Genomic DNA, 57167 nt, shown 5'->3' with positions numbered 1-57167 from the left:
CACGGCAAAGGGATTGTCGAGGCCGCCCGTGAGATAGAGCAGCACCGTGAGCTGCACCATGTCATAGGCCAGATACAGCGCGGCCTCCCGGTCATCCAGGAACGGGTGGGCCGCCACCCGCCGCGCGGCATAGAGATTGACCAGCACCGACACGGCCACCCCGGCCAGCGCATGGGCCAGCGCCAGTTCGAATTCGAACAGGGCCATGACCGTGGTCAGGGTCGCGAACTGCCCGGCCACCGCGATCCAGCGGATGGTGATCAGGGTGCGGGCACTGACCCGCCCCTCGGCGGCGGCAAGGGCCGGGCCGGAACGTCCACCCTGAATCACGCCGACACTATTGGCGGCACTATTGGTGATTGCGTCGCTCATCCCCATATCCCATGCTCTTGAACGTCCCGCCCGGAAGGAGCAGAGGGCAATCTAGTTCCCCCCCAGCAGAAAGACCATAAGCCGTTCCCATGCCGTTGGATGTCCCCCGTACCGCTATTGCCGCCATCCAGGTCGATATGCTGACCAAACGGTTCGACGCGCATACCGCGCTGGACGCCATCAGCTTCGAGGTGCCGGCGGGTGGAACGGTGGCGCTGCTGGGCGGCAATGGGGCGGGCAAGACCACCACCATCTCCATCCTGCTGGGGCTGTTGCTGCCGACATCGGGCACGGTGCGGGTGCTGGGTCATGACATGTTGACGGAACGCTACCGCGTGCTGCCGCGCATGAATTTCTCCAGCCCCTATGTCGACCTGCCCCACCGCCTGACCGTGCGGGAGAACCTGACCGTCTATGGCCATCTCTATGGCCTGACGCATCTGAAGGACCGGATCGCCCGCATTGCCGACGAACTGGACCTCGCGGCCATCCTGAACCGTCCGTCGGGCAACCTGTCGGCGGGACAGAAGACGCGCGTGGCGCTGGCCAAGGCCCTGCTGAACGACCCGGAACTGCTGCTGCTGGATGAACCGACGGCCAGCCTGGACCCCGACACTGCCGACTGGGTACGCGACTTCCTGGAACGCTACCGCGCCCGCACCGGCGCCACCATCCTGCTGGCCAGCCACAACATGGCGGAGGTGGAGCGGATGTGCGACGGGGTGTTGATGATGAAGGGCGGGCGCATCGTGGACCGGGGCATCCCCGCCGAGCTTCTGTCGCGCTATGGCCGCGACAATCTGGAGGAAGTGTTCCTCGACATTGCCCGCGACCGGCGACAGGCGGCGGGGTGATCGCCGTTCTGCGGGCGGCTTTCCGCGGATTACGGCTTCGCCTAATCCGCGCTACGAACGGTCGATCCATGTGTAGCGCGGATTAGCGCAGCGTAATCCGCGGAGCAACGGTGCCGATCAACGCGGCAGCACCACCGTGAACCGCGCGCCCTGCACGCCGCCATCCGCACCCTTGATATTGCCGGCGAAAATTCGGCCCTGATGGGCGTCGATGATCTGTTTGGAGATGGACAGGCCCAGACCGGAATGTTTGCCAAACGCTTCCGACTTGGGCCGTTCGCTGTAGAATCGGTCGAAGATCGCGTCCAGCTTGCCCTCCGGGATGCCCGGCCCCTGATCCTCGCAGGTGATCTCCACCCGGTCGGGCAGGGACCGCACCTTGAACCGCACCACCCCGCCCGGCGGGGAAAAGGACAGCGCGTTCGACAGCAGGTTCTGGAACACCTGGGTCAGGCGGCCCGCCAGCCCCGGCACCACCAGCCCGGATTTGGTGTTGGGCATCTCCACCTCCACCCGGACCGGGGCGGGCGCGTCGGCAACGTCGCCGCCAGCCTCCGCCGCCGCTTCCCGCAGGGCTTCGGCATTGCCCAGGGTGGCATCATGGATATTGGCCAGCATGGTCAGCATCTGGCCCACATCCGCCGGTTCGGCACGCGCACGCGACAGTTCGGCATCCAGGCGGCTGGCGTTGGAAATGTCGCTGATCAGCCGGTCCAGGCGCTGGACATCGTGGTGGATGATGGACAGCAGCCGCTGACGCTGTTCGTCGGTCTTCACACGCTGCACCGTTTCCACGGCACTACGCATGCTGGTCAGCGGGTTCTTGATTTCATGCGCCACATCGGCGGCAAAGCGCTCGATCGCGTCCATGCGGTTCCAGATGGCGTCCGTCATCTCCCGCAGGCTCTCCGACAGGTCCCCCACCTCATCCCGGCGACGGGAGAAATCGGGGATGGTGACCTGCCGCCCATGGCCATGGCGCACCTCATCGGCGGCCTGGGCCAGACGGCGGATGGGCCGGGCGATGGTGCCCGCCAGATAGAAGGACAGCAGCACCGTCACGCCCAGCGTGATGGCGAACAGGCGCAGGATATCCATGCGGAATTCCCGCACGGCCACATCCACCGCCGCCCCCCCGCGTGAGATATAGACAGCCCCCAGCACCTTCTTATAACGCTGCACCGGCACCGCCACGGTCAGCACCATGTCGGACCGGCCATCGGGCCGCCCGATGCGCCAGACATTGTTGCCGACCTCACCCGCCAGGGCCTTCATGACGTCGGTATAGCTCTCCGCCGTCGGGTCCTTCTCGCTGGGATATGCGGGCAGATGCTCACGCTCCGGCACGGCATTGACGATATAGTCATAGATGGCGATGCCGATCTCGGTCAGGCGGTTGCCGTCGCGTAGCGGCGGCAGCTCCTCGATCTGCACGGTCCCCTTCGGCCCGCCCAGCACGCGGCTGTCGGCGATCAATTCACCATTGGGCGCGAACAGGCGGGTGCGGGTGTCGGTGGTTTCCACCAGACGCCGCACCATCTGCCGCGCCAGCTCATAGGACAGCTGGTTGGTCGGCTCGTTGAACTCGTCCGTCGCGGGCTGCATGGCGCCTTCGCCCAAGGCACCGGCGAAGATCTTCGCCTCCGTCGACAGGGCCGACAGTTCCTTGTCGATCAGCCATTGCTGATAGGTGGACAGGTAGAGCAGGCCCCCCAGCAGGATGGCCAGCGCCAGCATATTGACCGCCAGGATGCGCAGCGTCAGGGGCGAGAAATGCCGCACCCGCCGCCGGGCGGGCGTTTCCGCCGCTGCCTTCCCGCCGCCAGCCTTGTCGCCGAACGGGCGTTCCACCCCTTATTCCTTATACTTATAACCAACGCCGTACAGCGTCTCGATCTGCTGGAAATCGTCGTCCACGACCTTGAACTTCTTGCGCAGACGCTTGATGTGGCTGTCGATGGTGCGGTCATCGACATAGATATGCTCGCCATAGGCGGCATCCATCAACTGATCGCGGTTCTTCACATGGCCGGGACGGATGGCCAGCGCCTTGACCAGCAGGAATTCGGTGACCGTCAGGTCGATCTCCTTGCCCTTCCAGGTGCAGAGATGGCGGGCGCCATCCAGCACCAGCTCGCCGCGCACCAGGGTCTGGCCCGGATCGGGGGCGGTCCCCTTGCCCTGCGCCAGCTCGGTCCGGCGCAGCAGGGTCTTAATGCGCTCGATCAGCAGGCGCTGGCTGAACGGCTTCTTGATGTAATCGTCGGCCCCCATGCGCAGGCCCTGCAGCTCGTCCGTCTCATCATCCTTGGAGGTCAGGAAGATGATGGGCATCTGCGTGGTCTGGCGCAGGCGCTGCAGCAGTTCCATCCCGTCCATGCGCGGCATCTTGATGTCCAGAACGGCCATATCGACGGGGCGGGAGGTGATGCCGCGCAGTGCCTCGTCACCGTCGCCATAGGTGCGAACCTCATAGCCTTCGGCTTCCAGCGCGATGGACACGGACGTCAGGATGTTGCGGTCGTCATCGACCAGGGCGATCACTTGGGACACGCTTCTTCTCCAGCCTGCGGGCGCTCTCTTCGGTATTACTTCCGAAGGACCGGCTTTGCCAAATCCAACTGCCCTTTCAATATGTCATCAATGCGGCGTGGGGAAGTGTCGTGACGACATAGAACGGCCTTAGGACGAATGGTGAGCGTGACTTACCGTTCGTCTGGTCGTCGCCCGGCGCCTGAGGGAACAAGAATAGAAAGGGCGGTCTTATGGCGGTTGGCGAAGATCAGGAGGCAACGGGTAGGCCCGACGATATCGGTCTGGCCGCCCGCACCTTGATGCGGGGTGCGATGCAGGCGACGCTGGCCACCCTGTCACGGCCCGGCATGGAGGGGGGGATGGAAGGCTGGCCCAGCCCGTCGCTGGTGCTGGTGGCGTTCGACCTGGATGCCAGCCCCCTGCTGCTGATCTCACGTCTGGCCGAACATACCCGCAATCTGGAGGCCGATGGCCGCTGCGGTCTGCTGTTCGATGCCACGGCGGGCCATGCCGACCGCCTGACCGGTCCGCGCCTGTCGGTGCAGGGCGTGGCGGAGCGGACGGGCGATGCCATGCTGCTGGAACGGTTCATCGCCCGCCACCCATCATCTCGCGCCTATGCCGGCTTCCGCGATTTCGCCCTGTGGCGGGTGACGGCGAAACGGGGCCATATGGTGGCCGGGTTCGGGCGCATCCACAGCCTGGAACCCGACCTGCTGCGTCTGCCGCCCGCTGACTGGCAGGCGCTGGTACCCCGTCATGACGATATCGTGGCCCATATGAACCAGGACCATGCCGACGCACTGGCCCTCTATGCCACCCGGCTTCTGGACCAACCGGCGGGCGATTGGCGGCTGACCGGGATCGATCCCGATGGCTGCGACCTGTCCACCGGCCCCCTGACCGCTCGCCTGCCCTTTGGCAAAAGGGTGCGCGACGCCGAGATGGCGCGGGCGGAACTGGTGCGGCTGGTGTCCAGGGCGCGGAACGGGGGCTGACATTGCCGATGCGCCCCGGCACGCCATCGCATACCGGACAGGCACTGTCCGGTTTCGGACAAACGTTCGGAAACGGACAGTGCCCGCCCTCATGAAAAATACACGATTACAGATACTTATGCCCTGGCACGCCGGATGCTTTGACCTATCCCATGCCATAAGGCACCGGACCGGAGAAAGCCCATGATGCAGCGCCGCCATTTCCTCACCCTCGCCCTGGCCGCCGCCAGCGCCCTGACCCTTCCCGCCCTGGCCCAGACGGCACCCGACGGCGCGCCCGCAACGGCGCCGGTAAAAGCCATGGACAGGACGGAACGTCAGGCGGTGCTGCGCGATCTTGCCGACAGTCTGGAGAACAACTTCGTCTTTCCCGATATCGGCAGCCGTTACGCCACACTGCTGCGTCAGAAGGCGGAGGCCGATGCCTATGCCGACCTGACCGACCCCACCGCCTTTGGGGAGAAGGTCACCGCCGACCTGCAGGCCGTGGCCAAGGATGGTCATCTGCGTCTGGCCCCGCAGGAGGTTTTCGCCAGCCGCACCCCGCGCAAACCCGCCCCCGACGCCCCGGCCAGCACCAAGGCCAATGGCCCGCCGGGGCTGGAAGAGGTGAAGATGATCGGCGATGTCGCCTATCTGCGCTTCAACGCCTTCATGGGAGACGAGGGGATGATCGCCCAGGCGCGGGGCTTCCTTCTGGACAATGCCGGCAAGGCCAAAGCCGTGATCATTGATGCCCGCCCGCACCGGGGTGGTGGGTTGGCGGAGATGGATGCCATCCTGCCCCTGCTCTATGCGCAGCCGACCACCCTGGTCCGCATGGATACCCGCGCCTCGGCCTTTGCGCGCGGCATGCCCTCCTTCGCCTCGCTGGTCAACCGCGTCGCCCCCGGCGGCATCGTGCGGCAGGATCACACGGTGACCCCCGACCTGACGGAAATGCGCCTGCAATCCGTGCCGGTCTATTACCTGACCTCACGGCGCAGCGCGTCCGCCGCCGAACATCTGGCCCTGGCCTTCAAGCGCACCAAGCGCGCCACCCTGGTGGGGGAGAAGACCTATGGCGCCGGCCATTATGGCGGGGTGGAGCCGGTGGGTGAGCGTTTCGGCACCTTCATCCCCGTGGGCCGCACCTACAACCCCGACAATGACTGGGGCTGGGAAGGCCAGGGCGTGCCGCCCGATGTGGAAACCCCGGCCGATGACGCCCTGGCCAAGGCGCTGGAACTGGCGGGCAAGGCCGGCGCCCATCCCGCCTGAGGCACCCCCTCGCCATGCGGGGCGCGATGGTGCACAAGGAAGAGGCTCCACAACCGGACCCGCCGCACCATGCGCCTCCCCCTCCTCCTCGCCACCCTGACCCTCTGCCTTTCCATCCAAACCGCCACAGCCCGCCCGGTCGCGGAATGCCAGTCGGCGGAGGAGATGGAGATGGCGGCTGCCCTGGCAGCAGAGGGGATTGCCGAACCCACCCTGGCCCTGACCGGCGTCGGGCGGTCAGCGGCAGCCAAGGGCGGGGAATGGGTGGTGGTGGGCTGGCGGCCCTGCCTGGACCCGTTCAAAGAGCCGGAGGAAGGCCTGTCAACGACCGTCACGCTCTATCACCAGACGGACAAGGCACGGCCCAGACGGGTAGCGAGCGTCGCCCTGCCACCGGTGGAGCGGTATGTTTCGCCGTCTGAAGACCCTGTGGTGGAAACCGCCTGGGGTCCGCTGCTGCTGATCGAGGCCGCCACGGGTGGCAATTGCTGGACCTGTGAGAAGCTGCTGCCGCTGCGGCTGGCAGGTGGTCAGCTGCTGCCTGTAGAACCCGAGAACAAGCGCATCGGCCTGCGCGAAGTGACCGGGTCCAATCCCGACATCATCATCACCGGCATCATCAACACGTTTGAGAGCTATGGCCCTTTCTGCCACGCCTGCTCACCCTCCACCACCATCTATATGCGGCTGGAGAAGGACAGGCTGGTGGAAGCGTGCGACCGGTTCCGCGATAACTACGCCGATGACGCCGCCGCCGCGAAGGCGGAGCTGGAGGCCTTCGCGGCAGCGGCGCGAACCGGGGATGATGGGGTGGAGCTGCTCTCCCGCGCCCTGGCCCGCCTGCTGGACAGACTGAACGGCGGTGAAACGGCCTCAACGGCACTACCGGATTTCATGGCCATGGCCGCCCGTGCTGACAAGCTCGACACCCCCGACCGGACGCGGCATATCCTCGACTATGGCAACCAGCTCTCGACCCTGGTCAGAACCTCAGAGGCCGCAGGAAAGCTGGCCCGCTCCTGCCCGGCACTGGGCCTTCATCCTTGAGTTTTCTCCCTCCGCCTTGACGCCCGTGCATGTCTGTCGCAGGGGTGACAGGCTTGCGCGCATCGGCGCGGATCGGTAATGCTATCGGCGCCGTTACATAAAATGCCCCGTAGTGCTCCATCCGGCACTACCGAGGGCGATCCCCACCAAAAGGGGACGGCGTCCAAAGTCGACACTGGAGAGGGAGAAACCCAACGTGGAACATACCGGTCCCGTCATCAGCAGCTACGGTCTGGACTATCTGGGCCTGACCAATCTGAAGGCCGCCCACTGGAACCTGAGCGCTGGTGCGCTGTATGAGCAGGCCCTGCGCCGTGGCGAGGCCAAGCTGTCCAAGGACGGCGCCCTGGTCGCCATCACGGGCCAGCATACGGGCCGGTCGCCCAACGACAAGTTCACGGTGAAGGAAGAGACCACCGCCGATGATATCTGGTGGGGTCCCAACAAGCCCTTCACGGAAGAGGCGTTCGACCGGCTGCATGCCCGCGTTACGGCCTTCCTCCAGGACCGCGAGGTCTTCGTGCAGGATCTCTATGCCGGGGCCGACGCCGCCTACCGCCTGCCAGTGCGCATCGTGACCCAGCATGCCTGGCACAATCTGTTCGCCCAGAATATGTTCATCCGCCCGGCCCTGAAGGACCGTATGGCGTTTGAGCCGGCCTTCACCGTCCTTCAGGCCCCCGATTTCCGGGCCGTGCCGGAGCGTGATGGCACAAGGTCCGACGTGTTCGTGGTGATCAATTTCAAGCGCCGGCTGGTGCTGATCGGCGGCACCTCCTATGCCGGGGAAATCAAGAAGTCGATCTTCTCCATCCTGAATTTCCTGCTGCCGGGCCAGGGCGTGCTGCCCATGCACTGCTCCGCCAATATCGGCGCCAATGGCGATACGGCCATCTTCTTCGGCCTGTCGGGCACGGGCAAGACCACATTGTCCGCCGACAGCTCGCGTACCCTGATCGGCGATGATGAACATGGCTGGTCGGACCGTGGCGTCTTCAATTTCGAAGGCGGCTGCTATGCCAAGGTCATCCGCCTGTCGGCAGAGGCCGAGCCGGAGATTTTCGAGACCACCCGCCGTTTCGGCACGGTCCTGGAAAATGTCGTCATGGACCCGCAGAGCCGGGAACTGGACCTGGATGATGCCAGCCTGACGGAAAACACCCGCGCCTCCTACCCGATCGATTTCATCCCGAACGCGTCGGACACGGGCCTGGGTGGTCAGCCGCTGAACATCATCATGCTGACGGCGGATGCGTTCGGCGTGCTGCCGCCTATTTCCAAGCTGTCATCCGAACAGGCCATGTATCATTTCCTGTCCGGTTACACGGCCCGCGTGGCCGGCACGGAAAAGGGCGTGACGGAGCCGCAGGCGACGTTCAGCACCTGCTTCGGCGCCCCCTTCATGCCGCGCCATCCCACCGTCTATGCCAAGCTGCTGGGCGAGAAGATCAAGGCCCATGGCGCCAATTGCTGGCTGGTCAATACCGGCTGGACGGGCGGCGCCTATGGCACCGGCAGCCGCATGAAGATCGGCCATACCCGCGCCCTGGTGAACGCCGCCCTGTCGGGCAAGCTGGCCACCGTCAGCCACAAGCCGGAACCGAATTTCGGTCTGGCCGTGCCGGAAGGCTGTGACGGGGTGCCGACGGATGTGCTGCTGCCGCGCAACGCCTGGGCCGACAAGTCGGCCTTTGACGCCACCGCGCATGAGGTGGCCCGCCGGTTTGAGGCCAACTTCACCCAGTTCGCCGACCAGGTGGACGAAAAGGTCGTGCGCGCCGGTATCCGTACCGCCGCGTAAACAGACCGTCCACCCTCCCGCCGATGACCGGGGCGGGGCGATCAGGGCCGGGGGAGCGATCCTCCGGCCTTTTTTGCGTGGGGGCGTCGCTCCCTCACCCTCCCCAACGCTGGCGCGTTCGGGCCCCTCCCTCTCCCGCCAAGCGGGCGAGGGGCGAAACTTCACCCCTCGCCCACGAACGTGGGAGAGGGAGGGGCCCATTGGTGTCAGCCAATGGGAGGGTGAGGGCCAGACGCCCCCCTCAAACCCCCGTCACCGCCACCGGCAGCCCGCCCGACAACCGCCTCAACCCCCGCGTCATCGCCGGCAGTTCCTTCTTATAGACCCGTTCCAGCGGCGTGACCTGCACCTCCCACGCGCCCTTGCCCTTTGGCCCCGCCACACGTTTATGCGACCAGGTGGCGACCACCCGGCCCTGGCGCAGGATCACGGGGCTGATCCAGCCGGCCACGCGGTACACGGCAGGCCGGAACCGGTCCTCCAGATACTGGCCCGTATCGGCATGGGCCAGGAGATAGGGATCGAACAGGCCCAGCACGCTGATCTGCCCCTCCGCCGGTTCCGCCACCAGCAGGTCGGCCATGTCGCGTTCCAGCACATAGGCCTTCTTGCCCGCCAGCATCACCGGCACGATCTCTGTGCCCAGATCGGCAAAGGCCTGTTGTGCCGGCCCGGCATAGAAGCCCACGAATTTCTTGAAATCCGCCGGTGTGGCGGGGCCATAGACGGCAAGGTAGCGGCGGGCCAGATCGGCCATGGCCGTGCGCGCGTCCGGCACCACGGGGGCATGGCCCAGCCATTGCGCCAGATGCACGAACAGGGCCTCGCGCGCGCCATCGCCCTTGTCCGCCGGCCCGTGACAGACATGGCCCAGTGCACAGGCCAGCTTGATGATCCCGCCCCAACTATGTTCCAGCATGGGCCGCGCCCATTCGCCCAAGGTCGGCACCAGACGGCGTGACAGGTCCATGCGGCTATGCGCGCCCTGTTCCAGCGCCCGCACCACCGCCGCGACCAGCGTGTCGATCTGATCCAGGCTCAACCCTTCCTTGGCGTACCAATTATGGTAACCGGCGACATATTCCCGGCGCAGGCCCAGGATCATGGGCAGGTCGGCGGCGGCTGTCAGATGCAGGGTGGAACGCTGCGCCCAGAGTTTCACCAGACTGCGATCCTGATAAAGCGCGCGGTCGATATCCCCATCCGTCGCCCCCGCCACGCTGCGCGCCCGCAATTGCAGGATGGCGGCAGAATGGACCTGCGCCTGCGCCCCGATCAGGGTCCGCGCCGCGATCAGCGCATCCGCCGCCGGGTTGGTCAGGTGCTGACGGTCCAACCGGAAGGAAAGCGCCTGCGGCAGCGTGATCGCGGTCATTATCCATCCTATGGGTCGGGAAGACGCTACAGGATGCCTCAGACGCCTCTCAAGAACAATAGGGGAACAAACCTTATTTCAGGCTGTCCATGCGCCGTTGCAGTTCGGGCCGCTGCGGCGCGTCGGCGGGAAGCTGTTTCAGCAGCCGTCCCCATAGATCGCGTGCCCGGTCATTCTTGCCCTCGTTCGCGGCCTGCTGCCCCAGGTAATAAAGCGCCTGCGGATTGTCGGGCGCCAGGTCCAGCACCCTGGCCATGGCGTCCAGGAATTCCGGACTGCCCTGGGTCTGCGCATCGTCGGGGGCCGTCAGGCGCGACAGGTCCAGCCAGGCCGGCAACCGCGTGGGATCGGCCTTTACCGCCCCGCGCAGCGCGTCGCGCGCGGCGTCCAGGTTGCCCTGCACCTCCCGCGCGCGGGCCAGCCGCATCCAGCCATCGGCATCGCCGGGATTATCCTTCAGCTTGGCCTGCAGCCCGTCCACCATGCTGTTGATGGTGGCCTGCTGATCCTGCTGGCTTATCCCCGCCATGGCCTGTATCTGTTCGGGCGACAGGGCGGGTGCGCCACCACCACCCGGTGCCGGCGGCGGAGCGCTGGCCGGCTTGGGCGATGGGGTGATGGCGATGGGGTCCAGGCCGACCTGGGTGGCGGCATCATGGATGCGCGCCCGCACCGTGGGCAGCCAGGGTGCATCGGCGGGACTGTCGGCAACCAGCGCGGTCCAGCGGTCCAGCGCGCCGCGAATGTCGCCCGCCTGCACCCGCGCCATGCCCAGATAGTACCGGGCACGGACATCCATGGCGTCGGCGGCCACCGCCTCGGTGAACAGGCCCACCGCCTCTTCCCCCACCACGCCATCGGCGGCGACAGTCAGGGCCTCGGCCAGCGCACCCTGCACACTGCCATTACCGGGCGACAGGCGCAGGACCTGACGCCAGGCATTGACGGCATCGGCAGGCCGGCTCATAGCGCCATAGGTCTGGGCCAACAGGCCCCAGGCGCCGACATCGTCGGGATTATCCTTCAATGCCGCTTCCAGCTTGGCCACGGCCTCCATCACCTGCGGCGGCACGGGGGCCTCCGGCGGGCGGGTCGCAAAGGGTACGGCCGGCAGGTTGGGGTGACCCAGCGGCAGATAGACGCCCAGCGCCGCCAGCGGCAGCAACAGCGTCACCACCAGGGCCGTGCGCTGCGCCGGTTTGGCGGCGGCCTCCACCTTGGCCACCGATGCCTCATCCGCGACGGACAGCAGGCGGCGGCCCACCTCGGCGCGGGCGGCGCGGGCCTGATCGTCGGACAGGATGCCGCGTTTCAGGTCGCGCTCGATCTCCGTCACCTGTGCGGCATAGACGCCCTGCGCAAACGCCGCCGCGCCTTCCAGCGGCGGGGGCGGGCGCAGCAGGGTGCGCAACAAGGGCAGCAGGGCCAGCGCCGTCAGGGCGGCTGCGACCAGCCAGAAACCGATCATCACCCAACCCCCGGCTTGTCATCATTCAACAGGGCCGCCAGCCGCGCCTCTTCCTCCGCCGTCAGGGCGGGGGCCGGCATGCTGTCCACATCCCGGCGGCGCTGGCGCATATAAAGTGCGGTTCCAAACCCGGCCAGCAGCAGCAGGGCGAACGGCCCGCCCCAGAGCAGGGCCGTGTATCCCGTCACCGGCGGGCGCAGCAGCACGAAATCACCGTAGCGGTCATGGACATAGGCCAGGACCTGTTCATTGCTGTCCCCGGCCACCAGCCGTTCGCGCACCAGCACGCGCAGGTCACGGGCCAGATCGGCATTGCTGTCATCGATGGACTGGTTCTGACAGACCAGACAGCGCAATTCCTTGGAAATCTCCCGCGCGCGGGCCTCCATCACGGGGTCCGCCAGCTTTTCATCCGGCATCACGGCCAGGGCGGGAAGGGAGAGGGTGGCGGTAAGAGTAACCACCGCCAAGGCTTTAACCAACGTCATCCCCGCGAAAGCGGGGACCCAGCGTGAGGCGCGGTCAGCGCCGATATGGGCCATGTCGCAGCTATCGCTGCTCTCGCTGGGTCCCCGCTTTCGCGGGGATGACAGTGGAGAAAACCACCCAAGCCATCCCCTCATTTCGACAGCTCCCGGATCATGGGCAGGATCTTCTCTTCCACGTCGAACGGCATCAGCGGCCCGACATGGCGATAGCGCACGCGGCCCTGGCGGTCGATGACATAGGTTTCCGGCACGCCATAGACGCCGAAATCGATGGCCACACGCCCATCCTTGTCGGCACCGATGGCGGTATAGGGGTTGCCCATCTGCGCCAGGAAGGCCTTCGCGGCGTCCGGCTTGTCCTTGTAATTGATGGCGTGGATGGTCACGCCCTGCTCATTGGCCAGCCGCATCAGCAGCGGATGTTCCACGCGGCAGGGCGCGCACCAGCTGGCGAAGACATTGATCAGCTGCACCTTGCCCGTCAGGTCGGCGTTGGACAGGCCCTTCTCCCCCTCCGACAGGCCCGGCAGGGCGAAGACCGGTGCCGGCTTGTCGATCAGCATGGAGGGCAGGATCGACGGGTCGCGGGTCAGGCCCAGCGCGAAATAGCCACCCAGGATCAGGAAGACAGCCAGCGGCAACAGCAGCAGCAGGCGGTGACGGGTAACGGCGCTCATGCTGATGCTCTTATTCGGCGGGTTGCAGGGCGGGAGAGACGGGGGCCGCGCGGCGGGACGGAACCCCCACCCGCAACCGCCGGTCAGACAGGCTGAGACAGCCGCCCAGCACCATGACCAGCGACCCGATCCAGATCCAGGGCACCAGCGGATGGTGGTACAGCCGGACCACCCAGCCGCCGCCGGCCCCGTTCTCCTCCCCCAGCACCACATACAGATCGGAATAGAAGGTGGTGTGAATGGCGGCTTCCGTCGTCTGCATCTTGGCCACCGGATACCAGCGGCGCTCCGCCTTCATCCGGGCAACGGGGGCGCCATCGCGGCTGACGCTGAAATGGCCCATTTCCGTGCGGTAATTGGCGACATTCAGGTCCTCGACCTTGTCCAGGACCAGTTCGTAGCCGGCGATGCTGGCCTTGTCGCCCAGCTTCATCACCCGCACATCTTCGGCCAGCCAGAAACTGGTGCCCACCATGCCGGCAATGGCGGTGCCCATGCCGGCATGCGCCACCGCCGTGCCCCAGGCGCCCAGCGGCAGACCCCTGGCGCGGGACAGGCTGTCGGCCAGCGGCACCCGGAACAGCTTCACACGGTCGGCCACTTCCCACAGGGCGCCGAACCCGGCCCAGGCGGCCATGGCGATGCCGACCAGCGCCATTACCGGCTTCACGCCCGCCAGCCACAAAGCCAGCATCACCGACACCAGCGTCAGCAGCGCCACCACCCACATGCGCGACAGCACGCCCGGCAGATCCGCCCGCTTCCACGGCATGAACGGGCCCAGCGCCATCACCAGGATCAGCGGGATGGTCAGGAAGGGCGTGATGAAATTGTAATAGGGCGCGCCCACCGAAATCTTGTGCCCGAACGCATCCAGCAGCAGCGGCATCAACGTGCCGATCAGCACCACCGCCGCCGATACCGACAGCAGCAGATTGTTCATGACCAGCGCGCCCTCACGGCTGAGCGGCGCGAACAGCCCGCCGATCTTAAGCACATGCGCCCGCAACGCGAACAGCAGCAGCCCGCCGCCCGTGGCCAGGATCAGCAGGCCCAGCACCGCCACCCCGCGCTGCGGATCAACGGCAAAGGCATGGACCGACGTCAGCACGCCTGAGCGCACCAGGAAGGTGCCCAGCAGCGAGAGCGAGAAGGTGAGGATGGCCAGCAGGATGGTCCAGGTTTTCAGCGCGTCCCGCTTTTCCACCACGATGGCGGAATGCAGCAGGGCGGTCCCGGCCAGCCAGGGCATCAGGGAGGCGTTTTCCACCGGGTCCCACATCCACCAGCCGCCCCAGCCCAACTCATAATAGGCCCACCAGGAGCCCATGGCGATGCCCATGGTCAGCGAGGTCCAGGCCACCAGCGTCCAGGGCCGCACCCAGCGGCCCCAGGCGGGATCGACCCGCCCCTCAATCAAGGCGCCGACCGCAAAGGAGAAGGCGACGGAGAAACCGACATAGCCCAGATAGAGGAAGGGCGGGTGGAAGGCCAGACCCGGGTCCTGCAACAGCGGGTTCAGGTCATTGCCGTCGAACGGCGCCGGATAGACGCGGGCGAACGGATTGCTGGTCATCAGGATGAACAGCAGGAACCCGACCCCGATCAGGCCCTGCACGCCCAGCACACGGGCCTTCAGCGTCGGCGGAATATTGCGCCCGAACCCGGCCACCGCCGCCCCGAACAGGGCCAGCATGAAGACCCAGAGCAGCATGGACCCTTCATGGTTGCCCCAGACGCCCGCCACCTTGTACAGCATGGGTTTCAGGCTGTGGCTGTTATTCACCACGTTCAGAACGGAGAAGTCGGAAACGACATGCGCCTGCATCAGGGCCGCGAACGAAATGGTGATGGCGGCCAGCTGCGCGAACGCCGCCATCCGCCCCGTCTCCATCCAGGCCACATCCCGCCGGGCCGCCCCCACCAGCGGCATCACCGACTGCGCCACCGCCAGCAGCAGGGCCAGAACCAGGGCGTAATGTCCGATCTCGGGGATCATGGTCAGGTGTTCCTACTTGCTCCGGGAGCGACCGAACAATGAAGGCATGTGTCGGTGTCCATGAATGATGCGATAAACATTTCGGCTCTGTGGGTCGAACGCGATGACCCAAGGCGCTTCATTGGCAAATCGTGTCGGGTTTCGGGGCAGAACATCGGCACGCTGGTGTCCCTTCTCCAAACCTTTTCTGATTGCTTCGCAGCGAGCATACAACCGATCACGACTTTGCCGCGCAACATGGGTGCCGAATTGACTGCGGCTTTCGCGTAAAATATCCACCAGATCCTGTACCGCAGCAGGGTACAAATTTAGTGGTAATGCAGGTTCCGTATCGATGCCGCTCACCGGGCAAACGCCACAGTTCCACGACCGGCAATGTCAGACATGCGACGATCCAACTCGTCGGCAGCATCCCATTCCGCGTCAAGCCGCCGCATGATCTCTGCAAGTTGGGCAACAGGCACGGGGCCGGTGATGGCACCCTCAGCGGCAGCGGCATCGATGCTATCGGCCAGCGCCCGACCCTTGCGGGTATTGGCGTCCATGCCTGCGCTCAAGCGATATCGGTGCTGCTTCATCGCCCACCACCATCCTATCAATAAGGCTCTTAATCCTGCACTGTCAGGGCTCGGGCGTCGCCCTCGACCTGACCTACGCTGTTACTTCCCCGCCTCATAGACCGGCTTGCCCGGCAATTCCGGCTTGAACTGGCCCGATGCCTTCAGGGCGTCGGCCACTTCCTTGGGCATGTATTTCTCGTCATGCTTGGCCAGCACCTCCGACGCCACGAAGACGCCGTCGGACCCCATGCGCCCTTCGACCAGCACGCCTTGCCCCTCACGAAACAGGTCGGGCAGGGGGCGGTCGGTGGTGATGGTCACGGAATGGGCCGTATCGGTAATGGTGAAGCGGGTGGAGACACCGTCATCGACCTTCACCACCGACCCGCCTTCGACCAGCCCGCCGACCCGCACCCGCTTGTCGCCCGGCGGTTTGGTCACCAGATCGGAGGGGGAGAAGAAGAAAGCCACATTCTCTTCAAACGCGGTCAGGGTCAGGGCCGTGGCGGTGCCAAGACCGGCCAGCGCCAGCAGCAGCATATAGAGACGGCGCTTCTTGCGCGTCATCATGGCGTTTCCTCCCCACCCGCGTCGCCGGCCCCGGCCCGGCGGCGGCGGCGCGGCAATGTCTGTTCCAGGCTGCGCAGCAGGCGTTCCTTGCGGCGCAGTGTGCCCAGGCTGGCCAGCAGCAGGCCCACCAGGACCAGCAGCGCCAGACCATAGCTGGACCAGACATAGATGGCGTATCCGCCCATGTGGAAAAAGTCGGCCATCCTGTCACACCCCCCCGGCCTGGGTCAGACGCAGGGTCTGGATCTTGCGTTCCGCCAGTTCGGCCCGCATGCGCAGAATGACGGTCGCCGCGAAATAGGTCTTGAAGGCCAGCGCCAGGATCAGCAGCGGCCACAGCATGTCACCATGGATGGCCGGCCCGTCCATGCGCAGAACCGATGCCGGCTGATGCAGCGTGTTCCACCAGTCGACGGAGAATTTGATGATGGGCACATTGATGGCACCCACCAGCAGCAGGATCGACCCGGCCCGGTGCCCGCGCTGCGGATCATCAAAGGCATCGACCAGCGCCATATAGCCCAGATACAGGAAGAACAGGATCAGGACCGATGTCAGGCGCGCATCCCACACCCACCAGGTGCCCCACATCGGCTCCCCCCACAGGCTGCCCGTGACCAGGCACAGCAGGGTGAAGCCCGCGCCCAGCGGCGCCGCGGCCTTGGAATAGACCTCCGCCAGCGGATGGCGCCAGACGAGCGCACAGGCCGCCGCGACCGCCATGGAGCTATAGGCGAACATGGCCATCCAGGCGGCGGGCACATGGATATACATGATGCGCACCGTGTCGCCCTGCTGGTAATCGCCGGGACTGGCGAACAGCGCCAGATACAACCCGGCAGCGAACAGGATGGCGGACAGGACCGAGACCCAGGGCAGGATCAGGGCGGCCAGACGCAGGAAACGGGCGGGATTGGCGAAACGATGCATGATGGTCCCTATGTAGCATGGGACCTGCGGTTTTCACACCGCTGCCAACGGTTCCTGCGCTGATTTGATCCAGCGCAGAACGATCAGCCCCAGCGCCCGGCCCGCAATGTCCGCAGGTCGGCCACGGCCTGCCCCGGCATGGCGATGGCATGATGAACCAGCGCCGTGGCCATGTCGGCCTCCAGCGGTTTGGCGAACAGGTAACCCTGCGCCCGGTCACAGCCCATCTGCCGCAGCAGCGCCTCCTGCCCTTCCGTCTCCACCCCTTCGGCGATGACGCCGAATTCCATGATGCCGGCAATATGCAGGATGGCGCTGACCAGGGCCTTGCCCTTGTCATCGCGCGACATGGCGGTCACGAAGCTGCGGTCGATCTTGATCGTATCCACCGGCAGGTTCTGAAGATAGGCCAGCGAGGAATAGCCCGTGCCGAAATCATCGATGGCCAGCCCGATGCCCAGATCGCGCAGGCCCTTCAGGATGGCGATGGCCTCTCCCCCCTGCCCGATCAGCCCGCTTTCGGTGATTTCCAGGCGCAGCCATTCCGGCCGGCATTCTGTCATCTCCAGCACACCCGTCACCCAGCGCACGATATCCAAGCGCGAGGGGTCGAGCTGATAAGGCGACAGGTTGACGGAGACATAGAGCGGGTTATCGGCCCGGCCCCGGTTCCATTTCGCGATCTGGCGACAGGACTGCACCAATATATGGTTGCCCAGCGGCACGATCAGGCCCGTTTCCTCCGCCACCGCCACAAAGGTGGTGGGCGGGATGGGGCCGTGTTCGGCATCGGTCCAGCGGGCCAGCGCCTCAAACCCCGCCAGCTCGCCATCGGCCAGCCGCACGATGGGCTGGAACACGGGCCGGACACCGTTGGTGAAATAGATGGCCTGGCGCAGCTTGTCATAGATGACATGGCGTTCGGTCAGCCGCGCCCGCATGGCCGCGTCGAATACGCGCCGGCCCCCACCACCCGCCGCCTCGGCCTCCGCGCTGGCAATCTCCGCATCGCGCAGCAGGGCGGCGGCGTCGCCCCCGCCCTCGGCACTGGGCACCACGCCCAGGCTGGCCGTCACGAACATTTCACGCCCGGACACCAACAGTGGCGCGCGCAGGGCGTCACGCACGGCATGGGCCAGATCATCGACGCGCCCTGCCTCCTGATCGAAGGACAGGACGGCGAACTCGCCCGTGTCGATGCGGCCCAGAAGATCATCCGCCGGCAGACAATCGCGCAGCCGGCGGCCCACGGCGGCCAGCAGGGCATGGGCATCCTCCTCGCCCAGCGTTGCCTTCAGGGCGCGGAATCGGTCCAGGCCGATGACGGTGACGGCAATCTCCGTCTCCACGCCCAGCGCCTGCTGCAGGGCATGCAGCAAATGGGTGCGGTTGGGCAGGCCCGTCACCCGGTCGAAATTGGCCATGACGTGCAGCTGCTGTTCCGTCCGGCGGCGATAGATCTCGGCCTGCCGTTCGGCCAGCAGGTGGTGCAGCTCCTGCGCCACCTCCAGCTCACCATGGCTCCACCCCTGCCCGGCCCCGCGCAGCAGCACGACGATCCCGTCCGGCACATCGATGCCCAGAACGGCACCGCGCCAGACGATGCCTTCGCGCCGTGCCGCACCCTCCCGTCCCAACTGTTCTTGCCAGTGGGACAGGGGGGCCAGATCATGGCTGGCCCAATGGCTGCCCTCGATCCCGGCGACGGCCCCGTCATGGGGCAGCACCTCCCGGATCACGGGATAGGCTGCGATCAGACCGTCGGTCAGCTGCACACCCTGGCGCAGCAGCCGGCCCAGCCGGGTCAGCCCGCGTGCGGCCAGCGTGCGCGCGGCCACGGCAGCGCGTTCATCCAGGGCGGCGACCTGCGCCGCCACGATCTCTCCCAACGCCTCGCACAAGGCGCGGATGGAGGGGCTGACCGCATAGGCATCATTGCTTTCGCACCAGAGATAGCCCCACAGCCGCCCGCCAACCAGCAAGGTCACGGCCAGCACACCGCGCACATCGCGGCGCAGGGCATGGCCCTGGAACAGGCGGGTGGGCTGGCGCAGGCTGGCACGGCTGAGATCGACGGGCACACCCGTCTGCGGGTTGACAGCGGGCACCAGCGGCACCGGCTCTGCCTGCATGTCAAACACGACACGGGCCCGGTTCAGTTCCAGCAGCGAGGTTTCCAGCGGTCGCAGCGGCACGAAGCCGATATCGGCGCCCGCATCGGCACCCGGTGCCGTGGCGGTGGCCAGCACCTGCACCGGCCCCTGTTCCACCATCCGCACGAACAGCGCCCGGTCGTAACCGGTCAGGCGGCGCAGATCCTGCACCACCGATTGGGCCAGATCACCGATATCCCCGATATGACGGTACCGGCGGATGGCCGCACCAAAGCCGGCATTGATCATGCCGGCATCGCCCAGCGGGCTTGCCGGCTCCATCTCCAGGACCAGGCCGCCCGCATCCCAATGGCCATGGGCGATCAGGCGCAGCTTTTGCCCGCCGCGATCCACGCGCAACGGCACCGGCCCGATGGCATCGGCCCCGGCCTGGGCAATGGCACGGTCCAGCGCCCGCGCCGCAATGGGACCCAGCAGATCCGCAACCGTCCGGCCCAGCGCCTGTTCCACCGGCATGCCCAGCAAGGCCGGCAGATTGGCGCCCGCCTGCACCAGCCGGCGGTCACCGGCGTCCAGCACCATCAGCCAGCCATGCGGCTGCACCAGATCCAGACGTTCCCCGGATGCGTCGCCACCCGCCGCGATCAGCGACTGTGGGGCGTGCCATCCATGGACGGGAGGGACCAGCATCAGGATCAGGACCAATGTTCAGGGAAAGGGAAAAGCCGGAAAAAGAGAAAAGCAGATGACGTAACACCCGTCGGTGCGAGGGATCACATAGGTGCGTACAGGTTAATATTGCGTTGAGGTTTGCCGGTAATTGCGCTGAGTCAAAAGACAAGGGCAGGAAACAGCATGCCGTGGACGTATCCGAACTGGCAACAGCGGAATTCAGCGTCGGAGGTACCGCGTTTGCACCGGCGTTGATCAAAAGCGACAAAGGACCTAGCTTATTGATCCGCAGCGAAATTGCGTCGGGCGCCTGGGACGTGATAACGATAATGGCAAAAGAATGTTCAGGCTCGGAGTTTGCCCGGACCATGTGGATCGAATGCTTTGTGCCAGCCACTTTGCCGGATGCGCCGGGCGCATCGCCGGTGGCCGGTGCTATGGGTCCGTCCTCTGACCGGGGATGGCGGAGTGCGCGATGCTAGGCTCCCTTCTTCGTCGTCTGACCGGGCAACGTTCAGAACCGCCCCGCCCCGTCCCGGCCCCGCCGGTGGTCGCGGAGACGGAAACCGATGCGCCCCCGGTCGCCGACCATCCCGCTGAGCTGGATTTGCAGATGTCCAGCCTGGAGGCCCATGCCCTTCCCGGCGGGCCGGGCAAAAGCCCCGTCTTCTCCTCCCGCGCTGTTCGCGATGCGACCGTGGTGACTGGAACCATCGAGTCGCTGAACCGATTCGTGACCGGTCAGGATGTGCTGGATGATCTGACCTGGCGGCTGGAAAGCCTGACGGCGGATCAGGTGAATTTCCTGCAGCTGTCCGCCGAACCCGGCCTGATCCAGCGCGCCCAGGCCCGCAGCGAGATATTGAAGGGCGCCAAGGCCGCCGCCTTGCGCAAGCTGCTGACTGATCTGGCGGGTGGTGCCATTCCGGAACCGGCCAGCCGCAGTGCGCCGCTGGTGCCGCCCAACGCCCCCATCCTGCCGCCCCTGACTTCGCTGCTGCCGCGCGCCGGTGAGGGACCGGTACCGTTGGTGCCCAGCCTGGGTTCTGCCAACCCGGCCCCGCCCGGTCCCGGCGCGCCCAGCCTGACCACGGCACCGCCGCTGGTGTCCAAACCCATTCCCCCGGCCCCCGCCAAGCCCCTGGTGCCCACGCCCGTGCCGCCCAAGGCGCCGGTCGTTTCCGCGCCCGCCCTGGCGGATGTAAAGGCGACGGAACCGAAACCGGCGGAAACCAAGCCGGTGGAGGTAAGGGTGCCCGAGGCGAAGGCCCCGGAACCCAAACCCGCCGCGTTCAAGCTTCCGGACGTCAAGCCCGTGGAGCCGAAGCCGGTGGAGCCCACACCCGCTGCGACCGCAAAGGTGCCGGAGCCCGTGGCCGCAGCACCGAAAACGCCGGCGCCGGCGCCAACCCCGGCAGCGGCAACGGCACCGGTGGAACCAGCGCGGCCCGAACCCGCCAAGGTTCAGGCCGAAACGACGCGTCCTGCCCAGGCACCGGTGGCCCCGCCGCCATCGGAACCCGCAGGCCTGCCCCGCCTGGACCGCCAGGATGCGGAGGCACGCCGCGCCCGTCTGCTGGCATCCTTGAACGACACTTTCTCCTCCAGCGAGGCCGCCCCATGAGCATGCCGTCCAGCGACACCACCGACGCGCGCAAGCCGGTGGAGACGGGGGCCACAGGCGCACCCCTGACCGGGGAAGTGCAGGACAGCGTCGATCCGTTCGATTACGCGGAAACCATCGTCCGCGATCTGGCTCACCATGTCGGCTCGCGCCTGCGTGATTTCCGCTCCGACCTGGCCGCCATGCATTCCGCCGTGGTGCAGCTGCCCGAAACGATGAAGATCAACGCCCTGGGGCAGAGCATCCAGGAGCTGCGCGAACGTCTGGCCCATCTGACCGGTGTGGTCAGCCAGCAGGTGACCCGCTATCCAGAAGAACTGGACCGCGTCGCCAAGTCGGGGTCGGAGCTGCTGAACCGCGTCGCCGGCCTGGAAAGCTGGATCGCGGCGGCGCGCCAGACCATGGCGCAGGGGGGCGAAGGCCCGAACCTGCCCATGCCCACCGGCGGCTTTGTCGGCCATGATCAGTTCGAAGCCATCATCAGCCAAGTCCATGACAGCATCCTGCGGGTCGTGGGCGCCGTCCGCGACCTGCAATTGGATGTCCGCGATATCCGCAGCGATGTCCGCAAGGGCACGCCCGGTGATGCCGCACCCGCCGCCGCACCGGTGGCGGCAGCGCCCGCCACCCCCGACCATGGCCCCGCCCTGGCCGAGCTGTCGCGCCGTCTGGCCGCATTGGAAAACCGTCCGACGCCCGCCAGCGGTCAGGCCCTGGCCGATCTGGAACGCCGCCTGAAGGCGCTGGAGGATCAGCCCGCCGCCGAGGCGCCGGCCCCGGCTGCCCCCGCCGTTCCCCCCGCACCCGTGGCCGCCGCCCCGGCGCAGGCGGACGTGGCCGCCCTGGTGTTCGGCGCCTGGCACCGCCTGTCGCTGCCCGCCGGCGACAAGGCATTGTCGCAGACGGTGGAAGCGGTTCTGTCCACCCTGTCGCGCACCTTCGATCAGACGGTGCGGTCGCCGCAGGTGGCAAAGGGTTCCGGCATCGTGGCGGTTGCCACGGCCACCCGCGCCGGCACCCCGATCACCGCCCTGCTGGCGACCGAGGATCTGTGTGGCCGCACCTGGGCCCTGGGTGCGGATGCCGCCGACATGGCCGCTCCCGCCGACGGGGACAAGCCGGCAGCGACGCGTACCCCCTGCTGGCGCGCCCTGCTGGCCGCGTCCGCCCTGGTCGAACAGCAGCAGCCGGGCACCAAGGTACTGCCGCTGCTGGTCTATGGCCATGGCAGCATCGACAAGCTGCCGTCGCGCGACGACATGAACGCCCATGCCGGCAAGCTGGGCGTGTCGGCGGCGGCGGAACGGCTGCTGGTCATCGGCGCGCCGGACCAGTCGGGCCATACCGGCTTCGCGCAGCCGCGCGACCTGCTGTCGGCATTGACCGAGCTGGGTCTCTGATCCGGCATGCCGCGCATCCTGGTCACGGGCTTCGCACCCTTTCTGGGCCACGCCGTGAACCCCACGGCCTGGCTGGCGGAACGGCTGAACGGGGCCAATGTCGCCGGGGCAGATGTGACGGGCGTTCGACTGCCCGTCACCTTTTCCGGGGCGGTCCCGGCATTGAAGGACGCCGTGGCCGAATACCGGCCCGATGCCGTGGTGATGTTCGGCCTTGCCTATGACACCGACCTGATCCGCCCGGAACGGCTGGCCCTGAACCTGGATGACGCGACCGCCCCCGACAATGACGGTGTGGTCCGCCGCAACCGGCCCATCGCTGCGGACGGCCCCATGGGCTATTGGTCGTCCCTGCCGCTGGACGCCATCATCGATGATCTGGATGCGGGCGGCTTTCCCGTGAAAGCCAGCCGCGATGCCGGCGGCTATATCTGCAATCACCTGTTCTTCGGGATGCGCCATTGGCAGCCCGGCCTGCCCGCCGGCTTCATCCATGTCCCACCCTTCCCCGACGGGCTGAAACCCGAAGATCGCGGCCACCGCACCGGTATGGAACCTGAACGGCTGGAACAGGCGGCCCGTATCATTCTGGCGCGGGTATCGCAATCATGATAGGTTTTATTTCCTTTCACTGATCCGGTTCAAGCCATGCAACACCCCCTGATTTTCTGTTTCATGATGTTGCATAGCGCCCGGAGTACGATGGATCGCTGCTCCGAATAGCCTTGGCGGGGAATGCATTTGCTTCCCCCTGCCCGTGAAAGTCAGTAGCATGGCTGGGCCGTTGCCACCCGCCCTCGCCAAGGGATCTTCCGGGATCATGCAGATTTATCTTCCCATTGCCGAAATCTCGGTCAACGCCCTGTTGATCTTGATGCTGGGCGGGGGCGTAGGGTTCCTGTCGGGTCTGTTCGGGGTGGGCGGCGGCTTTCTCATGACGCCCTTGCTGATCTTCATCGGCGTGCCACCCGCCGTCGCCGTGGGCACCCAGGCCAATCAGCTGGTGGGCGCTTCGGTTTCCGGTGTGCTGGCCCATTGGCGGCGCAACAATGTCGATGTGAAGCTGGGCGGCGTCATGCTGATCGGCGGTGCCATCGGCACCGGGCTGGGCGTCTGGCTGTTCGGCCTGTTGCAGAAGCTGGGCCATATCGACCTCGTCATCTCGCTCTCCTATGTGCTGTTCCTGGGCACCGTCAGTTCCCTGATGCTGACGGAAAGCGTGCGGGCCATCGTGAAGGGGCGCGGCGTGCCGGTGCGGTCCAAGCTGCATCACCATACCTGGCTGCACGGCCTGCCCTTCAAGATGCGGTTTCCGCGTTCCCGCCTTTATATCTCCGCCTTGCTGCCGGCCTTCATCGGCTTTGTCGGCGGGGTGCTGGTGGCGATCATGGGTATCGGCGGCGGGTTCCTGCTGGTGCCGGCCATGATCTATATCCTGGGCATGCCCACCGCCCTGGTGGCCGGCACCTCGCTGTTCCAGATCATCTTCACCACGGGTCTGGCCGCCTTCCTGCAGGCCGTGGGCAACCAGACGGTCGATATCGTGCTGGCCCTGCTGCTGCTGGTCGGCGGGGTGATCGGGGCACAGTTCGGGACCCGCGCCGGGGCCAAGCTGCGGGGTGAGCAGGCGCGGGCCTTGCTGGCCCTGATGGTGCTGGCCGTGGCCGTGAAGCTGGCCGTGGACCTGATCGTGCGACCGGAGGATCTGTTCTCCATCACCCTGCCGGTGATGACATGACCCGCCGCCACCGACGCCTTCTGGCCCTGCCCTTGGCGCTGCTGGCCGGGTTCTGCCTGTGGCAGGCGGCACGGCCCGCCTGGGCACAATCGCTGGTCGCCGATCTGTCCAGCCACCTGATCGCCATCACCACGGGCTTCACGGGCACCGATGTGGTGCTGTTCGGCGCCGTGGACGGGGATGGCGATGTCGCGGTCGTGGTGCAGGGGCCGGAGGGCGAGGTGACGGTGCGGCGCAAGGACCGCGTGGCCGGCATCTGGATGAATGTGGAGGATGTGGCCTTCGCCCGCGTGCCCGCCTATTACAATGTCGCGGTGACGGCCCCGCTGGATGGCGTGGTGCCGCCGACCGTGCTGCAACGGCATGAGATCGGGCTGGATTATGTCCGGCTGCTTCCGGAAAAGGCCAAGCTGCCGCCCGAAAAACTGGCCGAATTCCGCGCCGCCCTGATCCGCAACAAGCAGCGGGCGGGGTTATACACGACCGAGGTGGGGGAGGTTTCCTTCCTGGGTCAGCGCCTGTTCCGCACCCGCATCTTCTTTCCGGCCAATGTGGCCACCGGCACCTATACCGCGTCGGTCTTCCTGATCCGCGACGGCGATGTGGTCAGCGCGCAGACCACGCCGCTGCTGGTCTCCAAGATCGGCTTCTCCGCCAATGTGTTTGAATTTGCACAGCGCAATTCTGTTTTCTACGCCATCCTGGGCATCATGCTGGCCGTGACATCGGGCTGGCTGGCCGGGATCGTCTTCCGCAAATCATAATGGCCTTCGGGGGGAGGCAACCATGACCGACAAGACCCGTATCTTCCTGGTCGTCGTGGACGAGACGGAGGAAATGACCGTCGCCCTGCATTACGCCGCCCGCCGCGCCCGCACCACGGGGGGCCGCGTCGCCCTGCTGCATGTCATCCCGCCGTCGGAGCTGCAGCATTGGGGCGCCATCGAGGAATTGATGAAGCAGGAGCAGCGGGAAGAAGCCGAACAGCTGATGCAGCGGCTGGCCAAGGAGGTGGTGGATATCGCCGGCTCCATGCCCATGCTCTATATCCGCGACGGGCAGGCCAGCGAGCAGCTGATGAAGCTGATCCAGGAGGAACCCAGCATCTCCATCCTGGTGCTGGCCGCCGGCACCGGACGCGGCGGGCCGGGGCCGCTGATCAGCTTCGTGGTGGGGCAGATGTCGGGCAGCCTGCGTATCCCCGTCACCGTCGTGCCGGGCTACCTGTCGGATGATCAGCTGGACGCCATCACCTGACGCCGCGCCAGCGCTACCTTCCCCCGCGCCAGCGTTCCAGTGCGTTGCGCAGGGCATCGGCAAAGTCCCGGCGTTCGTCGGGTGACAGGTAACTGCCCACCACCAGATGCCGTCCATGGCTGGCCAGGGTGATCTGGCTGCCGGGCCGCGGCGGTTCATCCAGATGCACGCGCAGCCAGCCGGGCGCCAGGGTCCAGACCTGCCGCCGGTTCGACGGGTCGATGCGTTCCACCGTCAGCGCCCTGTCGGTCAGCTCCACCGTCTCACACGCGCTGGCGCTGCGGTAGCTGGCCTTGAACGCCCAGTAAAGGAGGACGACATCCACCCCCATGAAGCCGATGATGGGCCAGGCGCCCGACAGGTAGAAGGCGGCACCGGCCCCCAGGCTCAAGGCGCCGACGCAAACCATCAGGCGGCGGAACCCCGCCGTGCTCAGGCTGCGATGGGGATGGATCACGGCCCGGAACAGGACCGTGCCATCGGTTGATGGGGCGACCGCATCATTCATGGCATAGACGATAGGGTGCGGACGTGTACGGGGCAAGGTGGGGCGATTGCGACAGGCTGTCCCGCCGACTATGTTAAGCGTCACCCCTGCCCCCGCCCGGATGCCCCCAATTGAAGCGCGCCGCCATCGACGAATTCTTCCGCCGCCTGTCGGAAGCCAATCCGGAACCGAAGACGGAGCTGGAATATTCCAACCCCTATACATTGCTTGTGGCCGTCGTGCTGTCGGCCCAGGCAACCGATGTCGGCGTCAACAAGGCGACCCGCGCGCTGTTCGAAAAGGCCGACAATCCGGCGGCCATGGTGGCCCTGGGCGAGGCGGTGGTGCGCGACCATATCAAGACCATCGGCCTTTATAAGAACAAGGCCGCCAACACCATCAAGCTGTCGGAAATCCTTTTGGCCAAGCATGGCGGCGAGGTGCCGAGACGGCGGGAGGATCTGGAGGAACTGCCCGGCGTGGGGCGCAAGACGGCGAACGTTGTCCTGAACACCGCCTTTGGGGAGCCGACCATCGCCGTCGATACCCATATTTTCCGCGTGTCCAACCGCACCGGTCTGGCGCCCGGCAAAGATGTCGATGCGGTGGAGCAGGGTTTGCTGAAGCGCGTGCCCAAGACCTGGCGCCTGAACGCGCACCATTGGCTGATCCTGCACGGGCGTTATGTCTGCAAGGCGCGCAAGCCGGATTGCCCCGCCTGCATCGTCCGTGATCTTTGCGGGTTCGAGGCCAAAGTGCTGGAATAGGAAGTATGTTGATGCGTACCCCGCCCGATCCGGGTTTCGCGCTGTATGTGCATTGGCCGTTCTGCGCGTCCAAATGCCCTTACTGCGACTTCAACTCCCATGTCCGGGAAAAGGTGGATCAGCCGCGCTGGGCCGAGGCCATGCTGCGGGAGCTGGATCATTTCGCCGATCTGACACCGGGCCGCACCCTGACTTCCGTCTTCTTCGGCGGCGGCACCCCGTCGCTGATGCCCCCCTCCACCGTGGAAGCCATTCTGAAGCGGGCGGATGAGCGCTGGGGCCTTCCCACCGGGACGGAAGTGACGCTGGAGGCCAACCCGACCAGCGTGGAGGCCGACAAGTTCCGCGCCTTCCGTGCCGCTGGCGTCAACCGCGTCAGCCTGGGTATCCAAGCCCTGAACGAGGCGGACCTGAAGGCCCTGGGCCGCCGGCATTCGGCGGATGAGGCACTGACCGCCATCGGGCTGGCTCGCGCCATTTTCCCCCGCTACAGCTTCGACCTGATCTATGCCCGGCCGGGCCAGACCGTGGCGACCTGGCGGGAGGAACTGTCGCGCGCCCTGGACCATGCCGTCGGGCATCTGTCGCTCTATCAGTTGACCATCGAGGAGGGCACGCAGTTTCACACCCTGCATGCGCGCGGCGAGCTGGTCCTGCCGGAGGAGGAGGTGCAGGGAGAGCTTTATGCGGCCACGCAGGAGGTGCTGAACGCCGCCGGCCTGCCCGCCTATGAAGTGTCGAACCATGCGCGACCGGGCGAGGAAAGCCGCCACAACCTGACCTACTGGCGCTATGGCGATTATGTCGGCATCGGGCCAGGCGCACATGGCCGCCTGACCCTGCCCGGCCAGGGCAAGGTCGCCACCCGCACCCACCGCGCGCCGGAGATCTGGCTGGAGCGGACGCTGGCCAAGGGCACCGGCGCCAAGCCGTTTGAAGCGGTGGCGGATGCCGACCGGCTGACCGAGATGCTGATGATGGGTCTGCGCCTGTCGGAAGGCGTGTCGCTGGAACGGCTCACCGCGGAAACGGGCAAGCCGCTGACGGACTGGATCAATCCATCCCGCCTGGACGGCCTTATCCGTCACGGCATGCTGGAACAGCGCGGGTCCGTTCTGGCCGCCACAATCGACGGGCGGGAGCGGTTGAACGCCGTACTGGCCCGGTTGCTGGGGTGATTAGCACTTATGAACTATCCAACTGGATAGGATTGACTGCATAGCCTGTTTAATAAAATGCCGTAAATTTCAGCATACGCATGTCACCGATAGTCATTGTGGAAATCACGATGGCTGAAACGTGACTTGATATCGAAAATCATACCCCGCGATGCGGTCCTTTGGTTTGATGATATCGAAGCTGAAGCGGTTTGATTTTGTATCCGAACCATTTTTCTTCGTATCCACTTGGAACCAAGCTGTCGCCCATCCGGAAATTTGCCCCCATGGAGCCGGCATGCGCAGCAATGGTCCCGTCACGAACCGGGAAGTGGAGATGACGGATGGCGACCTGTTGGTGTCGAAGACCGATACCAGCGGCCGCATCACCTTCGTCAATGATGCCTTCATCGCCATCAGCGGCTTTTCCGAACAGGAACTGCTGGGCGCGCCGCACAATGTCATCCGCCATCCCGAGATGCCGAAGGAGGCCTTTGCCGACCTTTGGGCCACCGTGAAGGCGGGCCGGCCCTGGGAAGGGTTGGTCAAGAACCGGTGCAAGAACGGGGACCATTACTGGGTCCGGGCCAATGTCACCCCGATGCTGGAGGATGGGCAGGTCACGGGCTACATCTCCATCCGGTCGAAGCCGTCGCGGGCCGATGTCGCCATGGCGGAAAGTCTTTACGGGACGATGCGCAGCGGCAACGCCGGAAACCGTCAGGTGCGGGGCGGCAGTGTGCAGGCGACGGGCCTGCTGGCCACGGCCCGGCACTGGCTCAATTCCGTGCGCGGACGGCTGGTCGTGGTCTTCACGCTGATGCTGTTGCTGCAGCTGGTGATTGGCGGCATGGGCATGAAGGCCGCCGATGACGGGCACGAACGTATCGCGCATCTGAACGAGGAGGCCGTGGTGCATATGCGCCGGCTGAAGATCGTGTCGGACGCCTACGCCGTCTTCATCGTCGACGCCTCGCACAAGGTCCGCAACGGCAACTTCACCTGGGAAGAAGGCATCAAATCCATCGACAAGGCCCATGCCGATATCCGCCGCGAATGGGCGGATTTCACCGGGTCGGACATGGATGATGATGAACGGGCCCTGATCGCCAGGGTGACACCGCTGCTGGGGGCTGCTGATCGCACTGTGGATGCCCTGCAGGCCGCCATGAAGGCGCAGGACCGCGCCGCCCTGGACCAGTTGGTGAAGGAGAAGCTTTACCAGACCATCGACCCCGTCTCCGACATTATCAGCCAGTTGGCCGAAATCCAGCTGGCCCACGGGCCGGAAGCCCTGGCGGAGAGTGAAAGGGAGCATGGCACCCTGCTGCTGGAGCAATGGATCATCGGTGCCCTGGGACTGGCTGTCACCATCGCTGCCGGTCTGTGGCTGCTGATGACCATCCGCAGGCCCATGGCCGGGATGCGCGCCGCCTTCGAAGCCATCGCGGCGGGCCGCATGGATCAGCCCATCGACATGCCCGACGCACGGGAATTCACGGGCGTGTTCGGGCAGTTGCGCGCCACCCGCGCCAAACTGGCTTTCTCGCGGGAGGAACGGCAGGTAGCGGAGGCTAAGTCACGGGCCGAGACGCGCCAGCGCCTGCTGGAAACCTGCGACGCCATCGAAACCGACCTGATTGCCACCTGGCAGGGTGTGGAACAGAGCTGTCAGCGCGTGGTGGGTGGCATGGATCAGTTGAGCCATGCCATCGGGTCGGTCCGGGAGAACGCCGTGCTGCTGTCCTCGGTCGCCGAACAGACCTCTGCCAATGCCCAGAACGTGGCCGCCGCGACAGAGGAGCTGGGGGTTTCGGGAACCGAGATCGCCCGGCAGGCCAGCCTGTCCAATCAGGTAGTGGCCCGTGCCGTCGCCAGCGCCCGCGACGCCCAAGGAGCCGTTTCCCGCATGTCGGAAGCGACGGGCGAAATCCGCGCCGTCGTGGGCCTGATTGCCGAGATCGCGGAGCAGACCAACCTTCTGGCCCTGAATGCCACGATTGAGGCCGCGCGCGCCGGTGATGCCGGCAAGGGCTTTGCCGTGGTCGCGTCGGAGGTGAAAAGCCTGTCCAACCAGACCCGCAACGCGACCGAGGATATCGCCAAGCGGATCGAGGCTGTGCATGCCGCCGTGGAAGGCAGCGTCGATGGCATCAATGCCGTGATCCGCGTGGTGGAGGAGATCAACCACACGGCCACGGCCACCGCCGCCGCCGTGGAGGAACAGTCCGCCGCCAGCGCCGAGATCGGTCGCAATGCCGAGGAATCGGCCAGCGGTGCCGCCCAGGTCAGCCAGAGCGTGGCCCGGATCAGCGGCGATGTGGACGAAGCCAGTCAGGTGACGGGGGAGGTCCAAGCGCGGGTCGGCGATACCCAGCGGTCAGTGTCCGCCCTGCGCACACGGCTGCTGACCACCCTGCGGCAATCGGTGGCCGGCGACCGCCGTAGCAATGACCGCATCCCCACCGACCTGCCCGCCCGTCTGGTATCCGGCGGTGGCAACTGGGATGTCCGGGTGCTGGACCTGTCGGTGGATGGTGCGCTGCTGACCATGCCGGCGGGGCTGAAGGTCGATCCCGGCGCACGGGCACAGCTGACTTTGGCCGATCTGGGCACCTTGTCCACGCGGCTGGTGGGTTCCAGCGAGTTGGGTCTGCATGTGAATTTCGAACCGCGCGCACAGGAACAGGAGGCGCTGACCGGCTTTGTGCAGCAACTGGTAAACGCCGAGTCGTTGTTCGTGACCGCCGCCCAGGATACGGCGGCAAAGCTGGGGGTTGCCCTGTCCGAGGCACTGGCCGCCGGGCGGATCAGCGAGGATGATCTGTTCTCCACCGAACTGCATCTGGTGCCGGGATCGGACCCCGAACAGTTCATCGCCCCCTTCACGGCCCTGACGGATCAACTGTTCCCCGCCATCCAGGAACCGGTCCTGAAGCTTGACCCGTCGGTGCAGTTCTGCGCGGCGGTGACAGGCATCGGCTATCTGCCCACCCATAACGCCAAATTCAGCGAGGCACCGCGACCCGGTGACCGTGACTGGAATATCGGCCATTGCCGCAACCGCCGCATCTTTGACGACCGGGCCGGCATGGCCGCCAGCCGCAACAGCCGCCCCTTCCTGATGCAGGCTTATATGCGCGACATGGGCGGCGGGCAGGTGTTGCGCATGAAGGAGGTTGATGCCCCCATCATCGTCGCCGGCCGCCGCTGGGGCAATCTGCGCCTCGCCTACAAGAAGTGATCCTGCCGGAAGCCCCCCTGGAACCGGTCCATGGGGGCTTTCCCGGCGGCGCGATTGCCGCTATATGGGGGGCGTGGTTGGCGTCCGTAGCTCATCAGGATAGAGCGCCGGTTTCCTAAACTGGAGGCAGCAGGTTCGAGTCCTGCCGGGCGCGCCACATTTCCCCGCCTGAAATCAGCGCCGTCCGCCCGCCGCACGCCTTGGCGCCGCGCCCCAGCCACGCCGGCTATCCTCATCGAACAGTTCCGCCAGCTTTTCCATCATGGTGCCGCCCAGCTGCTCGGCATCGATGATGGTGACGGCGCGCCGGTAATAGCGCGTGACGTCATGGCCGATACCGATGGCCACCAGTTCAACCGGGCTTTTGGTTTCGATCCAGTCGATGACGGCGCGCAGATGCTTTTCCAGATAGGAGCCGTTATTGACCGACAGGGTGCTGTCATCCACGGGCGCGCCATCGCTGATCACCATCAGGATGCGGCGCTGTTCGGGGCGGCCCAGCAGACGCTGATGCGCCCACATCAACGCCTCACCGTCGATATTCTCCTTCAGGATGCCTTCGCGCAGCATCAGGCCCAGATTGCGGCGCACGCGGCGCCAGGGGGCATCGGCACCCTTATAGATGATATGGCGCAGATCATTCAGGCGGCCCGGCTGCGGCGGCTTGCCGGCGGCGATCCAGCGTTCGCGTGACTGCCCGCCCTTCCAGGCGCGCGTCGTGAAGCCCAGGATTTCCACCTTCACGCCACAGCGTTCCAGGGTGCGCGACAGGATATCCGCACTCATCGCCGCGATGGAGATGGGGCGGCCACGCATCGACCCGGAATTGTCGATCAGCAGGGTGACGACGGTATCGCGGAAATCCGTCTCATTCTCCCGCTTGAAAGACAGGGGCACCGTCGGGTTGATGACGACGCGGGCCAAACGCGCCGCGTCAAGCATGCCTTCTTCCAGGTCGAACTCCCAGGACCGCGTCTGCTTGGCCAGCAGGCGGCGCTGCAACCGGTTGGCCAGCTTGGAGATCACGCCCTGCAAATTCTGCAATTGCTGATCCAGCATCAGGCGCAGGCGGGTCAACTCGTCCGGGTCGCACAGGTCGGCGGCATCCACCACCTCGTCAAAGGCGGTGGTATAAGGCTTGTAGGTGCCAGCATCGGGTTCGTTGCGGGACCGTTCGGGGCGCGGCTGCTGTCCAGGATTGCCCGGCTCCTCGGAGCCTTCGCCCTCGCTCAGCTCGCCTTCGGCCTTCTCGCCATCCTCACCCTCGGCGGCGTCCTCGGACCGGCGCTGCTGTTGCTGCTGCTCCTGCATTTCCTGCGACTGGTCTTCGCCGGATTGCTGCTGGCCGCCCTGGCTGTCCATCTCCTTGTCGCTGTCGCCAGCATCGGGGCTTTCAGGCGCATTGTCCTGCTCGCCCTCGTCGCTTTCCGGCTCGGCCCCCACTTCCATATCCATGTCGGACAGCAGGCGGCGGACAGCCTTGGCATAGGCGTCCTGGTCCTCCATGACACCCGACAGCTTGTCCAGGCCGGTGCCCAGCTTGTCGGCCACCTTCTGCCGCCAGAGATCGACAGCGGCGCGCGCACTTTCCGGGGGTGGCGCCCCCGTCATGGCTTCGCGCGCCAGCAGCCGCAGCACATCCGGCACCGGCACCTGTTCAGGATCGTTCAGCCGGTCGAAGCCCGCCTTGCGGTACTTCTCCTCCAGGTTGGCGGCCAGATTGCCGGCCACGCCCCGCATCTGGGTAGCGCCGATCGCCTCCACCCGCGCCTGTTCCAGCGCCTCATACGACAGGCGGGCCTGCTCGCTGACCGGCATGCGGTTGACATGGATGGCGGCGTTGTGGTGGCGCAGGCGCAGGGCCGCGGCATCCGCCGACCCGCGCACATGCGCCAGTTCACGGGGGTTCAGATCGCGGGGCGGCAGCGGCACCCGTACCCGTGTTCCCGCCACGCCGGCCGGTTCGGAGGAGAAGCCCACCACCAGATCCTTGCGGTCCGCCAGGGCCCGCACGGTGGCGGTGGTGGCGCGCTTGAAGGTCTCAAGGGGGCTTTCCTGGGTCATGATCCGTCACTGTTCCATCCGCCCGCATCGACAGGGCGCACAGCAACAATAACGGATGGGTGTGATCATACCCAACCATTTTGCCAGGGTCGCCTATCCGTCCCGCTCATGCCGGACGGGAGAACGGGTTATTTAGGCGTCTTTGAGGCCGCGTCGTTGCGCTGCATCTGCTCGGTCTCCGCCCGCTGCTGGCGGTAGAACTCATCCCATTCCGCCTTGGTGCGGCACACCTTCTTGGCGGCGAGACGGCTTCCCGTCTCCTTTTCCTTCTTGCAGATTTGCTTGTCGGCTTCCGATGCGGTCGCTGCCGCCTGCCCGCTGCCCGACTGAGCCTGGGCGACAAAGGCCGTTGCGGCCGTAAGGGCCACGGCCAGAACAAAGGATACAGAACCGCGCATGTGCTTCCTCCCCTGTTGATGGATTTGCCCAGGCCCGGCCATGTCATGCAAGATGGACAACGACGGGGGCGGCGTACCGCCCCTGCCGTCGATACGGGCCGCCCCATCGCGGCCCGCCATCGCGCGACATGCGATCAGCCCTTGGGCGTCTTGTTCGCCATATCGTTACGCTGCATCTGCTCCGTCTCGGCGCGCTGCAGACGATAGAATTCGTCCCACTCTGCCTTGGTGCGGCAGACCTTCTTCTTGGCCAGACGGGTGCCCGTCGGCTTTTCGCCCTTGCAGATTTCCTTATCGGCATCATCGGCAGCAGCAGCGCCAGCAGCAGCCGGGGTATCACCCGCCGGTGCAGCCTGGGCCATGGCAATACCGGCCACGAACGGCTGAGCGGCCAACATCAGTGCGGCCACCCCCAATCCAAACTTCTTCATCGTCGCATTCTCCAAAGTAACAATACATGCCCCAAGACATACAATAACGGATATTTGATGCGCGGGCAATTGCCGCGCCGCAACCAATCGATAATACGAAAGGCAGAGTTGAAAAGCCTTCTAGATAGATTGAATGTTAAACATGTTAATTCATTGCAGTTTTGCAAATAAATAGCTGAATGAAAAAGGCGGCCACATCGTTGATGCAGCCGCCTTGTAAATCTTCAGAGGTTTATGCTTAGACGAGCGTGCCTTTGAATGCACCCATCGGCAATTCCTGGCCGAAGCAGCGCTGATAATATTCCGCAACGGTGGCGCGCTCGACCTCGTCACACTTGTTCAGGAAGGAAACACGGAAGGCAAAACCAACATCGCCGCCGAAAATCGCCGTGTTCTGGGCCCAGGTGATCACGGTACGCGGGCTCATCACCGTCGAAATGTCACCGGCGATAAAGCCGCTGCGGGTCATTTCGGCCAGACGGACCATGGCGGCCACGGTGCCGCGCCGTTCGTCCGTGTCGTAATCCGGCACCTTGGCCAGGATGATCCGCACCTCGTCCGCATGCGGCAGGTAATTCAGGGTCGCCACGATGTTCCAGCGGTCCATCTGGCCCTGGTTGATCTGCTGGGTACCATGATAAAGGCCGGTCGTATCGCCCAGGCCGACCGTGTTGGCGGTGGCGAACAGGCGGAAGGCCGGGTGCGGGCGGATGACCTTGTTCTGGTCCAGCAGGGTCAGCTTGCCTTCCAGTTCCAGCACGCGCTGGATCACGAACATCACGTCGGGGCGACCGGCATCATATTCGTCGAAGACCACAGCACAGGCATGCTGCAAGGCCCAGGGCAGGATACCTTCGCGATATTCCGTCACCTGCTTGCCATCACGCAGGACGATGGCGTCCTTGCCGATCAGGTCGATACGGCTGATATGGCTGTCCAGGTTGACGCGGATGCAGGGCCAGTTCAGCCGGGCCGCAACCTGTTCGATATGGGTCGACTTGCCGGTGCCGTGATAGCCCTGGATCATGACGCGGCGGTTGTAGGCGAAGCCGGCCAGGATGGCCATCGTCGTCTCGCGGTCGAAGCGATAGGCCTTGTCCCGCTCCGGCACATGTTCCGTGGCAACGGAAAAGGCCGGGACACGCATGTCACTGTCGATGCCGAAAACCTCGCGCACGGACACGGTGATGTCGGGCAGTTCGGGATGGGTGGCCGTGCTGTTGGAAACCATGTCGGGTGCCATTCTTGCGCTGCTTCTGATCTCTGATGCCGGGGTCTGTCAGGCCTGGTCGGGCTGTTGTCCGCCAAAGGCGGCTTTCAGGGTTGTGTAGGCCTGATTGATGGATTTCAAGCGTTCTTCCGCCTCTTTCGCCCCGCCATTGGCATCGGGGTGATATTGTTTGGCGAGCTGGCGGTAGCGGGCTTTGATGGTGGCGAAATCCGCATCGGGCGGAAGATCCAGCGCCATCAGCGCCTCTTCCTCCGCCGTGCGAGGCTTCGGACGCGGGGCGTTGCGGCGGGTTTCGCCTTCCTCCCCCGACCAGTCGGCGCCAAAGGCGAAACCGCCATTGAACACCTTGTCGCGGGTGCGCCGCTCATGCGTGCGCCAGTCGCCCATGGGCCAGGAAGGGCGTTGCCAGGTCGTATCCTGGCGCACATGACGCTCAATCTCGTCCTGGGTCATGCCGGCATAGAAGTCCCACGACTTATTGTAGTCGCGGACATGATCCAGGCAAAACCAGTAATATTCGTTCAGCTTGTCCCGGCCCTTGGGTGCCCGATGCTCCCCCGCTTCCCGGCAGCCGGGATGATCGCACGCGCGCAGGTGAGCGCGCGGTGCCTCCCGGTAGTCAAAGGAAAGATTGGGCCGGTTCTTCTGCATAGCCGGCAGAGTATGGGTGGCAAGCTTGACGCTGACAAGGACGCCGATAAGGCGCGTTCCCGGTTGCGCGTCTGCCTGCCATGCAGTCGCACCGGGCTTGACGAGGCGAAAAGCCTATGCCCGCCGCTCCGACAGGGCCACCAGCACCAGCCCCCCACCGATCAGGCCCAACCCCGCCAAATTGGTCATGGTCAGGGGCTCCCGCAGCCACAGGGAGGAGGAGAGAAGCCCCACCACCGGCACGCCCAGGACCGACAGCGAGGTGGTGATGGCCGGCAGCGCCCGGTTGACCGTGACCATGGCCCAAAAACAAAAGGCGGTGGCGATGGGACCATTATAGATCAGCAGCACCACCAGCTGTCCCGACCAGTCGATATGCGACTGATCCTCCGTCACCAGGGCAGCGATGGTGGCCACCGACGCCGCCAGCATCATCTGCCAGGGCGCCAATTGCAGCGGCGTGCCGACCCAGCGGTGGCGGCGCACATGCACGATGTTGCAGGCCCAAATCAGGGCCGCCAGCATCAGCAAGCCATTGCCCAGCAGCACGGGCCGCTGTGTCCAGTCAAAAGCCGCCGGATTGAACAGCACCGCCACCCCGGACAGGCCGACCAGCAGCCCGCCGGCCTTGGCCCAGCCCACCTTTTCCTTCAGGAAGATCAGGGCCAGCGGCACCACCCAGAGCGGGGTGGTATAGGCCAGGATGCCGGCCCGGCCCGCCGGCACATATTGGACCGCGATGGTGACCAGCAGGGTGAACACCCCCATCTGCAACCCACCCACCGACAGGATCACGGGCAGATCGGCCCTGGACGGCAGGCGCAGTTGCCGCAGGGCGGCGGTGAAGATCAGCAGCGAGACAGCGCCCAGCAGCAGGCGCGAGGCGACGAAGCTGATGGGCGGCATATGGCCCACCACCTGCTTCATGACAGGCCAGTTCACACCCCAGAGCAGGATAACCAGCACCAGCAGGGTAACGGCCATGGGCCGCGTCACCAGTTGGGCTTTCTTCGTCGCCGCCGGCGTCGGCGGGCTGGTATCCGGCATGATGATCCACTACCTGTTGGCCATGTCCCACCCCTGACATGGGCCGAACCGGCCCTGGATATGAGAATGGCAATCTATGCGACCCGCATGCGGGACAAGCTGACAGAGGCTCTAAACCCGCAAGGCCTGACCATCAAGGATGTCTCGCACCATCATGCCGGCCATGCGGGCGCCGACCAGCCGGGCGGCGAAACCCATTTCGATGTGGTCATCATCTCGGACCAGTTCGAGGGGCTGGGGCGCGTGGCACGTCAGCGTCTGGTGTATGGCGCCGTGTCGGCAGAACTGGCCGAACGGGTGCACGCCTTGTCGATCCAGGCCCTGACGCCGCAGGAAGCGGCACGTCAAGCGTAGGCCAGGTCCCAGTAGCGCGACCATAAATATCCGCAGCGCGACCAGCCGCCGCAGGGTATGTTGCATTGCAACATGACACTCTGTACCCTGCTTTGGCGGGGGTACCTCCCCTGTCTGATGAAGGGGACGGATGATGACGCGTGAGACCCCGACACCCTTGGCCGCCCGTGGGGCGGAGGTCGCGGCCGAACTGACGGCGACGGCCATGGTCCTGGGTGAGACCATGTGGGCAGCGCAGCAAACCATCGGTCTGCGTGCCGTCCGGCTGGCCGCTGCCGGCTTTGATCCTGCGCGCCTGCAGGACCCCGAATTCACCACCATGGTCTGGGAAAAGCTGGATGCCGCGCTGGAAGCCCAGCGCGCCCTGGCATCCGGCCTGTGGGCCTTTTCCGATGTTTGGATGGAATGGCTGGCACAGCAGGTGACAGCCACGGCCCAGGCCGGAATGGAAATGGCGGCCCCGCCCGACCCCATCCGCTATGGCGGTGCCGCCAGCGATTATGTCGAGACCAGCTTGAATGCCGCGGAAATCGCCTGTGGCCGCATGGCGCTTGAGGCCTCGCGCCTGGGCGGGCGCGGCCTGGCCCCCTATCACCGCGCCACCAATGAGAATGCCCGCCGGCTGCTGAGTGCTGCCGGAGAGGGCTGAACGCACCTGACGCGATAAAATCATCATCGGGAGGGGGTTATGGGGCTGTTCGTATACGGAAGGCCCAAGCCTGGACGGATGTTTCGTGCCATACTGTCGCGCAGGGACAGTCCCGGAACCCGTGTGATGCCAGATACCATTCCCCCCGTCGCCCCCCGCAGCCCCGCCACCAGCGAGGGCGCATCCCGCCGCCCGGAAAGCGGGCGGCAGCCCCCCATCCCAGGTCGGACCAGCATCGTCAAGCGGCTGAATGCGCTGGCCGAGGCGCATGATGGCAGCATTGACAGGCTGCGCGGGCCGCTGCTGTCCCTGCTGAAAGAGATATTGGCCGAAGGCCGCACGGCCATCCGCAACCGGTTCGAGGCGTCGCATCGCGGCGATGACTGCGTCCACCAGACGGCGAAGCTGACCGACGGCATCGTGCAGGCGCTGGCCGATTTCACGCTGGACCATGTCTATCCCACCGCAGAACTGACCAAGGGTGAACGCCTGGCCATCGTCGCCATCGGCGGTTATGGCCGCGCCGAGATGGCGCCTTTCTCCGACGTCGATCTGCTGTTCCTGCTGCCCTATAAGCGCACGCCGCGCGTGGAGCAGGTGGTGGAATATATGCTCTACCTGCTCTGGGATCTGGGCTGGAAGGTGGGGCATGCGGTGCGGTCGGTAGATGAATGTATCCGCCTGTCGCTGGATGACATGACCATCCGCACCAGCCTGCTGGAAGCCCGCTTTCTGTGGGGCGAAAAGACCCTGTTCGATGAGCTGCGCCGGCGGTTCACCAAGGATGTGGTGGCCGCCAGCGGCAGCGTCACTGCCTTCATCGAAGCCAAGATGGGGGAGCGGAACGAGCGCCACCGCAAGGTCGGCGACAGCCGCTACATGCTGGAACCCAATCTCAAGGAGGGCAAGGGCGGGCTTCGCGACCTGCAGACCCTGTTCTGGATCGCCAAATACGCCTATCAGGTCGACGAGGTGGAGGGGCTGGTCGCCAAGGGCGTGCTGACGCCGGAGGAGGCGCAGCGTTTCGCCAAGGCCGAAAGTTTCATGTGGGCCGCCCGCTGCCAGCTGCATTACCTGACAGGCCGCCAGGAAGACCGACTGACCTTCGACCTGCAGACGGAAATGTCGCGGCGTCTGGGCTATACCGAACATGCCGGCAAGAACGCGGTTGAGCGCTTCATGAAGCATTACTTCATGATCGCCAAGGATGTGGGCGACCTGACCCGCATCTTCTGTGCCACGCTGGAACAGGAGAGCAAGCGCGCCCCGCGCTTCGCCTTCCTGCGCAAGCGGTTCCAGCGCGGGGCCGATTTCAACGGCTTCACCCTGGATGCCGGTCGACTGAACGTGAAATCCGAGCGGCATTTCAAGGATCAGCCCATCGACATGATCCGCCTGTTCCATGTGGCGCAGGAAAATGACCTGGATATCCATCCCAACGCCCTGCGCGCCATCACCCGCGCCCTGTCCAGCATCGGGGCGAAGCTGCGGGAGGAGGACGAGGCCAACCGCCTGTTCCTGGAAATCCTGTCATCGAAGAAGGACCCGGAGGTCGCGCTGCGCCGCATGAACGAGGCGGGCGTGCTGGGCCGGTTCGTGCCGGATTTCGGGCGCATCGTGGGCATGATGCAATTCGACATGTACCACCATTTCACGGTGGATGAGCATACGCTGTTCGCGGTCGGCATCCTGCATCAGGTGGAGAAAGGCGCCCTGACCGAAGAGGTGCCGCTGGCATCGGAGGTCATCCACACCGTCTCGTCGCGCCGTGCGCTGTATGTCGCCATGCTGGTGCATGACATCGCCAAGGGGCGCGGCGGCGACCATTCCATCCTGGGTGCCAAGGTCGCCGAAAAACTCTGTCCCCGCCTGGGCATGACGGAGGAAGAGACGGAAACCGTGGTCTGGCTGGTGCGCTGGCATCTGGCCATGTCCGACACCGCCTTCAAGCGCGACCTGGATGATGAGAATACCATCACCAAATTTGTCGATCTGGTGAAGTCGCCGGAACGGTTGAAGCTGCTGCTCTGTCTGACGGTAGCGGATATCCGGGCCGTGGGGCCGGGCCGCTGGAACGGCTGGAAGGCCACCTTGCTGCGTCAGCTTTACCGCCGCAGCGAGGAGCGGATGTCGGGTCTTGTGGGAACGGAGGGCCGCGACAGCCGCGTGGCCGCCGCCCAGACAGCCCTGCGCGCGCAGTTGGCCGACTGGCCCGCCGCCGATATCGATGCCCATCTGGCGCGCGCCTATCCTGGCTATTGGCTGTCGCTGAACATCCCGACCCTTGCCCACCATGCCCGTCTGATCCGGGAGGCGGAGCGCACAAAGGCCCCGTTGACGCTGGATACGCGTATCGACCGGGGGCGCGTGGTGACGGAGGTGACGGTCTATACCGCCGACCATCCGGGCCTGTTCTCAAGGCTTGCCGGCGCTTTGGCGCTGGCCGGGGCCGACATCATGGATGCCCGCATCTTCACCATGACCAATGGCATGGCGCTGGACGTGTTCACGGTGCAGGCCGCTGGCGGCGGATCGTTCGACAGCGGGGACAAGCTGGCCCGGCTGTCGGTGATGGTAGACAAGGTTCTGGCCGGTGAATTGCGGCTGGCCGACGAACTGGACCGCCGCCGCCCGCCGCAGACGGCCCGCTCCCGCGCCTTCAAGGTGCCGCCGCGCGTTCTGGTCGACAATACGGTAACCGGCAATCACACGGTGATCGAGGTGAATGGCCGCGATCGTCCCGGCCTGCTCTACCTGCTGACCCGCACCCTGACCCAGGCGAATTTGCAGATCGCGTCGGCCAAGATCTCCACCTATGGCAACGTCGCCATCGACGTTTTCTATGTGAAGGACGTCTTCGGCCTGAAGGTCACGCATGAACGCAAGCTGGCCGAAATCCGCCATGCGCTTCTGAACGCCCTGACCGAACCGGAGGGAGAGCCGGAACCGGCTAAGGCGACGAAGGTGAAGAAGAAGGCGGCGTAGGGGTTGGGAACGGGTTTCCCCGCGGATTACGGCTTGCGCCTAATCCGCGCTACGCGTCACCAAACGGACAGTCCGTAGCGTGGATTAGCGAAGCGTAATCCGCGGAAACCCCATCGCCGCTTAAAACCGCACCAGCCCCACCAGATCCTTCACCTCATTCACCGTCCGCGCGGCGATTTCACCGGCGCGGTCGGCACCCTTCTTCAGAAGCCGGTCCAGTTCCGCCTTGTCGCCCAGCAGGCGGTTCATTTCGCCGGCGATGGGGGCCAGCTTGGCGACCGACAGGTCGGCGAGCGCACCCTTGAAGGCGCTGAACTGCTGCCCGCCGAACTGGGCCAGCACGGCGGCGCGCGTCGTGTCCGACAAGGCGGCATAGATGGTGACCAGATTATTGGCCTCGGGCCGCGCCTCCAACTCCTCCACACTATAGGGAAGGTCGAGCGGGTCGGTCTTGGCCTTGCGGATTTTCAGGGCGATGGTGTCGGCATCGTCGGTCAGGTTGATGCGGCTATACTCGCTCTCATCCGACTTCGACATTTTCTTGGTACCGTCGCGCAGGCTCATCACCCGCGTCGCCTCGCCCAGGATCTGCGGTTCCGGCAGCGGGAAGAAGCCATCTTCCTTGTAATAACGGTTGAAGGCGCCGGCAATGTCGCGGGCCAGTTCCAGATGCTGCTTCTGATCCTCGCCCACCGGCACATGCGTGGCCTTGTACAGCAGGATGTCGGCGGCCATCAGCACGGGATAGGCATAGAGGCCCAGGACGGCATTGTCCTTCTGCTTGCCTGCCTTTTCCTTGAACTGGGTCATGCGGTTCAGCCAGCCGAGCGGCGTGTGGCAGGCCAGGATCCAGTTCAGTTCAGCATGGCCGGACACCGACGACTGGTTGAACAGGATGTTCTTGTCCGGGTCGATCCCCGCCGCGATGTAGGCGGCCGCCACCTCGCGGATATTATTGCGCAGGGTTTCGGGATCATGATCGATGGTCATGGCGTGCAGATCGACGACGCAGAAGATGGCGTCCATGTCGTTCTGCAGCTTCACCCAGTTCTTCAGCGCGCCGAGATAATTGCCGAGGTGGAGCTGGCGGGTCGGCTGCATGCCGGAAAAGATAAGGCTCATCGCTTGAGGTCTCTATCGGTCGCTTGTGGAAGGCGAAATGCCGGGCCGTCTGTATCGCGCGGGCGTGCGGCCTGGGTCAAGCGGCGGGCGTGTTGCCGCCCCGGCGCAGCAGTCCCTTGATCTCCGACAGGCGTGTGGCGCCCAGCAGAAAACAGAGCGCGAAATAGGTCAGTGATGCACCGGCAATCACGGCCACCAGGGCGCTGATCCGTTCCAGCGCCGCACCCACGAACAGCGATTTCGCCAGCAGTTCCGTCAACCCGATGCCCGCCAGCGCCAGGCCCAGGGCCGCCAGCGCCATGCGCCACAGCCGGCTTTTCAGCCGGGCATCCAGCGCCAGCAGACCCCGGCGGCGCAACCCGATGGCCAACAGCACGACATTCAGCCAGGCCGTCAGACCCGGCGCCAGGGCCAGCCCGACATGGCCCAGCGGTTCGATCAAAGCCAGCGAGACCAGAACATTGCCGATCAGCACCACGATGGCGATGCGCACCGGCCCCTTCGTATCCTGCTTGGCGAAATAGGCGGAGGACAGGATCTTGGCCACAATGAAGGCCGGGATGCCGATGGCAAAGGCCTGCAGCGCCGCCGCCGTGGCCGTCGCATCCGCCGCCGTGAAGGCCCCACCCTTGAACAGCACATGCACCAGCGGGGCGGGAATGGTCAGCAGGGCCACGGTCGCCGGCAGGCCGAACAGGGCCGCGAATTCCAGGCCCCGGCACAGGCTGGCCTTCACCCCGTCATGGTCGCCGGCCACCATCTGCCGTGACAGCAGCGGCAGCAGGGCCGTGCCCACCGCCACCCCGATCACCGACATGGGCAGCTGGTTCAGGCGGTCGGCATATTGCAGATGCGACACCGCCCCCGTGGGCAGCCAGGAGGCAAGGTTGGTGCCGACCAGCAGGTTGAACTGATAGACGCCGGCCCCCAGGATGCCGGGTGCCAGCAGGGCGAATAGCTTCTTGACGCGCGGCGTCAGGCGCGGACGGCGCAGGGTCAGCCCCATGCCGGCGCGGCGCGCGGCCAGGATCATCCAGAGCATCTGCGCCAGGCCCGCCACGGGCACGCCATAGGCCAGCATCCAATGTGGCCCGATGCCCAGCGGCCCCGACAGCAGCAGACCCGTGATCTGCACGATATTCAGCAGCACCGGTGCCGCCGCGAACGGCCCGAACCGGCCCACGGCATTGAGGATAGACCCAAACAAGGCCGTGATGGAAATCAGCGCCAGATAGGGAAAGGTGATGTGGGAAAGCGAGATAGCGAGCTTGAACTGCGCGGGATCATCATGGAATCCCGTGGCCAGGATCGCCACCACCCAGGGCATGGCAAGGGCCATGATGATTGAGAAAATCATCAAGATGGCGACCATGACGGACAGGGCCTCTTCGGCCAGCCCCCTGGCCGCATCCTTGCCTTCCTTCTCCATCGCCCCGGCAAAGAGCGGCAGGAAGGCCGCCGTGAAGGCGCCTTCGGCAAACAAGGAGCGGAACAGGTTGGGCAGGCGGAAGGCCACGAAGAAGGCATCGGCCTCCATGCCCGCCCCCAGAAACCGGGCCTGCAGCATGTCGCGCACAAAGCCCAGCACGCGGCTGACCATGGTGATGCCGCCGACAGTGGCGATGGCGCGGGCGAAGCTCATGAAGAGGTCCGGTAATTCGTAGAGCGGATTAGCGACAGCGTAATCCGCGGAGCAACGGTGACGGTGTACCGCGGATTACGGCTGCCGCCTAATCCGCTCTACGATGACGGATCAATCCTTCAAATCTGCAAAGAACTCTTTCACCTTGGCGAAAAAGCCCTCCGACTCGGGATTCTGGCCATTTTCCGATGCGTCCTTTTCGAATTCGCGCAGCAGTTCCTGCTGGCGCTTCGTCAGGTTCACGGGCGTTTCGACCATGACATTGATGTACATGTCGCCGCGCTGCGGGCTGCGCAGGACGCTCATGCCCTTGGCCTTCAGGCGGAACTGATGGCCCGTCTGGGTGCCGGCGGGGACATTCACCTTGGCCCGGCTGCCATCGATGGTCGGCACCTCGATGGTCCCGCCCAGCGCCGCCGTGGTCATGGGAATGGGCACCCGGCAATGCAGATTGGCCCCGTCACGCTGGAAGAAGCGGTGGGCCGCGATCGACAGGAAGATATAGAGATCGCCCGGCGTGCCGCCGCGCAATCCCGCCTCGCCCTCGCCGGCCAGACGGATACGGGTACCATCCTCCACGCCCGGCGGGATGGAGACCTGAAGGGTCTTTTCCTTGCGCACCCGGCCCTGGCCGCCGCAATGACGGCACGGGTCCTTGATGACGCGGCCCGCCCCATTACAGGTCGGGCAGGAGCGTTCGATGGTGAAGAAGCCCTGCTGGGCCCGCACCTTGCCCGCCCCGTTACAGGTGCCGCAACTGGTGGGGCTGCTGCCTGCCTCCGCCCCGGACCCGCCGCAGGGATCGCACATCACGCTGGTCGGCACGCGCACCTGGGTGGCGGAGCCCTTGAAGGCATCCTCCAGGCTGATTTCCAGATTGTAGCGCAGGTCATTGCCGCGATTGTTGGTCTGGCCGCCGCGCCCGCCGCGACCCATGAACTCCCCAAACATCTCGTCAAAGATGTCGGCGAAGCCGCCACCGAAATCGAAGCCGCCGGCAGCCCCGCCCGCACCCGGACGCCCGCCGCCGCCTTCAAAGGCAGCATGGCCGAACCGGTCATAGGCGGCGCGCTTCTGCTCGTCCTTCAGACAATCATAGGCTTCGTTGATTTCCTTGAACTTCTGCTCGGCCGTTTTGTCACCCTGATTGCGGTCGGGGTGATACTGCATGGCCAGCTTGCGATAGGCCTTTTTCAGGTCGTCGGCGCTGGCGTTTTTCGGGGCGCCGAGAACTTCGTAATAGTCACGCTTCGACATGGTGGCCTCTGTCCCTTCGCATCCGGTCCGGCCCCCTGCCTTGGGGGCCACCGGACCTGAAGCCAATCGTCACAATTCCGTGCCGGTTCCCGTCAAGCAACAAGCCCGGCACCAGTTTTCCTGGGCCGGGCCTGTCGGGGTTCGCTGTCGCTCACCCACGACCTACGAACGGTCATCACCCGTAGGTCGGGGTGAGCGGTCGCGAACCCCGACGAACACCGGCTGCGCGGGTATCAGTTCTTCTTGCGGTCGTCGACTTCCTCGAAATCGGCGTCCACCACCTTCTCACCACCGGCATTGTCATCATCGCCGGCGTTGGAGGCGGAAGCAGAAGCGCCGTCAGCAGCGCCACCCTCCTGACCGGCCTTGTACAGGGCCTCGCCGATCTTCATGCTGGCCTGGGCCAGGGCATCGGTCTTGGCCTTGATGGCCGCCGGATCGTCACCGCCCATGGCCGACTTCAGATCGGCGATGGCAGCTTCGACGGCGGACTTGTCAGCGGCGGCGATCTTGTCCTCATTCTCCTTGAGGGTCCGCTCCGTGGAATGGATCAGACCGTCAGCGTGGTTCTTGGCTTCCACCAGTTCCTTGCGCTTCTTGTCGTCCGCCGCATGCTCCTCGGCGTCCTTCACCATCTTCTGGATGTCGCTGTCGGACAGACCGCCCGACGCCTGGATGCGGATCACCTGCTCCTTGCCGGTGGCCTTGTCCTTGGCGCCGACATTGACGATGCCGTTGGCGTCGATGTCGAAGGTCACCTCGATCTGCGGCACGCCGCGCGGGGCGGACGGAATGCCCATCAGGTCGAACTGGCCCAGCATCTTGTTATCCTGGGCCATCTCGCGCTCACCCTGGAACACACGGATGGTCACGGCGGACTGGTTGTCTTCCGCCGTTGAGAAGACCTGGGACTTCTTGGTCGGGATCGTCGTGTTGCGGTCGATCAGGCGGGTGAACACGCCACCCAGCGTTTCGATACCCAGCGACAGCGGCGTGACGTCCAGCAGCAGCACGTCCTTGACGTCGCCCTTCAGGACGCCGCCCTGGATCGCCGCACCGATGGCCACCACCTCGTCGGGGTTCACGCCACGGTTCGGCTCCTTGCCGAAAATCTGCTTCACGGTCTCGATGATCTTGGGCATGCGGGTCATACCGCCGACCAGGATCACCTCATCCACTTCCGACGCCTTCAGGCCGGCATCCTTCAGGGCCGACTGGCAGGGGCCGATGGTGCGGCGGACCAGATCTTCCACCAGGGCTTCCAGCTTGGCGCGGGTCAGCTTGATGTTCAGGTGCTTCGGGCCAGAGGCGTCAGCCGTGATGAAGGGCAGGTTGACTTCCGTCTGAACGGAGCTGGACAGCTCGATCTTGGCCTTTTCAGCGGCTTCCTTCAGGCGCTGCAGGGCCAGACGATCCTTCCGCAGGTCGATGCCCTGCTCCTTCTGGAACTCCTCGGCCAGATAATCGATGATCTTGCCGTCGAAATCCTCACCGCCCAGGAAGGTGTCGCCGTTCGTGGACTTCACCTCGAACACGCCGTCGCCGATCTCCAGGATCGACACGTCGAAGGTACCGCCGCCAAGGTCGTACACGGCGATGGTGCCCGCGCCCTTGCGCTCCATGCCATAGGCAAGGGCGGCGGCCGTCGGCTCGTTGATGATGCGCAGCACTTCCAGGCCGGCGATCTTGCCGGCATCCTTGGTGGCCTGACGCTGGCTGTCATTGAAATAGGCGGGAACCGTGATGACGGCCTGGGTGACCTTTTCACCCAGATAAGCCTCGGCGGTCTCCTTCATCTTCTGCAGGATGAAGGCGCTGACCTGGCTGGGGCTGTACTTGTCGCCCTGGGCCTCGACCCAGGCATCGCCATTGCCGCCCGACACGATCTTGTACGGGACCAGATTGGCGTCCTTCTTGGTCACCGGATCATCATAGCGGCGACCGATCAGGCGCTTGATGGCGAACAGAGTGTTGTCAGGGTTCGTGACGGCCTGGCGCTTCGCGGGCTGTCCCGTCAGCCGTTCACCACCTTGGGTGAAGGCGACCATGGACGGCGTGGTGCGCGCGCCTTCGGCATTCTCGATAACCTTGGCCTGCGTGCCTTCCATGACCGCCACGCAGGAATTCGTGGTGCCCAGATCGATACCGATAACCTTGCTCATGACGACCTCTCTTGTTCGGCAGACCGCCCGCAGCCCTAAGCACCGCGATATGGTCCCCATTGTTGATCTCCGGGACGGGCCACCGTCCTGGCGCACAGCAGATATAGGCAGGAGCGCCGAAGTCCGCAACTGTCCTGCCTTCGTAACGGCATTGACAATTTCGTCAAGGCAGCGATGCCGGAACCGCGCGATGCCAGGGGTGTCACGGGAGGGGCCAGAGCAATGCGTGTGCAGACATCGCCATCCTTCCCTTGGGAGTAAACATGTTCATATGACGTTTAAGTAACGCATACATCTCTATGGTTGCACTCACCATGTGGCAACCATTTTTGCTTGGGCGGCCAAGCAACTTTCTAAGTTATACTTATTACCGCTAAAAATTAATACGTTTATATCTATATTTCTTTATGGAAACGCTTTAGCATCGATTCCATTGGATAAGGATGGCTCTGCAACAGGGCCAGAAGCCGTCGACAGGGGGGCGGAACCGATGGACTGTTCAATGAACAATCAGGATTTGGTTGGGGACGAACCGGCGCCGGAAGTGGCGATGGCCATCAAGCGCTGCCTGGAAAGCCTGGTGCGCGATGCCCGCCGCAGCCAGATGGACGATCTGGCTGAATTCCTGGCCCTTGCCGCCCTGGCTGCGGACGACGCCGCCAAGGCCCGGCGCAAGGCCGCCGCAACGGCAGCCGCAGCAGCACCGAATGATCTGGCCCACCGCCGCGTTGCGGGTTCCTGCTGACCCTGCTGCTTCATGTTATGAGGACGCTTTCGGGCTGGTGGGGTCGGCCCGCTCTGGCTTAAGGGATGGATGCTTTCCCGCTTTGCCAGGATGCCGGCCACCATGTCCGACACTCATTCCGATCCGTTCGACCTTGAAGCCTACCTGGCCCGTATCGGCCATGACGGCCCGGCTTTTGCCGATCTGGCGACGTTGCGCGCCATCCATGTCGCCCATGCCAGCACGATTCCGTTCGAAAACCTGGATATCCAGATGGGCCTGCCCATCCGGCTGGAACCCGATGCCATCCTGGCCAAGCTGGTGGGGAAGCGGCGGGGCGGTTACTGCTTTGAACAGAACAGCCTGCTTGCCATGGCGCTGACAGCCATCGGGTTCGCTGTCACGCGGCGCGTGGCGCGGGTGCGGATGGGAGGTGATCCCGGCGGGCGCAGCCATTTGATGCTGCTGGTCACCATCGCTGGACAGGCCCATGTCTGCGATGTCGGGTTCGGCGGATCGTGTCTGGCCGAACCCCTGCCCCTGATTGCGGGTGAATATGACAGCGCCGGGGACCGCTGGCGCCTGCGTGCTTCCGACTGGTCACCGGGATGGGAACTGGAGGTCTGGCGCGATGGCGGCTGGTTCGGGCTTTACTGGTTCGGGCAGGAAGAGGTCGTGGAATACGACCTGATCTTCGGCAACCATTATACGTCCACCCACCCCGCCTCCCGTTTCGTGCAGAACCGGGTGGCCGCCCGCACCACCCTGACGGAGCGCCATACATTGCTGAACGGCCTCTACCGCCGACGGCTGCAGGGTGAATTGGTGGAAGAGATGCAGATCACGGACGAGGCGACGTTCCGCCACATCCTGGCCGACCGTTTCCTGATCGACCTACCCGAGGGTGCGGTCCTGAAACCGGTGGAAGGTATCGCACCATAAACAAAACCGCCCGCATCCGGAGGGGATGCGGGCGGTTTTTCACCTTCATCAAACCAAGAACCGTCTTACAGACCCTTGGCGATGCTGTTCAGGCGCAAGCGGAGCGCGTTCAGCTTGATGAAGCCTTCCGCGTCCTTCTGGTTATAGACGCTGTCAGCCTCGAACGTCACATAATCCAGGCGGTACAGGCTGTTCGGGCTCTTGCGGCCCACCACGCGGGCCGAACCCTTGAACAGCTTCAGCCGGACGACACCATTCACCCGCTGCTGGGTGCTGTCGATCAGGGCCTGCAGCGCCTCACGCTCCGGGCTGAACCAGAAGCCGTTATAGATCAGCTTGGCATAGCGCGGCATCAGCTCGTCCTTGAGGTGCAGCGCCTCGCGATCCAGCGTGATGCTCTCGATGCCGCGATGGGCAACCGACAGCAGGGTGCCGCCCGGCGTCTCATAAACGCCGCGAGACTTCATGCCGACATAGCGGTTTTCCACCAGATCCAGACGACCGATACCATGCTTGCCGGCCAGACGGTTCAGTTCGGTCAGCAGGGCGGCCGGGGTCAGGCGCACGCCATTGACGGCGACGGCGTCACCCTTCTCATACTCGATCTCGACATATTCGGCCTCGTCCGGCGCCTTTTCGGGCGCGACGGAGCGGGTGTACATGTCCTCGTCGGCTTCCACCCACGGATCTTCCAGGGCCTTACCTTCGTAGGAGATGTGCAGAAGGTTGGCATCCGTGCTGTACGGGGCCTCGCCGCGCTTGTCCTTGGCGATGGGGATCTGGTGCTTTTCGGCAAATTCCAGAAGCTGGGTGCGGCTGTTCAGGTCCCATTCGCGCCACGGTGCGATCACCGTCACGTCGGGCTTCAGTGCGTAATAGCCCAGCTCAAACCGGACCTGATCATTGCCCTTACCGGTGGCGCCATGGGCCACGGCGTCAGCACCGACCTGGCGGGCGATTTCGATCTGGCGCTTGGCGATCAGCGGACGGGCGATGGAGGTACCCAGCAGATAGGTGCCTTCATACAGCGTGTTGGCGCGGAACATCGGGAACACGAAGTCGCGCACGAATTCTTCACGCAGATCGTCGATGAAGATGTTTTCCGGCTTCACGCCCAGCAGCTCGGCCTTCTTGCGGGCGGGCTCCAGCTCTTCACCCTGGCCGAGATCGGCGGTGAAGGTCACGACCTCGCAAGCATAGGTCTCCTGCAGCCATTTCAGGATAACCGAGGTGTCGAGGCCGCCCGAATAGGCCAGCACGACTTTCTTCACGCCGCTCTTCATGGGTAATATCCGTTGCGGTAACAGGTTGAACCGGGCACGGAAGTTATCGGGGGCGATGGCACCTGTCCAGACCATGAGGCCCGCATCCGCATGGGGGCTGGCCGGCAACAGCGACAAACCCCATATCGCACCGGGTCACCTGTGACAAATGACGAGGGTGGAAGATGAGCCGCGGAGGCCTTTTGATGATCGTCTGCCTGTTGGCCATGCTGCTGGCGGCGGCGGTCGGCGGTGTCATGGCGTGGAACGCGATGGGCGGTGGCGGACCGGAACAGGGGATCAGCCTGCATGGATTTATCGCGCTAGGCCTTGGGATTCTGGGCTCCCTGGTGGTTGGCGGCGGGCTGATGGCGCTGGTCTTCTTCTCCAGCCGCAGCGGCCATGATGAGGCGGTGCATAAAGAGATGACGGAGCGGATGCCGCCCGATGGGGGGCAGCATTGATACTGTTCCCGCTGGTACCTGGGCCTCGCCGTTATGATTACCACCACGACGGCACCCCGGAATGTTGTTATGGTCCCGCGAGAAAATCACCGCTTGGCCAAGGCCGGTCCTGATGGCGCTCCTTCTCGCAATTGAAACCGGCAGACGTTCCCCGCTCTTCGCCTATGGTTTCGCGTTGCTGGCCTTCGGCATTGCCCTGGTGGTGCGCTGGACGACGGAGGCGGCCTTGCCGCCGGGATTTCCGTTTCTGACCTTCTTTCCCGCCGTTATCCTGACAGCCTTCTTTGCGGGCCTGTGGCCCGGCATCCTGGCGGCCGTTCTGTCAGCGCTGGCCGCCTGGTACTTCTTTATTCCGCCCGACGGGTTCGGGCTGGACGGGCCCAGCGCGCTGGCCCTGGGCTTCTTTGTCCTGATCGTCGCCATCGATATCGCCATCATCCATGTGATGAATATCGCGCTGGCACGGGTGCGGCAGGAACGGGCCCGCGCCAAAAAGGCAGAGCAGGAGGCCAGCGAACTGGCCGCCCACCGCGCCGTCCTGTTCGCAGAGCTGCAGCACCGCGTCTCCAACAATATCCAGATCGTCTCCGCCCTGCTGGCCCTGCAAAAGGCCGATGTCACGGATGAAAAGGCGCGCCGCGCCCTGACCGATGCCTCCACGCGGCTGGCCACCATCGGCAAGATCCAGCGCCGCCTGCACGACCCGGAGAACAGCCACGGCAATTTCGCCGGCTTCCTGTCGGAACTGGTGGAGGATGTCGCCCGTGCCGGCGCGCCCGCCGGCATCGAAGTGGCGGTGGATGCGACCGCCTTGCCCCTGCCGTCGGAAAAAATCATCCCCGCAGCCCTGGTGGTGGCCGAACTGGTCAGCAACAGCCTGGAACATGCGTTCGTGGACCGTCAGAAAGGATGGGTCAGGGTTGCGGCCCGGATGGCCGATGGCAACTGTGTCGAACTGTCGGTCACTGACGATGGCGGGGGCCTGCCCCCCGGTTTCGACGCGGCCACCGTGCCCAGCCTGGGCCTGCGTCTGGTGCGTTTGCTGACCCAGCAGTTGGGCGGTGATTTCCGGATGACGGACACAGGCACCGGTGCCGAGGCCCGGTTGCTGTTCAGCGTGTAAACTCGTCCGGCCACTGGCCCCGGCGGGACATGACGTCGCGCAGCAGTGTCGGGCGATCGGTAATGATGCCGTCCACACCCATATCCAGCAGGCGTTCCATCTCCGCCGCCTCGTCCACTGTCCAGACATGGACGCAAAGCCCGCGCGCGTGGGCCTCGCGGATCAGGCCGGGGGTGACCACGGTCAGCCCCTTGTGCCGTACGGGCACCTGCAGGCAGTGCGGGCCCGGCGGGGCCGGCAAGGGCACGCCATGGCCGGCGGCCCAGACCCGCGCCACTTCCCACGGACCGGCAGAAGAACAAAGGTCGCCCCCAAGGTCCGACCGCAGCCGTGCCAGACGGGAGCCGGAGAAGGACCCGACACAGACGCGATCCAACGCGTTGTGCCGGCGCAATGCCGTGACCAGCGCATGCGCCGCCGCATCGGATTTGGGATCGATATTGAGGCGCAGGTCCGGCCAGCTCTCCAGCACCTGATCCAGCAGCGGGATCGGTTCCCGACCCGCCACCCGCGCCTGTGATATGGCGGACCAGGGCAGATCGCCGATGCGGCCCTGGCCATCGGTCAGGCGTTCCAGAACGGGATCATGGAAGACGACCAGATGCCCGTCCCCCGTCACCTGTACATCGGTTTCGATATAGCGATAGCCAAGGTCGATGGCACGCGTGAAGGCGGCCAGACTATTTTCCGGCGCTTCAAGGCCGCCACCGCGATGGGCGAAGGGGATAGGACCGGGATGATCCAGATAGGGATGAAGGGACCTTGCCCTCATGGCTTCTGGTCAAGCCGGGGCCAGCGCAACAGCGCCACAATCCACAGCCCCACGGTCAGAAGCGGAAAGAACAGGAAGACCGCCATGGCCCAAAGCGGGTTGCGCCCCGTCTTGCCCAGGGCAATGCCCACCATGCAAACGGTCCAGGTAATGGTCAGCACGACCACAAGGATGGAAGCCCAGCCCGGCAGGAAGAACAGCATATCCACCAGATCGCCATAGCGCGGCATGGTTCAGCCCTCCCCCTTCGCGGCCTGTTCCTTGGCCCGTTGCCGCTTCAGTCTTTCACGCGGATGCAGTTTTTCCGGGCGCGGCGGCAGATGGGGCCAGGTCTTGAATGCAAGAAGGCTGGCAAACACGGCCCAGCCGAACAAAGGCAGCACCAGCCAGACGATCCAGGCCATGGGCAAACCCGCCCGCTGCATCAGGCGGCGTGCAGGCCAGAGAGCCGCCAGGGTCAGGGCCGCATGCACCACCAAGGCCAGCTGCCAGCCCCCCAATCCCGCCTCACCCGCTTCCATCGATCCAACCTTCAACAGACTTAAGACAGGGGACATAGCATGATTGGAACGGGGGTCAACAACGGATCGGCGCAAAGAAAGGCCCGGTTCCCGCACGGATCATGCGGAAACCGGGCCAAACCGCGACCGACCGGGCTGCGGTGACATCAACAGAAGAGATCAGAAGCGGACGCGCGCGCCCGAGATCAGGCCGTTGATATCCTTGAAGCTGGTGGTTGGCGTGTCATAGCTGTGATTGCGGAACATCAGATAGAAATCGGTGGAGAAAGCATCGACGGTCTGCACATAACCCACCGACCATGCCTTGGCGTCGCCGCCGGCCACCGCCAGATCCTTTTGAACCAGGTAATCGACCACAAAGGAGCTGTTGCCCAGCCCCGTCAGGTTGGCCAGATAGCCCAGCTTGCCGTACCAGAAGTCACTGTTGCGCGGGCCGATATCGCGAGTACCGGCAGCGGCGGTGATGTTGAAGCCGTTGGCAAACTTCACGGAGATGGAGCCGTTGGTCTGCGTATCGAAGCCGGTACGGGCATCATTGTCGGCGTAACCAACGGCAGCCACCACGTCCGTATCGCCGACCTTGCTGGTGTAACGTGCCGCGAAGTCAGTGGCGCCACCTTCAATGAAGCTGGTGGACAGCATGAAGCCACCAAAGCTCGGCGTGTCGTAACGAATACGGTCATCGCGGCTCAGGCCGTCGAAATTATTGAAGACGGTATTGATGTTCGGGCCATTCGCACGGGTCGCCTTGTTGCGGAACAGCACCCCGCCAAACAGCGAACCGACGTCAGTGTGGCTGATCAAGGTCGCCGTGCCGGACAAATCGACTTCCGAGGTGACGTTGGTGGCGGTGTCGCCCTGGCCGACCCAGATGCGACCGAAATTCTTATGCTGGACCCAGAACTCCATCTTGCGCTCATTGACGGAGAAGGCGCCCCCATCCGTGCCGAAGCCCGTGGCGCGGGAGGAGCCAGAACTGGTCTCGAACTCGATGTCGCTGCCAGCGGTCCAGTTATCGTCCAGCTTCGCCTGACCGGAAATCCGCAGGCGGGTCGATGCCTGGGCATTGTCCACAAACATGGTGTCCGTGTTGTAGCCGTCATCGGCATATTCGATCGCACGGCCAACCTGACCGGACAGGCTCAGCTTGAACTTACCATTGCCCGACTGCACGACCTGCGGTGCCTTGAAGGCGTCGGCGGATACCAGCGGCGCATCCTTGCTGGCCGGCGGACCGGCGGGCGTGCTGGGCGTCTTTTCCAGCTTGTCGATACGGGCCATCAGGGCCTGAACCTGCGCACGCAACGCCTCGACCTCGCTGGCCTGTGCCGGGGCCTGCTGGGCCATGGCGGAGGACGCGGAAACGGCGAACAGGGCGGCACCGGCCAGAAGGGCGGCGGATATCCGGGGTGACACTCTCATCAGCAAATCCTCCCATGGGCGGCCCCGTGGCGGGGCACTCGTTCATTGCATTTGGATGACGTATTCATGACGGGATGCTCCCGTCACGGGCAAAGATGTCGGGTACTTCACCAATCCGCGCAGGTCCGCGGCAATGTCATCGATGATGTGCTTTGCAAATGATTTGGGCCGATGATGGGGTCGACCCGATCAATATTGGCCAGCACATCAATACAGGCACAGAGTGGCGGGGTTTGTCACAAAACTGTAACCCCGACCTTTGTGTGGGGGTGGTGATCCTGATGCAGCGTGGCGCGGCTGCCACAGGTGGCGGGCATGGCACCCTGTCAGGCGCGGCACTGGTCAGGGCCGCCACTTGCCCTTATGGTCCGCCCCGCCTTTCCCGCCACCTTTCCACGCGCCAGGGCCGACCAACATGATCCCCCGCTACTCCCGCCCCGAAATGACCCGCATCTGGGACCCGGAGAACCGGTTCCGCATCTGGTTCGAGATTGAAGCCCATGCCTGCGACGCGCAGGCCAAGCTGGGCGTGATCCCGGCGGATGCCGCCAAGGCCGTGTGGGACCGCGGCGCCTGGGAGATTACCCGCATTGACGAGATCGAGCGCGAGACAAAGCATGACGTCATCGCCTTCCTGACCAATCTGGCCGAACATGTCGGGCCGGAGGCACGCTTCGTCCATCAGGGCATGACCAGCTCCGACGTGCTGGATACTTGTCTGGCGGTACAGATGACCCAGGCTGCCGACCTGCTGCTGGCTGACCTGGACAAGTTGCTGGACGCCCTGAAGCGCCGCGCGCTGGAACATAAGTACACGGCCACCATTGGCCGCAGCCACGGCATCCATGCCGAACCGACGACGTTCGGCGTGAAGCTGGCCGGCCACTACGCTGCCTTTGCCCGCAACAAGACGCGCCTGCTGGCCGCCCGGGCCGAGATTGCCACCTGCGCCATTTCGGGTGCCGTCGGCACATTCGCCAATATCGACCCGTTCGTGGAAGAATATGTGGCCGAAAAGCTGGGCCTGAGCGTGGAGCCGCATTCCACCCAGGTGATCCCGCGCGACCGCCATGCCATGTTCTTCGCGACCCTGGGCGTGATAGCCGCCAGCCTGGATAATCTGGCGACCGAAGTCCGCCACCTGCAGCGCTCCGAAGTGCGCGAGGCGGAGGAATATTTCTCGCCCGGCCAGAAGGGCAGCAGCGCGATGCCGCACAAGCGCAACCCGGTGCTGTCGGAGAACCTGTCGGGCCTGAGCCGTATCGTGCGCGGCTATGTCACCCCGGCGCTGGAGAATGTCACCCTGTGGCATGAGCGCGATATCTCGCACTCCTCCGTCGAGCGCATGATCGGCCCTGATGCCACCGTGACCTTGGATTTCGCCCTGGCGCGCGCCACCGGCATGATCGACAAGCTGGTGGTCTATCCGGAGAACCTGCAGAAGAACCTCGACATGCTGGGCGGCCTGCATAATTCGCAGCGCATGCTGCTGGCCCTGACACAGGCGGGGATGAGCCGCGAGGATTCCTATCGCGCGGTGCAGCGCAATGCCATGCCGGTCTGGCTGGAAGGCAAGGATTTCCGCACCATGCTGAAATCCGACGCCGAGGTGATGAAGCACCTGACGGAGGCCGCCATCGACGACGCCTTCGACCTGGGCTACCACACCAAGCATGTGGACACGATCTTCCGCCGCGTGTTTGGCGAGTGACCGGAGGCGCCGGCGGTAGACATGCCGGCAGCCTGACACTTCTGTAAGATTGAGGCCCCCGCACCACAGCAGTGCGGGGGCCTTTTTCTTGGGTTCAGGTTGCCGTGAACGATGGGGCCTGTCTTGAGATTCTGAGGGTGTTTCTTGCCATCCCTTTGAAATTCCCGAATTGCCTGGGGGGTGAAAGGCAGCGACCAGGAGCCCCCTGCCAATGCATGACAGGATTGCATCACGCCGTTCGGGCGATTGGGCGACACTGTTGGGGCAAACGTCCATTGGCGGACAGTCCGGCACCCGTCCCTGTTCATTTTCGGACAATCATCGCGATGAACCCGTCACCGATCCGCCATCATTTGGCTTCCTATGTCACTTTATAGCCAAATTTGCTCTCAATATGCCTGGATATTTTCCAGAATATGCCCAAATACCGGCTGGCACAGTCTTTGCTGATACAGGGTCATCGAAAGACACGAACCCACGGAGATGAAGATGACCAGCCTGACGAACCAGATCGAAGCCGCCGATGACAACATCGTGGAAAGCTTCTTCGCCTCGCTGCCGACCGCCGCCGACATGATCGAAGCGGTCGCCGTTCTGGCCATCGGCGCCCTGATGACGCTCAGCCTGCATGTGATGCTGTAAGCCGGCGACACCTTTCCCCCGACACTATCGAGATCAAGGAGAAGTTCCATGTCCGCCTATATCAACGCCGCCGCCCATGACGCTGACGAAGTCCTGTCCGGTTTCGGTGCCTTCCTAAAGGACGGTGTCAGCGCGATCGAAGCCGCCACGGTCCTGTCCGTCGCCGCCTTCATCGCCATGGTCCTGAATACGCTGCT

54 protein-coding genes and 1 tRNA gene (2 of these 55 cut by a window edge) are annotated in these 57167 nt (G+C 64.9%); 25 read left to right on the top strand and 30 right to left on the bottom strand.

The genetic code is table 11. The features are described 5' to 3' along the window. Positions 1-372 carry the beginning of an ActS/PrrB/RegB family redox-sensitive histidine kinase gene (locus ACODSP_RS06225; protein WP_488964755.1) on the bottom strand. It extends 969 nt beyond the left edge of the window, so 372 of the gene's 1341 nt are visible here — the first part of the coding sequence; the start codon lies at positions 370-372; the stop codon falls past the left edge of the window. Positions 373-461: 89 nt separating this feature from the next. Here ACODSP_RS06225 and ACODSP_RS06220 point away from each other — a divergent pair, with 89 nt between their 5' ends. After that, a complete protein-coding gene (locus ACODSP_RS06220; RefSeq protein ID WP_488964754.1) occupies positions 462-1226 on the top strand; it encodes an ABC transporter ATP-binding protein in 765 nt (254 codons plus the stop codon). A 117-nt stretch (positions 1227-1343) separates the two neighbouring features. Here ACODSP_RS06220 and ACODSP_RS06215 read toward each other — a convergent pair whose 3' ends face one another. Both ACODSP_RS06215 and ACODSP_RS06210 read right to left on the bottom strand, forming a co-directional pair. Further along, complete coding sequence (locus ACODSP_RS06215) at positions 1344-3077, bottom strand: stimulus-sensing domain-containing protein (RefSeq protein WP_488964753.1); 1734 nt, start codon at positions 3075-3077, stop codon at positions 1344-1346. 3 nt (positions 3078-3080) lie between these two features. Next, positions 3081-3779: a response regulator transcription factor gene (locus tag ACODSP_RS06210; RefSeq protein WP_054167965.1), complete on the bottom strand. Its 699-nt coding sequence runs from the start codon at positions 3777-3779 to the stop codon at positions 3081-3083. A 212-nt stretch (positions 3780-3991) separates the two neighbouring features. On the opposite strand from ACODSP_RS06210, the gene ACODSP_RS06205 reads away from it, so the two are divergent. From ACODSP_RS06205 to ACODSP_RS06190, 4 genes are all read left to right on the top strand, one after another. Further along, positions 3992-4759 carry a HugZ family pyridoxamine 5'-phosphate oxidase gene (locus ACODSP_RS06205; protein WP_488964752.1) on the top strand — a complete coding sequence of 256 codons (768 nt, stop codon included), beginning with the start codon at positions 3992-3994 and terminating at the stop codon, positions 4757-4759. Positions 4760-4942: 183 nt separating this feature from the next. Continuing rightward, a complete protein-coding gene (locus ACODSP_RS06200; RefSeq protein WP_488964751.1) occupies positions 4943-6019 on the top strand; it encodes a S41 family peptidase in 1077 nt (358 codons plus the stop codon). Between the two features lie 69 nt (positions 6020-6088). Then, positions 6089-7066: a hypothetical protein gene (locus ACODSP_RS06195; protein WP_488964750.1), complete on the top strand. Its 978-nt coding sequence runs from the start codon at positions 6089-6091 to the stop codon at positions 7064-7066. Positions 7067-7262: 196 nt separating this feature from the next. Further along, entirely contained in the window at positions 7263-8867 is a 1605-nt protein-coding gene (locus ACODSP_RS06190) for a phosphoenolpyruvate carboxykinase (RefSeq protein WP_488964749.1), read from the top strand. Positions 8868-9108: 241 nt separating this feature from the next. Here the strand turns inward: ACODSP_RS06190 and ACODSP_RS06185 are convergent, their stop codons facing one another. From ACODSP_RS06185 to ACODSP_RS06135, 11 genes are all read right to left on the bottom strand, one after another. After that, entirely contained in the window at positions 9109-10242 is a 1134-nt protein-coding gene (locus tag ACODSP_RS06185; RefSeq protein WP_488964748.1) for a winged helix DNA-binding domain-containing protein, read from the bottom strand. 73 nt (positions 10243-10315) lie between these two features. Next, positions 10316-11710 (bottom strand): c-type cytochrome biogenesis protein CcmI, encoded by a 1395-nt coding sequence (gene ccmI, locus ACODSP_RS06180; RefSeq protein ID WP_488964747.1) that lies wholly within the window; start codon positions 11708-11710, stop codon positions 10316-10318. Next, positions 11710-12192 carry a cytochrome c-type biogenesis protein gene (locus ACODSP_RS06175; protein ID WP_488964746.1) on the bottom strand — a complete coding sequence of 161 codons (483 nt, stop codon included), beginning with the start codon at positions 12190-12192 and terminating at the stop codon, positions 11710-11712. Before ACODSP_RS06175 ends, ccmI begins: the two co-directional genes overlap by 1 nt. A 137-nt stretch (positions 12193-12329) precedes the next feature. Further along, a complete protein-coding gene (locus tag ACODSP_RS06170; RefSeq protein ID WP_488964745.1) occupies positions 12330-12875 on the bottom strand; it encodes a DsbE family thiol:disulfide interchange protein in 546 nt (181 codons plus the stop codon). Positions 12876-12885: 10 nt separating this feature from the next. Continuing rightward, a complete protein-coding gene (locus ACODSP_RS06165; protein ID WP_488964744.1) occupies positions 12886-14874 on the bottom strand; it encodes a heme lyase CcmF/NrfE family subunit in 1989 nt (662 codons plus the stop codon). 12 nt (positions 14875-14886) lie between these two features. Then, positions 14887-15219 (bottom strand): type II toxin-antitoxin system RelE/ParE family toxin, encoded by a 333-nt coding sequence (locus tag ACODSP_RS06160; protein WP_488964743.1) that lies wholly within the window; start codon positions 15217-15219, stop codon positions 14887-14889. Beyond that, positions 15216-15419 (bottom strand): hypothetical protein, encoded by a 204-nt coding sequence (locus tag ACODSP_RS06155; RefSeq protein WP_488964742.1) that lies wholly within the window; start codon positions 15417-15419, stop codon positions 15216-15218. The genes ACODSP_RS06160 and ACODSP_RS06155 overlap by 4 nt, the downstream gene beginning before the upstream one ends. A gap of 114 nt (positions 15420-15533) precedes the next feature. Continuing rightward, a complete protein-coding gene (ccmE, locus tag ACODSP_RS06150; RefSeq protein WP_488964812.1) occupies positions 15534-16001 on the bottom strand; it encodes a cytochrome c maturation protein CcmE in 468 nt (155 codons plus the stop codon). Further along, positions 16001-16207: a heme exporter protein CcmD gene (ccmD, locus tag ACODSP_RS06145; protein WP_102112602.1), complete on the bottom strand. Its 207-nt coding sequence runs from the start codon at positions 16205-16207 to the stop codon at positions 16001-16003. The genes ccmE and ccmD overlap by 1 nt, the downstream gene beginning before the upstream one ends. Positions 16208-16211: 4 nt before the next feature. After that, entirely contained in the window at positions 16212-16934 is a 723-nt protein-coding gene (locus tag ACODSP_RS06140; RefSeq protein ID WP_488964741.1) for a heme ABC transporter permease, read from the bottom strand. A gap of 83 nt (positions 16935-17017) precedes the next feature. Then, the gene (locus ACODSP_RS06135) at positions 17018-19738 is read right to left on the bottom strand and encodes an EAL domain-containing protein (RefSeq protein WP_488964740.1); all 2721 of its coding nucleotides are present in this window, start codon (positions 19736-19738) and stop codon (positions 17018-17020) included. A 457-nt stretch (positions 19739-20195) separates the two neighbouring features. On the opposite strand from ACODSP_RS06135, the gene ACODSP_RS06130 reads away from it, so the two are divergent. The 6 genes from ACODSP_RS06130 to ACODSP_RS06105 all read left to right on the top strand — a co-directional run bounded on the left by ACODSP_RS06130 (position 20196) and on the right by ACODSP_RS06105 (position 25739). Beyond that, positions 20196-21344: a hypothetical protein gene (locus tag ACODSP_RS06130; protein ID WP_488964739.1), complete on the top strand. Its 1149-nt coding sequence runs from the start codon at positions 20196-20198 to the stop codon at positions 21342-21344. Next, on the top strand, positions 21341-22744 hold the full coding sequence (locus tag ACODSP_RS06125) for a hypothetical protein (protein ID WP_488964738.1): 1404 nt from the start codon (positions 21341-21343) through the stop codon (positions 22742-22744). Before ACODSP_RS06130 ends, ACODSP_RS06125 begins: the two co-directional genes overlap by 4 nt. A gap of 6 nt (positions 22745-22750) precedes the next feature. Further along, entirely contained in the window at positions 22751-23356 is a 606-nt protein-coding gene (locus tag ACODSP_RS06120; RefSeq protein ID WP_488964737.1) for a pyroglutamyl-peptidase I, read from the top strand. 208 nt (positions 23357-23564) lie between these two features. After that, positions 23565-24482: a sulfite exporter TauE/SafE family protein gene (locus ACODSP_RS06115; protein WP_488964736.1), complete on the top strand. Its 918-nt coding sequence runs from the start codon at positions 23565-23567 to the stop codon at positions 24480-24482. Further along, the gene (locus ACODSP_RS06110) at positions 24479-25246 is read left to right on the top strand and encodes a TIGR02186 family protein (RefSeq protein WP_488964735.1); all 768 of its coding nucleotides are present in this window, start codon (positions 24479-24481) and stop codon (positions 25244-25246) included. The genes ACODSP_RS06115 and ACODSP_RS06110 overlap by 4 nt, the downstream gene beginning before the upstream one ends. A gap of 22 nt (positions 25247-25268) precedes the next feature. After that, positions 25269-25739: a universal stress protein gene (locus ACODSP_RS06105; RefSeq protein ID WP_488964734.1), complete on the top strand. Its 471-nt coding sequence runs from the start codon at positions 25269-25271 to the stop codon at positions 25737-25739. 13 nt (positions 25740-25752) lie between these two features. On the opposite strand, the gene ACODSP_RS06100 is transcribed toward ACODSP_RS06105, so the two are convergent. Next, the gene (locus tag ACODSP_RS06100; RefSeq protein WP_488964733.1) at positions 25753-26283 is read right to left on the bottom strand and encodes a DUF2244 domain-containing protein; all 531 of its coding nucleotides are present in this window, start codon (positions 26281-26283) and stop codon (positions 25753-25755) included. Positions 26284-26357: 74 nt separating this feature from the next. On the opposite strand from ACODSP_RS06100, the gene nth reads away from it, so the two are divergent. The 4 genes from nth (at position 26358) to ACODSP_RS06080 (ending at position 31551) form a co-directional block, all read left to right on the top strand. Continuing rightward, complete coding sequence (nth, locus tag ACODSP_RS06095) at positions 26358-26993, top strand: endonuclease III (protein ID WP_488964732.1); 636 nt, start codon at positions 26358-26360, stop codon at positions 26991-26993. 11 nt (positions 26994-27004) lie between these two features. Beyond that, on the top strand, positions 27005-28171 hold the full coding sequence (gene hemW, locus ACODSP_RS06090) for a radical SAM family heme chaperone HemW (protein WP_488964731.1): 1167 nt from the start codon (positions 27005-27007) through the stop codon (positions 28169-28171). 277 nt (positions 28172-28448) lie between these two features. Beyond that, on the top strand, positions 28449-31394 hold the full coding sequence (locus ACODSP_RS06085; RefSeq protein WP_488964730.1) for a methyl-accepting chemotaxis protein: 2946 nt from the start codon (positions 28449-28451) through the stop codon (positions 31392-31394). A gap of 80 nt (positions 31395-31474) precedes the next feature. Continuing rightward, positions 31475-31551, top strand: a tRNA-Arg gene (locus tag ACODSP_RS06080). Between the two features lie 17 nt (positions 31552-31568). Here the strand turns inward: ACODSP_RS06080 and cobT are convergent. From cobT to ACODSP_RS06050, 6 genes are all read right to left on the bottom strand, one after another. After that, positions 31569-33458 (bottom strand): cobaltochelatase subunit CobT, encoded by a 1890-nt coding sequence (gene cobT / locus ACODSP_RS06075; protein WP_488964729.1) that lies wholly within the window; start codon positions 33456-33458, stop codon positions 31569-31571. Positions 33459-33586: 128 nt separating this feature from the next. Then, a complete protein-coding gene (locus ACODSP_RS06070; RefSeq protein WP_488964728.1) occupies positions 33587-33856 on the bottom strand; it encodes a hypothetical protein in 270 nt (89 codons plus the stop codon). A gap of 134 nt (positions 33857-33990) precedes the next feature. Beyond that, on the bottom strand, positions 33991-34287 hold the full coding sequence (locus ACODSP_RS06065; protein ID WP_488964727.1) for a hypothetical protein: 297 nt from the start codon (positions 34285-34287) through the stop codon (positions 33991-33993). A gap of 238 nt (positions 34288-34525) precedes the next feature. Continuing rightward, the gene (gene cobS / locus ACODSP_RS06060; protein WP_488964726.1) at positions 34526-35530 is read right to left on the bottom strand and encodes a cobaltochelatase subunit CobS; all 1005 of its coding nucleotides are present in this window, start codon (positions 35528-35530) and stop codon (positions 34526-34528) included. Between the two features lie 36 nt (positions 35531-35566). Then, positions 35567-36169 (bottom strand): J domain-containing protein, encoded by a 603-nt coding sequence (locus tag ACODSP_RS06055; RefSeq protein WP_488964725.1) that lies wholly within the window; start codon positions 36167-36169, stop codon positions 35567-35569. A 114-nt stretch (positions 36170-36283) separates the two neighbouring features. Further along, positions 36284-37216: a DMT family transporter gene (locus ACODSP_RS06050; RefSeq protein WP_488964724.1), complete on the bottom strand. Its 933-nt coding sequence runs from the start codon at positions 37214-37216 to the stop codon at positions 36284-36286. A 66-nt stretch (positions 37217-37282) separates the two neighbouring features. On the opposite strand from ACODSP_RS06050, the gene ACODSP_RS06045 reads away from it, so the two are divergent. The 3 genes from ACODSP_RS06045 to ACODSP_RS06035 all read left to right on the top strand — a co-directional run bounded on the left by ACODSP_RS06045 (position 37283) and on the right by ACODSP_RS06035 (position 41204). Beyond that, a complete protein-coding gene (locus tag ACODSP_RS06045; RefSeq protein ID WP_488964723.1) occupies positions 37283-37570 on the top strand; it encodes a BolA family protein in 288 nt (95 codons plus the stop codon). 130 nt (positions 37571-37700) lie between these two features. Beyond that, entirely contained in the window at positions 37701-38219 is a 519-nt protein-coding gene (locus ACODSP_RS06040) for a hypothetical protein (protein ID WP_488964722.1), read from the top strand. Positions 38220-38345: 126 nt separating this feature from the next. Then, positions 38346-41204, top strand: a complete 2859-nt coding sequence (locus ACODSP_RS06035) for a [protein-PII] uridylyltransferase (RefSeq protein ID WP_488964721.1) — start codon at positions 38346-38348, stop codon at positions 41202-41204. Between the two features lie 120 nt (positions 41205-41324). Here the strand turns inward: ACODSP_RS06035 and trpS are convergent, their stop codons facing one another. The 4 genes from trpS to dnaK form a co-directional block, all read right to left on the bottom strand. Next, entirely contained in the window at positions 41325-42326 is a 1002-nt protein-coding gene (gene trpS, locus ACODSP_RS06030; RefSeq protein WP_488964720.1) for a tryptophan--tRNA ligase, read from the bottom strand. A gap of 76 nt (positions 42327-42402) precedes the next feature. Continuing rightward, on the bottom strand, positions 42403-43968 hold the full coding sequence (murJ, locus tag ACODSP_RS06025) for a murein biosynthesis integral membrane protein MurJ (protein WP_488964719.1): 1566 nt from the start codon (positions 43966-43968) through the stop codon (positions 42403-42405). 111 nt (positions 43969-44079) lie between these two features. Beyond that, positions 44080-45225, bottom strand: coding sequence for a molecular chaperone DnaJ (gene dnaJ / locus ACODSP_RS06020; protein ID WP_488964718.1), 1146 nt, complete (start codon positions 45223-45225; stop codon positions 44080-44082). A gap of 233 nt (positions 45226-45458) precedes the next feature. Continuing rightward, a complete protein-coding gene (gene dnaK / locus ACODSP_RS06015) occupies positions 45459-47387 on the bottom strand; it encodes a molecular chaperone DnaK (RefSeq protein ID WP_488964717.1) in 1929 nt (642 codons plus the stop codon). 502 nt (positions 47388-47889) lie between these two features. Between dnaK and ACODSP_RS06010 the strand changes: the two genes are divergently transcribed. Together ACODSP_RS06010 and ACODSP_RS06005 are read left to right on the top strand one after the other, a co-directional pair. Then, positions 47890-48132: a hypothetical protein gene (locus ACODSP_RS06010; RefSeq protein ID WP_488964716.1), complete on the top strand. Its 243-nt coding sequence runs from the start codon at positions 47890-47892 to the stop codon at positions 48130-48132. A 102-nt stretch (positions 48133-48234) separates the two neighbouring features. Next, entirely contained in the window at positions 48235-49053 is an 819-nt protein-coding gene (locus ACODSP_RS06005) for an arylamine N-acetyltransferase family protein (RefSeq protein ID WP_488964715.1), read from the top strand. A gap of 65 nt (positions 49054-49118) precedes the next feature. Here the strand turns inward: ACODSP_RS06005 and ACODSP_RS06000 are convergent, their stop codons facing one another. Further along, positions 49119-50336: an argininosuccinate synthase gene (locus ACODSP_RS06000; RefSeq protein WP_054168156.1), complete on the bottom strand. Its 1218-nt coding sequence runs from the start codon at positions 50334-50336 to the stop codon at positions 49119-49121. 185 nt (positions 50337-50521) lie between these two features. Between ACODSP_RS06000 and ACODSP_RS05995 the strand changes: the two genes are divergently transcribed. Beyond that, on the top strand, positions 50522-50779 hold the full coding sequence (locus ACODSP_RS05995) for a hypothetical protein (RefSeq protein ID WP_488964714.1): 258 nt from the start codon (positions 50522-50524) through the stop codon (positions 50777-50779). Between the two features lie 112 nt (positions 50780-50891). Further along, positions 50892-51902, top strand: a complete 1011-nt coding sequence (locus ACODSP_RS05990; RefSeq protein ID WP_488964713.1) for a sensor histidine kinase — start codon at positions 50892-50894, stop codon at positions 51900-51902. Here ACODSP_RS05990 and ACODSP_RS05985 read toward each other — a convergent pair. From ACODSP_RS05985 to ACODSP_RS05970, 4 genes are all read right to left on the bottom strand, one after another. Next, on the bottom strand, positions 51892-52674 hold the full coding sequence (locus ACODSP_RS05985) for a glycerophosphodiester phosphodiesterase family protein (RefSeq protein WP_488964712.1): 783 nt from the start codon (positions 52672-52674) through the stop codon (positions 51892-51894). The genes ACODSP_RS05990 and ACODSP_RS05985 overlap by 11 nt on opposite strands. Beyond that, a complete protein-coding gene (locus ACODSP_RS05980; protein WP_488964711.1) occupies positions 52671-52904 on the bottom strand; it encodes a hypothetical protein in 234 nt (77 codons plus the stop codon). Before ACODSP_RS05980 ends, ACODSP_RS05985 begins: the two co-directional genes overlap by 4 nt. A 3-nt stretch (positions 52905-52907) precedes the next feature. Beyond that, positions 52908-53195, bottom strand: a complete 288-nt coding sequence (locus ACODSP_RS05975) for a hypothetical protein (protein ID WP_488964710.1) — start codon at positions 53193-53195, stop codon at positions 52908-52910. Positions 53196-53354: 159 nt separating this feature from the next. Next, positions 53355-54617 carry a porin gene (locus tag ACODSP_RS05970; protein WP_488964709.1) on the bottom strand — a complete coding sequence of 421 codons (1263 nt, stop codon included), beginning with the start codon at positions 54615-54617 and terminating at the stop codon, positions 53355-53357. Positions 54618-55032: 415 nt separating this feature from the next. Here ACODSP_RS05970 and purB point away from each other — a divergent pair, with 415 nt between their 5' ends. From purB to ACODSP_RS05955, 3 genes are all read left to right on the top strand, one after another. Next, positions 55033-56328: an adenylosuccinate lyase gene (gene purB, locus ACODSP_RS05965; RefSeq protein ID WP_488964708.1), complete on the top strand. Its 1296-nt coding sequence runs from the start codon at positions 55033-55035 to the stop codon at positions 56326-56328. 489 nt (positions 56329-56817) lie between these two features. Further along, positions 56818-56970, top strand: a complete 153-nt coding sequence (locus tag ACODSP_RS05960) for a hypothetical protein (protein ID WP_156344585.1) — start codon at positions 56818-56820, stop codon at positions 56968-56970. A gap of 48 nt (positions 56971-57018) precedes the next feature. Next, positions 57019-57167, top strand: the 5' portion of a protein-coding gene (locus ACODSP_RS05955) for a hypothetical protein (protein WP_156344586.1). The gene runs 4 nt beyond the window's last position; the window shows 149 of its 153 coding nt (coding positions 1-149); the start codon lies at positions 57019-57021; its stop codon lies off the right edge, out of view.

It is taken from the genome of Niveispirillum sp. FG156, assembly GCF_057809555.1.
The sequence above is the reverse complement of the archived record's forward strand: the minus strand, read 5'-3'. Positions and strand labels throughout refer to the sequence as shown.

Bases quoted from the DNA above. Each gene is read 5' to 3' on its own strand.
- ACODSP_RS06220 (WP_488964754.1), top strand. From the start codon at position 462: ATGCCGTTGGATGTCCCCCGTACCGCTATTGCCGCCATCCAGGTCGAT.
- ACODSP_RS06205 (WP_488964752.1), top strand. From the start codon at position 3,992: ATGGCGGTTGGCGAAGATCAGGAGGCAACGGGTAGGCCCGACGATATC.
- ACODSP_RS06200 (WP_488964751.1), top strand. From the start codon at position 4,943: ATGATGCAGCGCCGCCATTTCCTCACCCTCGCCCTGGCCGCCGCCAGC.
- ACODSP_RS06195 (WP_488964750.1), top strand. From the start codon at position 6,089: ATGCGCCTCCCCCTCCTCCTCGCCACCCTGACCCTCTGCCTTTCCATC.
- ACODSP_RS06185 (WP_488964748.1), bottom strand. From the start codon at position 10,242: ATGACCGCGATCACGCTGCCGCAGGCGCTTTCCTTCCGGTTGGACCGT.
- ccmI (WP_488964747.1), bottom strand. From the start codon at position 11,710: ATGATCGGTTTCTGGCTGGTCGCAGCCGCCCTGACGGCGCTGGCCCTG.
- ACODSP_RS06170 (WP_488964745.1), bottom strand. From the start codon at position 12,875: ATGAGCGCCGTTACCCGTCACCGCCTGCTGCTGCTGTTGCCGCTGGCT.
- ACODSP_RS06165 (WP_488964744.1), bottom strand. From the start codon at position 14,874: ATGATCCCCGAGATCGGACATTACGCCCTGGTTCTGGCCCTGCTGCTG.
- ACODSP_RS06155 (WP_488964742.1), bottom strand. From the start codon at position 15,419: ATGGACGCCAATACCCGCAAGGGTCGGGCGCTGGCCGATAGCATCGAT.
- ccmE (WP_488964812.1), bottom strand. From the start codon at position 16,001: ATGACGCGCAAGAAGCGCCGTCTCTATATGCTGCTGCTGGCGCTGGCC.
- ccmD (WP_102112602.1), bottom strand. From the start codon at position 16,207: ATGGCCGACTTTTTCCACATGGGCGGATACGCCATCTATGTCTGGTCC.
- ACODSP_RS06140 (WP_488964741.1), bottom strand. From the start codon at position 16,934: ATGCATCGTTTCGCCAATCCCGCCCGTTTCCTGCGTCTGGCCGCCCTG.
- ACODSP_RS06135 (WP_488964740.1), bottom strand. From the start codon at position 19,738: ATGCTGGTCCCTCCCGTCCATGGATGGCACGCCCCACAGTCGCTGATC.
- ACODSP_RS06130 (WP_488964739.1), top strand. From the start codon at position 20,196: ATGCTAGGCTCCCTTCTTCGTCGTCTGACCGGGCAACGTTCAGAACCG.
- ACODSP_RS06125 (WP_488964738.1), top strand. From the start codon at position 21,341: ATGAGCATGCCGTCCAGCGACACCACCGACGCGCGCAAGCCGGTGGAG.
- ACODSP_RS06120 (WP_488964737.1), top strand. From the start codon at position 22,751: ATGCCGCGCATCCTGGTCACGGGCTTCGCACCCTTTCTGGGCCACGCC.
- ACODSP_RS06115 (WP_488964736.1), top strand. From the start codon at position 23,565: ATGCAGATTTATCTTCCCATTGCCGAAATCTCGGTCAACGCCCTGTTG.
- ACODSP_RS06110 (WP_488964735.1), top strand. From the start codon at position 24,479: ATGACCCGCCGCCACCGACGCCTTCTGGCCCTGCCCTTGGCGCTGCTG.
- ACODSP_RS06105 (WP_488964734.1), top strand. From the start codon at position 25,269: ATGACCGACAAGACCCGTATCTTCCTGGTCGTCGTGGACGAGACGGAG.
- hemW (WP_488964731.1), top strand. From the start codon at position 27,005: ATGCGTACCCCGCCCGATCCGGGTTTCGCGCTGTATGTGCATTGGCCG.
- ACODSP_RS06085 (WP_488964730.1), top strand. From the start codon at position 28,449: ATGCGCAGCAATGGTCCCGTCACGAACCGGGAAGTGGAGATGACGGAT.
- cobT (WP_488964729.1), bottom strand. From the start codon at position 33,458: ATGACCCAGGAAAGCCCCCTTGAGACCTTCAAGCGCGCCACCACCGCC.
- ACODSP_RS06070 (WP_488964728.1), bottom strand. From the start codon at position 33,856: ATGCGCGGTTCTGTATCCTTTGTTCTGGCCGTGGCCCTTACGGCCGCA.
- ACODSP_RS06065 (WP_488964727.1), bottom strand. From the start codon at position 34,287: ATGAAGAAGTTTGGATTGGGGGTGGCCGCACTGATGTTGGCCGCTCAG.
- cobS (WP_488964726.1), bottom strand. From the start codon at position 35,530: ATGGCACCCGACATGGTTTCCAACAGCACGGCCACCCATCCCGAACTG.
- ACODSP_RS06055 (WP_488964725.1), bottom strand. From the start codon at position 36,169: ATGCAGAAGAACCGGCCCAATCTTTCCTTTGACTACCGGGAGGCACCG.
- ACODSP_RS06050 (WP_488964724.1), bottom strand. From the start codon at position 37,216: ATGCCGGATACCAGCCCGCCGACGCCGGCGGCGACGAAGAAAGCCCAA.
- ACODSP_RS06045 (WP_488964723.1), top strand. From the start codon at position 37,283: ATGGCAATCTATGCGACCCGCATGCGGGACAAGCTGACAGAGGCTCTA.
- ACODSP_RS06040 (WP_488964722.1), top strand. From the start codon at position 37,701: ATGATGACGCGTGAGACCCCGACACCCTTGGCCGCCCGTGGGGCGGAG.
- ACODSP_RS06035 (WP_488964721.1), top strand. From the start codon at position 38,346: ATGCCAGATACCATTCCCCCCGTCGCCCCCCGCAGCCCCGCCACCAGC.
- trpS (WP_488964720.1), bottom strand. From the start codon at position 42,326: ATGAGCCTTATCTTTTCCGGCATGCAGCCGACCCGCCAGCTCCACCTC.
- murJ (WP_488964719.1), bottom strand. From the start codon at position 43,968: ATGAGCTTCGCCCGCGCCATCGCCACTGTCGGCGGCATCACCATGGTC.
- dnaJ (WP_488964718.1), bottom strand. From the start codon at position 45,225: ATGTCGAAGCGTGACTATTACGAAGTTCTCGGCGCCCCGAAAAACGCC.
- dnaK (WP_488964717.1), bottom strand. From the start codon at position 47,387: ATGAGCAAGGTTATCGGTATCGATCTGGGCACCACGAATTCCTGCGTG.
- ACODSP_RS06010 (WP_488964716.1), top strand. From the start codon at position 47,890: ATGAACAATCAGGATTTGGTTGGGGACGAACCGGCGCCGGAAGTGGCG.
- ACODSP_RS06005 (WP_488964715.1), top strand. From the start codon at position 48,235: ATGTCCGACACTCATTCCGATCCGTTCGACCTTGAAGCCTACCTGGCC.
- ACODSP_RS06000 (WP_054168156.1), bottom strand. From the start codon at position 50,336: ATGAAGAGCGGCGTGAAGAAAGTCGTGCTGGCCTATTCGGGCGGCCTC.
- ACODSP_RS05995 (WP_488964714.1), top strand. From the start codon at position 50,522: ATGATCGTCTGCCTGTTGGCCATGCTGCTGGCGGCGGCGGTCGGCGGT.
- ACODSP_RS05990 (WP_488964713.1), top strand. From the start codon at position 50,892: ATGGCGCTCCTTCTCGCAATTGAAACCGGCAGACGTTCCCCGCTCTTC.
- ACODSP_RS05985 (WP_488964712.1), bottom strand. From the start codon at position 52,674: ATGAGGGCAAGGTCCCTTCATCCCTATCTGGATCATCCCGGTCCTATC.
- ACODSP_RS05980 (WP_488964711.1), bottom strand. From the start codon at position 52,904: ATGCCGCGCTATGGCGATCTGGTGGATATGCTGTTCTTCCTGCCGGGC.
- ACODSP_RS05975 (WP_488964710.1), bottom strand. From the start codon at position 53,195: ATGGAAGCGGGTGAGGCGGGATTGGGGGGCTGGCAGCTGGCCTTGGTG.
- ACODSP_RS05970 (WP_488964709.1), bottom strand. From the start codon at position 54,617: ATGAGAGTGTCACCCCGGATATCCGCCGCCCTTCTGGCCGGTGCCGCC.
- purB (WP_488964708.1), top strand. From the start codon at position 55,033: ATGATCCCCCGCTACTCCCGCCCCGAAATGACCCGCATCTGGGACCCG.
- ACODSP_RS05960 (WP_156344585.1), top strand. From the start codon at position 56,818: ATGACCAGCCTGACGAACCAGATCGAAGCCGCCGATGACAACATCGTG.